At 75.6% G+C, this 57,671-nt stretch carries 9 protein-coding genes (2 of these 9 cut by a window edge); 6 read left to right on the forward strand and 3 right to left on the reverse strand.

Annotated features, from left to right (window positions below; all coding sequences use genetic code 11):
* The 3 genes from NQU55_RS08550 to ccrA all read right to left on the reverse strand — a co-directional run.
* Positions 1-1,675, reverse strand: partial view of an MFS transporter gene (locus NQU55_RS08550; protein WP_168091314.1) — the 5' portion only. It extends 2 nt beyond the left edge of the window; only the first 1,675 of its 1,677 coding nucleotides appear in the window; the start codon lies at positions 1,673-1,675; its stop codon straddles the left edge of the window (only 1 of its three bases is visible, at position 1).
* Positions 1,672-2,424, reverse strand: coding sequence for a TetR/AcrR family transcriptional regulator (locus NQU55_RS08555; RefSeq protein ID WP_206328944.1), 753 nt, complete (start codon positions 2,422-2,424; stop codon positions 1,672-1,674). Before NQU55_RS08555 ends, NQU55_RS08550 begins: the two co-directional genes overlap by 4 nt.
* A gap of 109 nt (positions 2,425-2,533) precedes the next feature.
* The gene (gene ccrA / locus NQU55_RS08560; RefSeq protein ID WP_168091313.1) at positions 2,534-3,886 is read right to left on the reverse strand and encodes a crotonyl-CoA carboxylase/reductase; all 1,353 of its coding nucleotides are present in this window, start codon (positions 3,884-3,886) and stop codon (positions 2,534-2,536) included.
* A gap of 732 nt (positions 3,887-4,618) precedes the next feature.
* Between ccrA and NQU55_RS08565 the strand changes: the two genes are divergently transcribed.
* The 6 genes from NQU55_RS08565 to NQU55_RS08590 form a co-directional block, all read left to right on the forward strand.
* Positions 4,619-10,618 carry a beta-ketoacyl synthase N-terminal-like domain-containing protein gene (locus NQU55_RS08565; RefSeq protein ID WP_168091312.1) on the forward strand — a complete coding sequence of 2,000 codons (6,000 nt, stop codon included), beginning with the start codon at positions 4,619-4,621 and terminating at the stop codon, positions 10,616-10,618.
* Positions 10,619-10,691: 73 nt separating this feature from the next.
* A complete protein-coding gene (locus NQU55_RS08570) occupies positions 10,692-24,041 on the forward strand; it encodes an SDR family NAD(P)-dependent oxidoreductase (RefSeq protein ID WP_168091311.1) in 13,350 nt (4,449 codons plus the stop codon).
* The gene (locus NQU55_RS08575) at positions 24,038-28,729 is read left to right on the forward strand and encodes a non-ribosomal peptide synthetase (RefSeq protein ID WP_256790182.1); all 4,692 of its coding nucleotides are present in this window, start codon (positions 24,038-24,040) and stop codon (positions 28,727-28,729) included. Before NQU55_RS08570 ends, NQU55_RS08575 begins: the two co-directional genes overlap by 4 nt.
* Positions 28,729-48,153, forward strand: a complete 19,425-nt coding sequence (locus tag NQU55_RS08580) for an SDR family NAD(P)-dependent oxidoreductase (protein ID WP_256790183.1) — start codon at positions 28,729-28,731, stop codon at positions 48,151-48,153. The genes NQU55_RS08575 and NQU55_RS08580 overlap by 1 nt, the downstream gene beginning before the upstream one ends.
* Before the next feature lie 20 nt (positions 48,154-48,173).
* A complete protein-coding gene (locus tag NQU55_RS08585; protein WP_256790184.1) occupies positions 48,174-55,124 on the forward strand; it encodes an SDR family NAD(P)-dependent oxidoreductase in 6,951 nt (2,316 codons plus the stop codon).
* A protein-coding gene (locus tag NQU55_RS08590; protein WP_168092298.1) for a type I polyketide synthase crosses the window boundary here: on the forward strand, positions 55,121-57,671 show its 5' portion. The gene runs 6,791 nt beyond the window's last position; the window shows 2,551 of its 9,342 coding nt (coding positions 1-2,551); the start codon lies at positions 55,121-55,123; its stop codon lies off the right edge, out of view. The genes NQU55_RS08585 and NQU55_RS08590 overlap by 4 nt, the downstream gene beginning before the upstream one ends.

The following is a 57,671-nucleotide window of genomic DNA, read 5'->3' on the forward strand; positions in this document are numbered from 1 at the left end:
AGGCCGTCTCCTCCCGCCGCACCCGGTGGTGGGGCAGGAGGAACAGCAGGCCGGCGACCGGTACGAGACCGGCGGCGGCCCAGTACAGGGTCTCGCTGTAGGTGGCGACGAACGTCTTGGTGCGGATCTCGCCGAGCGCGCTGCCGACCACGCTCACCTGCGCGGGGTCGCTCTTCTCGACGAGCGTGGTGCAACTGCCCGGCACCTTCGTCAGGTCGTCCTGGCCGAGCGAGTCGGTCGCGCAGGTCCTGACCCCCGCGGCCTGCTCGGCGACCACCGTCGGGTGGGACGGAAGGACCCGGTCGGCCTGGGGCCCGGCGTTGCCGGCCAGGGCGGAGAAGAAGATGCCGCCGATGATCGCGACGCCCAGCGCGGCGCCGAGCTGACCGGTCGCGTTGATGATGCCGGAGGCGGCACCGGCCTCCTGCGGCTTGACTTCCCGCAGGACCAGCGCGGTCAGCGGGGGCATCAGCAGGCCCATGCCGGAACCGAGCAGGACCATGGACGGGGCGGCGTGCCACGAGGTCATGTCCGAGCCCAGGTGGCCGGCGGCCCAGGCGTACGAGACGACGCCCGCCAGCATGCTCAGCGCGCCCGCGAGCAGGCAGTACCGGCCGTAGAGCGGGAAGAGCTTGCGCACGGTCAGGCCGCCGACGAGCGGTACGCACACCGAGAAGGGAATGGCGGTCAGACCGGTGTGGAGCGCGGACCAGCCGAGGCCGCCCTGCAGGTAGAGCGTCCAGCTGAGGAAGAAGCCCGCGGGGATGGCGCTGAAGAGCAGCTGCACGCCGATGCCGGCGCTGAACGCGCGGACCTTGAACAGGGACAGGCTCACCAGGGGAGAGCCGTCCTTGCGGGTCTTGTGGCGCTGATGCACCACGAACAGCGCGAGGACGGGCAGCGCGGCGACGAGCGCGACGATGCTCCAGACCGGCCAGTCGAGCTCGCGCCCGAGCGTCAGGGGAAGCATCAGGAGCAGCAGGCCCACGATGGCCAACAGCATGCCGACGATGTCGAGCCGCTGGGCGTGCGGGGACTTCGTCTCCCGCATCCACGCGGCCGCACCGGCCAGGGCCGCCACGCCGATGGGGAGGTTGACGACGAAGATGCTCCGCCAGCCGAGGTCCAGCGGGCTCCACTCGACGAGGGCGCCTCCGACGACCGGACCGGAGACGATGGCCAGGCCGATCATGCTCGCGTAGAGGCTGACGACGCGGCCGACCTCCTGGGGCGCGAAGGTGACGTGGATGAGCGCCAGGACCTGGGGCACCATGATCGCGGCGGCCAGGCCCTGCAGCGCGCGGGAGGCGACCAGCATCTCGGTGTTCTGTGCGGCGGCGCACAGGGCCGACGCGACGACGAACGCGGCGACACCGGTGAGGAACATCCGCTTGCGGCCGAAGATGTCACCGAGCCGGCCGCCCGTGATCAGCAGGACCGCGAAGCTCAGCGTGTATCCGGCCGTCATCGCCTGGACGGCGACGGCCGAGGCGCCCAGGTCGCGCTGGATGCTGGGGATCGCCACCGTGATGATGTTGGAGTCGAGCAGGTCCATGAAGGTGGCGACCAGCAGGACGGTCAGCGCGAGCCATCGCTTGGGGTCCGGCTCGGGAGCGTCGGGCAGTAAGGGCGTTTCGGGGGCGGTCGGTTGCTCCGTCTGCCCTGCCTTGTTCATGGATTCTTCTCCAGGTCGTCAAATGGTTGCGTGTCGGACGGGTGCGTGTCGGACGGGCGCATGCCGGAGGGTTGTGCTCCGCCGGTGCCGGCCAGAGCGGTCCAGGACCTCATCAGGAGCTCCACCACGTCGACGACCGTGTCCGTGCTGCTGTCGGCGGGGGAGAGCACCCGCTGGATGGCCAGGCCGTCGTCCAGCGCGTGCACGACGAGGGCCAGCAGCTCGACGGGGGCCGGGGTGTTCACGCCGCGCGCGGCGAAGCCCTGCTCCAGTCCCTGGGCCAGGGCCGTGCGGGAGCGGCGCTCGAGGTCCGCCAGCACCGGCAGCAGCTCGGGGCTGTCCCGCAGTCCGTAGAGCCAGAGTTCGGTGCGCAGGGCGAGCCAGCCGGCGAGGTTGCGGTCGCGCTCGACGTGCCAGGAGCGCAGGTGCTCGATCATCTCGTCGTAGGAGCCCGCCCGGCGGCTCATCGCCTGGACTTCCTCCAGCTCGTGCCGGGTCCGCTGGTCGAGCAGGGCCAGGACGAGCTCGTGCTTTCCCTTGAAGTTGCCGTAGAACGCACCGCGGGTGTAGCCGGCGCGCTCCACGATCTGCTCGACCGAGGTGCCGTTCACCCCTTGCTCGGCGAAGAGTTCGGCCGCCGACCGCAGGAGCTGCTCACGGGTGAGTTCCCGGCTCTGCTGCCGGGTGAGCCGTTTGGTGATGGTGATCGCCTCCCTGGCGAGCCGCTGGGATACGAGAATGTATCTCAATACAGTCCTGTATCTGAAGCGGAGTCAAGAAGCCGGGAAGGGCCGTCCGTACGACGAAGGGCTGCCACCGTCCCCGGAGGGTCGGTGGCAGCCCTTGCGCGAGCGGGGGTCAGCCGGCCTGCGGCGCCGGGACGCGGAAGCGGTTGATGGCCGTCAGGTGCTTCTCGCGCAACTCGTGGTCACGCACGCCGAGTCCCTCCTGCGGGGCCAGGGCGAGGACCCCGACCTTGCCCAGGTGCAGGTTGCGGTGCACGTCGTGCAGCGCCTGCCCGGTCTCCTCCAGTGCGTAGGTCCGCGACAGCGTGGGGTGGATCCTGCCCTTGGCGATGAGGCGGTTGGCCTCCCACGCCTCGCGGTAGTTGGCGAAGTGAGAGCCGACGATCCGCTTCAGCGACATCCACAGGTAGCGGTTGTCGTACTCGTGCTTGTAGCCCGAGGTGGAGGCGCAGGTGACGATCGTGCCGCCCTTGCGCGCCACGAAGACCGAGGCGCCGAAGGTCTCGCGGCCGGGGTGCTCGAAGACGATGTCGACGTCCTCGCCGCCGGTCAGCTCGCGGATGCGCTTGCCGAAGCGCTTCCACTCCCGCGGATCCTGCTCGTGCTCGTCCTTCCAGAACCGGTAGTCCTCGGCGGAGCGGTCGATGACGGCCTCGGCGCCCATGGCGCGGCAGATCTCCGCCTTCTGCTCGCTGGACACCACGCAGACGGGGTTCGCCCCGCCCGCCAGTGCGAACTGGGTGGCGAACGCGCCGACTCCGCCGGAGGCTCCCCAGATCAGGACGTTGTCGCCCTGCTTCATCCCCGCGCCGTTGCGGGACACCAGCTGGCGGTACGCCGTGGAGGCCACGAGCCCCAGGGTGCCGGCCTCCTCCCAGGTGAGGTGGGCCGGTTTGGGCATCAGCTGATTGGCCCGGACCAGGGCCAGCTCGGCGAGCCCGCCGAAGTTGGTCTCGTAGCCCCAGATGCGCTGTTCGGGGTCGAGCATCGTGTCGCCGTGGCCGTCCGGTGACTCCAGCTCCACCGACAGGCAGTGCGCGACGACCTCGTCGCCGGGCTTCCAGGCGTGCACGCCCGGCCCGGTGCGCAGGACGACGCCCGCCAGGTCCGAGCCTATGACGTGGTACGGCAGGTCGTGCCGCCGGGCGAGCGGGGAGCGGGCTCCGTACCGGGCGAGGAAGTCGAAGGTCGGCAGCGGTTCGAAGACCGAGGACCAGACGGTGTTGTAATTCACAGAGCTGGCCATCACGGCGACCAGGGCTTCGCCCGGGCCGAGTTCGGGGACCGGGACCTCGTCGAGGTGCACGGACTTGCGCGGGTCCTTCTCCCGCCCGGCGAGCCCGGCGAACATGTCCGTCTCGCCCTTGTGCAGGGTGACGGCCCGGTAGGAGCCGGGAAGGGCGAGTGCGGCGAAGTCCTCCGGTGCCGCTTCTCCGCTCACGATGGCACTGACGATGTCCTGCATGCGATGTCCTCGGAAGTGGGAGACGTACGGGTGGTGCGGTCGGCGCGCGGTCGGCGCACCGAGCGGGTTCGGGGAAACGGCGGCGCCGCGCGCCGATCGGATGCGGCGGGGCGGGGTCGGCGGCCGGGTGCCGGCGCCACGAGTGCAGTGGCCGTGAATGCGGCGCCGTCACGGGTGACGGTACGCCACCGGCTCGTGTCTTTTCGCCCGCGCGTCACGACGTCGGTTTCCCCTGGGTAACAGGTAGACGTCAGAGGGGCCGTGAAGAGTTCCATGACGGCAAGATGCGGAAGTACCCATTCCAGAAGGCTGGTTCCAGCACCCTGGAACGATCGATTCCGGCCACGTGCGGGTCCGGCCCCGGGGGGAGGGGGTCGTGCGGTCCGCCCCCATGGGCCATACGGCCCTATCGGACGGTTCGGGGGCGAATCCGGTTTCTGAGCATCCGTCATAAGTGAAAAATCAACGCTTGCAGAAACGTTAATGATCGTCCAAGATGCGTTCTGTCGAAGCACGTGATCGAGCCTCGGACCAGCAGGTTTGACCTTCACGTGACAGACGGTTCCACTGAGGGCCGCCATCGCGCCGGCGGATCGCCGCGCCTCGCACGGCCTTCAGAGCAATGCGTCACAAGGGGGATGTGATGATGGAGTCCTGCTGTTTGCCGTGGCTGCGTTCAGGTCGTGGTTCCCGGGTGTCTGAGCCCGTTGTCCGGTTCGCTTGCGCAACCGCATGCTGACCCGTCCGGTCGTTCTCGGCCTGCCGGCGCTCGCCATCGGCGGACTGTCGGAGAACTGGTTGCTGCGTGAGGCCGGTGACCTTCACTGGTCCCTCATCGGCGAGCACTTCGGACTGCCCGTCGCCGAACTCGCCGACGCGGACGGCAACCGGCTGCTGCCGGCCTTCGTCCGCGCCCGGATCACCGCGGCCGACTCGCTGCGCGCCTTCGCCGAACACGACGAGGGAACGCTGAGCGGCACGCTGACCAGGCTCGACGAGCAGACCTTCGCCAGTGACGTCTGCTTCGCCACGGCAACGGCCGACGTTCGCGTCCGGCTGCTGACGGCCTTCGTGCGCCGTGGCGCCGGCAACTGGCTCACTCCCGGCACGCCGCGCGGCGAGGGGCGTGTCCCGGCGGCCGGGCCCGACGCCGGACTCCTGGAATTCCACGAGGGGTTCCGCGCGCAGGCCGGCGCGGTCACCGAGGGCGTGGAACTGTTCAGCGACACGTACGAACTCAATCCGTTCGCAGACGTGAACGCCGCCGGACTGCTGTACTTCGCCTCGTACCCGCACATCAACGACCGCGGCGAGCGCAAGTTCGCGCAGTCGCGGGTGCCGGGGGCGGAGTGGGCCTCCGAGGCCGTCACCGTCAGCCGGGACATCGTCTACCTCGGCAACTGCGGCCTCGACGAGGCGGTGCACTACCGCCTGGAGGAGTGCCGGCCGGAAGCAGGCGACCGTGTGGTCCTGACTTCCTCCCTGCTGCGGGAGAGCGACGGCAGGCCGCTCGCCCGGATCCGCACCGTCAAGTCCCTTTCCCGGCGTGGCGACTTCGAGGGCCTGTGGAGCGGCCGTGCGGTCGCGCCCGCGGCCCCGTCCTCCGCGACCGCCCCCGGCGGAGCCCGCCGCGAAGCGCAGGCCGCCGACGTTCCCCACGACTTCGAAGACACGCTCCTGGCACTGATGGAGCACGTGCTCGACCGGCCGGCGGGGTCGCTGTCGGCGGACGAGGACCTGCGCGGCTACGGGCTGGACAGCCTGTCGCTGTCGGAGGCCGTCGTCCGGCTCGGCGAGGAGACCGGGCTGGAGATCGACCCCGGCACCATGTTCCGTGCGTTCACCGTCGCCGCCATGGCACAGATCGTGCGCGGCGAGCACCGGGCTCCGGCCACGGCGGCCACCGCTGCCACGGCCCCGGCGGCGTCCGCGCCGACGCCCGCCGCGGCCGCGTCCGGCGCAGGAACTCCCATCGCCGTGATCGGCATGGCGGGCCGGTTCCCCGGCGCGCCGGACGTGTCCGGACTGTGGGACCTGCTGGGCCGGGACGAGGACGCCGTGCGCGACATCCCGGCCGACCGCTGGGACACCACCGCGTACCCCCGCATGGTCGGCAAGGCCGCCCTGCTCGACGACATCCGCGGCTTCGACCACGAGTTCTTCTCCATCAGCCCGCGCGAGGCCGCGCTCATGGACCCCCAGCAGCGGCTGCTGCTGGAGGTCGCCTGGGCGACGGCCGAGGACGCCGGAGTGGACCCCACCTCCCTGGCCGGTACCCGCACGGGCGTCTACGCGGGCGTGTGCCACTCCGACTACGCCGCGGTGCTCGCCGAGCACGCCGGGGACGACGAGCCCCACCTGAGCGTCGCGGTCTCCCCCTCCCTGGTGGCCAACCGGGTCTCCTACGCCCTCGGGCTGCGCGGGCCGAGCGTCGCCGTCGACACCCTCTGCTCGTCGTCCCTGGTGGCCGTCGCGCAGGCCGTCGTGGCCCTGCGCGCGGGCGAGTGCGACCAGGCCATCGCCGGCGGCGTGAACGTCCTGTGCGACCCCGCGCGGCACAACGCCTACCAGCGCACCGGTGTGCTCAGCCCCCGCGGCCGCTGCCACACCTTCGACGACGACGCCGACGGCTACGTCCGCGGCGAGGGCGTGGGCGCCCTGCTGCTCAAGCCGCTGGACCGGGCCCTGGCCGACGGCGACCGCGTCCACGCGGTGATCCGCGGCGCGGCCGTCAACCACGGCGGCCGGGCACGGTCGTTCACCGCGCCCAACCCGGACGCGCAGGCGGACCTGCTCGTGGCCGCGTACAACGAGGCCGGGGTCGACCCCGCGACCGTCGGCTACGTCGAGGCGCACGGCACCGGCACGCGCCTGGGCGACCCGATCGAGATCTCCGGCATGGTCACGGCCTTCGAGCGGCTCTACGACCAGTGGGGCCACCCGCGTCCCGCGGAACCGCACGTCGGCGTCGGCTCGGTCAAGACCAGCATCGGCCACCTGGAATCGGCCGCGGGCATCGCCGGGATGATCAAGGTGATCCTGGCGATGCGCCACCGGACCCTGCCCGCCAGCCGCAACGTGCGCCGCCCGAACCGCATGATCAGGACCGAGGGCACGCCCCTGCGGCTCCAGCTGGAGCGGACGGCGTGGGAGGCGCCCGCCGCCGGCGGGCCCCGCCGGGCCGGCGTCAGCTCCTTCGGGATGGGCGGCACCAACGCGCACGTCGTGCTGGAAGAGGCGCCGGAAGCGCCCGTGCCGCCGGCCCCTACGGGCCCGGTGTCCGTCCCCGTGTCCGCCCGCACGCCGCAGGCCCTGCGGCAGGCCGTGGCCGCGCTGCTGGACGTGGTCCGCTCGCCGGGCGCCCCCGCGCTGGCGTCGATCGCCCGCACGATGCGCACGGGACGCGCGGCCCTGCCGTACGGCGTCGCCGTCGAGGCGGCCGACCTCGGCGAACTGGCCACGAAGCTCGCCGCGGTGCTGGAGAGCGCACCGGCAGAGAGCCCCCTGCCGGACACCGGTGCGCAGGGGACGGCCCCCGACGCCCCGCCGGTGTCGCTGCCGACCTACCCGTTCAGCCGTGACCGGCACTGGGCCGCGCCCATCCCCGGCGCCGAATTCCTCACCACCGCCTGGGAGGACGCGCCCGCACCGGCCACCCGCGCCGACGGCCGGTTCCTGGTCGTCACCACCGACCCGGCGCTCGCCCGCACGGCGCTCGCCGAGCGGGGCGTCGCGCACGTCCCCGGCCGCCCGCTGCCGGCGCTGGACGGACTGACCGGCGTCGTCGACCTGGTCGACCTGTCCGCCCCCGGCGCCCTGGTCGCCGAACGCATCGCCCTGCTGCAGCAGGTGCTGACCGCCCTGCCCCGCACCGGGCTGCGCTGCGTGCACGTCAGCGGCGCCGAGCGGTCGGTCCTGGCCGGCTTCTACCGTTCCCTGTCCGGCGAGTTCTCCGGTGTCCACGGGCGGACCGTCCGCGTGGACGGAGGGGCGGCCGCGCTCGCCGCCGTCGTCGCGGCCGAGACGTCGGCGACCGACCGGGAGACCGAGATCCGCTACGAGGGCGCCCGGCGCCGCCGCCCGGCGGCCGTCTTCGCCCCGGCACCCTCCGGCGACGACCCGCTCGCCGGCATCGGCCGCGGCGCCGTACTGATCACCGGCGGTCTGGGCGGCATCGGACTGCGCCTGGCGGCCCACCTGGCCGACCGCGGCGCCCGGCACATCGTGCTGGTCGGCCGCTCCCGGATGCCGGTGCGCAACCAGTGGGCCGCCCTCGCGGCCGACCCGTCCACGGACCCCGTGCTGCGCGCCCGGCTCACGGCGCTGCTGGGCCTGGTCGAGCGCGGCGTGACGCTGACCGTGCGCACCGACACCCTCGACAACGTCACCTCGCTGCGCCGGCTGATCGGCCGGGCCCGGAAGGAAGCCGGCTCGCTCGACGCCGTCTTCCACTGCGCGGGCGTGATGGACGCGCCCGCGTCCTTCCTCTCCCGCACGGCCGACGATGTCGCCCGGGTACTGCGGCCCAAGGCCGACGGCCTGCAGGTGCTGTGGTCGGCCTTCGGATCGCGGCCGCCGCGCCTGATGGTGCTGTTCTCCTCCGTGGCCGCGGCCGCACCGCGCCTCGGCGCGGGCTACCTCGACTACGCGGCGGCGAACACCCTGCTGGACGACTTCGCGGCCGCCCGCGCCGGGGACTCCGACTGCACGGTGCGCTCCCTGCGCTGGCCGCTGTGGCGCGGCGTGGGCATGGGAACCGACCGGACGAGCGCGAGCGGCGCGCTCGGCATCCCCGACCTGGCCACGGGCGACGCCCTGGAACTGCTCGACCTGGCCCTGCGGGTGCCCGGCGAACCCGTGCTGCTGCCCTGCCGTGCGGAGCGCGCCTCGGTGGCCGCGGACGAGCTGTACCTGGCACCGTCGCGCACCGCCCCTGCGGCGCCCGCTCCGGCGCCCTCCGTACCGGCCGTCCAGCACCCCGCAGCGGCCGTCCGGCCCTCCGGCGCCGGCGGCACCGGGTCCGGCGACGTGCCCGGCACGGCCGCCGGCCTCGGGTGGCTCGTCGACCTCGTGGCCCGGACGACCAAGGTCGACCCCTCGCTGCTGGGCCCCGGGACCGCCCTCGGCGATGTCGGCGTGGATTCGCTGCTGATGGCCGAACTCGTCCGGGACCTCGAAACGGAACTCGGCCACCCGGTCGACCCGAGCCTGCTCCAGGAGCACCCCACGCTCGGCGGACTCGCCGCCGCCCTCGGCGCACCGGCAGCCGGCAGCGCGCCCCTGCCCGCCGGGAGCCCCGCAACCACAGCCGCGCCGCGGCCGGTCCCCGCACCCGACGGCAAGCCGGTGCCCATCGCCGTGATCGGCATGGGCTGCCGCCTGCCGGGCGCCGCCGACCCCGGGCAGCTGTGGGAGATGCTGCTGGCGGGGAGCGACGCCGTCACCGACGTGCCGGCCGACCGCTGGGACATCGCGTCCCTGCACAGCCCGGAGGGCGGGCCGGGGCGCAGCACCAGCCGGTGGGGCGGGTTCCTGGACGACGCCGCCCTCTTCGACCCGGGGTTCTTCGGCTTCGGCGACGAGGAGGCGCGGCACCTGGACCCGCTGGCGCGCAAGGCGCTGGAGGTGTCGGTGGAGTGCCTGCGGGACGCCGGATACCGCGAGGACGAGCTGCGGGGCCGCTCCGTGGGCGTCTTCGTGGGCAGCCGGACGGGCAACCACCGCATGCACCTGCAGCCCCCGAAGCGCGAGTACATCGCGGGTGCCAACCAGAACTTCGTCGCCGCGCACATCTCGCACTTCCTCGACCTCACCGGTCCCAACCTCGTGGTCGACAGCGCCTGTTCGTCGTCCCTGGTGAGCATTCACCTGGCGGCGCAGAGCCTGGCGTCGGGCGAGACGTCCATGGCCCTGGCCGGGGGAGTGGACCTGCTGTTCGACGAGGAGCCGTACCTGATGCTCAGCGCCGGCAAGGCGCTGTCCCCCAGCGGCCGGTGCCGCACCTTCGACGAGTCCGCCGACGGCCTGGTCCCCGGCGAGGGCGCCGGAATGGTGCTGCTCAAGCGGCTCGACGACGCCCGGCGCGACGGGGACCGCGTACTCGCCGTGATCGAGTCGTCCGGCGTCAACAACGACGGCAGGACCATGGGGCACACCACGCCGAACGGGGCCGCCCAGCGCGCTCTGGTCTCCGGCGTGCTCGCCCGCGGCGGGATCGACGCGCGGACCGTCCGCTACGTCGAGGCCCACGGCACCGGCACGATGATCGGGGACCCGATCGAGCTCCAGGCGCTGACGGCCGTCCACCGGACGTACACGGACGACCGCGGCTACTGCGGCATCGGCAGCATCAAGAGCACGATGGGACACCTGCTCAGCGCGGCCGGCGTCGCAGGGTTCATCAAGGCCGTGCAGATCCTGCGGCACGGCCGGCTGGTGCCGACCCTGCACTGCGAGCGGCCCAACCCGCGCTTCGCGTTCGCCGAGTCGCCGTTCTTCCCCGTCACCGGGGTGGCGGACCTGCCGCCCGGCAGCCGGGTCGGTGTCAGCGCCTTCGGCTTCGGAGGCACCAACGCCCACCTCGTGCTGGCGGCCGGCACGCCCGGCGAGCCGGGCAGGCCCCCGCTGCCGCCGCCGGACTACGACCGCAGACGGTTCTGGCGGCTGCCCCCCGCGGCCGTCCCCGCCGCGGAACCGGTCCGTTCGGCCCGGCTCGACCTGATCCTCACGTAACCCGGCACGTCACCGGCGCGCCCGGGCCGCTTCGGCGCCCCGCCGCGCATCGCCGATCACCAGGAGAGAACACGTGGACCGAAGGTCCGTTCGCTGTGCCCTGCTTTTGAACCGGGACAACCCGATCGTCGACGACCACCGGGTACACGGTGTCCGCACCCTGCCCGGTGTCACCTTCCTCGACATCGTCCACCGGCTGCTCGTCGCGCACGGCATCCCGCTGGAGGGGACCGAGCTGAACGACGTGCTGTTCGTCGAGCCGGTGGTCACCACCGAGTCCTTCGACCGCGAGCTGACCGTCGAGCTCGTGCCCGACGGCGCCGGCTTCCAGGTGACGGCGACCAGCCGCCGCACGCAGGACGGCACGCCGGTCGACGACGCGGTGACCACCCATCTGAGGGCGACGCTGCGCACCGGCCTGCCCCCGCTCACCGGCACGCCCGCCCCCGCGGCACCCGGCGCCGCGGGCGACGTCGGCCAGGTGTACGCGACCGGCCGCTCGGCCGGCATCGAGCACCGGGCCTTCATGCGCTGCGTGGGCACCCTGCACGCCGCAACCGACCGCGTGCGCGCCGAGATCGCGCTCGGCGACGAGGCACGGGCCACGGTGGGGGACTTCCTCCTCCACCCCGCCCTGCTCGACGGCGCGACCATGCAGTCGTACGCGCTCGTGTTCGACGGAGCCGACGCCGACGGGCGCCCGTTCATCCCCCTGCACATCGCCTCCTTCCGCGCGGCCCGCACCCTCGGCGACGCCTGCACGGTCGACCTGCGCCTGAAGCCGACCGCGGCCGGCGACGAGGCGGCCAAGGACATCGTCAAGGCGGACATCGACCTCTACGACGGGTCGGGCGTCCTCGCCGCGCAGTTCACCGGCCTGACCTTCAAGCGCATCCGCTCCACGGCGTCGATCACCCGGCTCACGACGGCCGCGCAGGCCTCCGCGTCGCCCGCTGCCGCGGAGCCCGCTCCGGCCCCCGCCACGCCGGTGGCCCCCGCGGGCACGGACGGCGAACCGGCGGACCTCCGGGCGGAGATCACCGAACTGGTCCGCCGGACCCTCGGCGAACCCGGCCTGGAAGTCGACCCCGACCGCGGTTTCTACGACCTCGGACTGGAGTCCACCCACCTCCTCACCCTGGTCCGCGCCATCGAGGAGCGCTGGGACATCGCGCTCTACCCCACGCTGCTCTTCGAGTACCCGACCGTCGACGCGGTCGCGGCCCACCTCGCCGGGCTGCTGCCCGACGACCCGCGCCCCCGCGCGGCCGCCGCCCCGGCGGAGGAACTCCCCGCGCGGACCGGTGCCCTGACCGGCGTGTGGCAGGAAGCCCCCCGCCCCCAGGCACCGGCCACCGGACCGCTGCTGGTGATCGGCGACCTGGCGGTCAGGGCCGGGCAGATCACCGCCCGGCGCGGTCCGGCCTTCCGCCGCATCGCGCACGACGAGTACGAGCTGCGCACCGGCGAAACCGGTGATCTGAAGCTGCTCCTCGCCGACCTCGCCACCTCGCCCGAGGCCGTCCTGCACGTCGCGCCGCGCGACGCGGCCCACCTCCCCGAGGCCGTGGAGTCGGCCTGCCACGAGGTGCTCGCCCTGGCCAAGGTCCTGGCGGACCGCCCGGTTCCCGTCGTGCACGCGGGTCCCGCACCCGTCGCCGCCGCGGTGTCCGGCCTGGCCCGCACCGTACGCCTGGAGCAGCCGCGCCTGGCGATCACGGCCGTCGAATGCGACGGCCCCGCCGAACCGCGAGCGCTGCTCGCGGAGTTCGGCGACCTCTCCGAGGCGTGGGTACGGCACACGGCCGGGCGCCGGTACGTCCGCCGCTACCGAGAGGCGGCCCTCGGGGTCGCGGCCCCCGTCCGGCGCGGCGGGGTCTACCTGATCACCGGCGGGGCGGGCGGCATCGGCCGGGAGCTCGCCGCCCGGCTGACCGGACGTGGGGCCACGGCCGTCCTGGCCGGGCGCTCCCCGCAGCCGTCGCCGCCGGCCGGCCACTACCTGCGCGCCGACGTCACGGTCCGCTCCGAGGTCGACGCCCTGGTCAAGGACGTCCTGGAGACGTACGGCCGGCTGGACGGCGTCGTCCACGCGGCCGGGGTGCTGCGGGACGGCCTGTTCGCCGGCAAGCCGGCCGACGACCTCTCGGCGGTCCTCGCGCCCAAGGTCCGCGGGACGGTGCTGCTGGACGAGGCGACCCGCCACCTGGACCTCGACTTCTTCGCCGTGTTCTCTTCCGTGACCGGCGTCGCGGGCAACGCGGGCCAGAGCGACTACGCCGCCGCGAACGCCTTCATGGACGCCTACGCCCGCGAGCGCGGCCTGGTCTCCCTCGCCTGGCCCCTGTGGGCCGACGGCGGCATGCGCACGGACGCGGCGGCCGAGGCGCTCTTCCGCCGCCAGGGGCAGGCCGCCCTGCCGACGGCGGACGGACTGGACGTCCTCGACCGGGCGCTCGCGCTGTCCGGCACCGAGGTCGTCGTGCTCCACGGCGACCCCGGCCGGGCCCGCGAGGCGCTGGGCCTGATCGCCGCCGACCCGGCCGCGCCGACCGACCCTGCCGCCGGCCCGGCCAAGTCGGCCGCCGCCGCGGAGCAGCCGGAAGCCCCGGAGCCCGCACGCCGTGCGCCGCGCCCGGCCGCACTCCCGCAGGCGCACGACGCCGACGGGGACATCGCGGTGATCGGCGTCGCCGGCCGCTACCCCATGGCCGAGGACCTCGACCGTTTCTGGACCAACCTGCGCACCGGGCGTGACTGCGTCACCGAGATCCCCGCCGAGCGGTGGGCGCAGACCGGCTTCTACGAGCAGGGCCGCAACCCCGGGCGCTCGTACAGCAAGTGGGGCGGCTTCCTGGAGGGCATCGACGAGTTCGACCCCGCCTTCTTCCGCATCACGCCGCGCGAGGCCGAGGGCATGGACCCGCAGGAGCGGCTGTTCCTGCAGACCTCCTGGCATGCGCTGGAGGACGCCGGCCTGACCCGGGCCGACGTGTCCGGGCGCTCCGTGGGCGTCTTCGCGGGCGTGATGTTCACCCAGTACCAGATGCTCGGCCTGGGCGCCGAGGACCGGCTGCCGGTGCTGCCGACGTCGTTCTCCTCGGCGGTGGCCAACCGCGTCTCCTTCTTCCTCGACCTGCACGGCCCCAGCCTGGCGCTGGACACGATGTGCTCGTCGTCCCTGACCGCCCTGCACCTGGCCTGCGAGAGCCTGCGCTCCGGTGACAGCGAACTGGCGCTCGCCGGCGGCGTGAACCTCATCGTCCACCCGTACAAGTACCTGCACCTGAGCCAGGTCGGCTTCGTCTCCACCGACGGCCGCTGCCGCGCCTTCGGCGCCGGAGGGGACGGCTACGTGCCCGGCGAGGGCGTCGGCGTCGTCGTGCTCAAGCCCCTGGCCCGCGCCCTGGAGGACGGCGACCGCGTCCTCGGCGTGATCAAGGGCAGCGCCGTCAACCACGGCGGGCGGGCCGGCGGCTTCTTCGTGCCCAACCCCACCGCACAGGCCGACGTGGTCCGGCGGGCGCTGCGGAAGGCGGGAGTCGAGGCCGCGTCCGTCGGCTACGTCGAGGCGCACGGCACGGGCACGGCGCTCGGCGACCCCATCGAGATCACCGCGCTGTCCCAGGCGTACGGCGACGCGCAGGGCCGCCTGGGGTCGGTGAAGTCCGGCATCGGCCACCTGGAGCCGGCCGCCGGCATCGCCGGGCTGACGAAGGTGCTGCTCCAGCTGCGTCACCGCACCCTGGTCCCGTCCCTGCACGCCGACCCGGCCAACCCCGGCATCGACTGGGACGCCCTGGGCCTGAAGGTGCAGCGCGAGGCGGAACCGTGGCCCGCCGCCGCGGACGGCACCCCGCGCCGCGCCGCCGTCAGCGCGTTCGGCGCCGGCGGGGCCAACGCCCACGTCATCGTCGAGGAGTACCCGCAGCCGCAGGCCGCCCCCACCGAGGCCGGGCCGCAGGTCGTCCTGCTGTCCGCACGCACTCAGGAGGCCCTGCGCGAACTGGCGCGGCGCTACCTGGAGCCGCCCGCGGGCGACCGGCTCGCCGAAGTGGCCGCGCTCGCCGGCCTGACCGGCGCGGACCCCGAGGCCGAACTCGACGAACTCGGCCTGGACGCCGGCGACCTGCGCAGATTGGCGCGCGCCCTCGCGGAGCGCTTCCCCGGCTCCGCCCCGCACGTCGACGCCCGCTCCACCCTGGCCGCTCTCGCCGCGGGCCTGCCCGCCGGCGCCGGGCCGGACGCCCCGCTGGCCGACATCGCCTACACCACCCAGATCGGCCGCGAACCCATGGCCGAGCGGCTCGCCGTGGTGGCCTCGGACACCGGCGAACTGCGCGCGGTGCTGCGCGCCTTCCTCGACGGCTCGCCGACCGCCGGCCACCGGGGCACCGTCACCGGCGCGGCCGTCGCCGCCGTCCCGGACTCCACGGACCCCCACGTCCTGGCCCGCAGCTGGGCGGCGGGCGCCGCACCGGACTGGCGCGCCCTGCACCGCGGCCGTACGGCGCGGAAGGTGGCGCTGCCGCTCTACCCGTTCGCCCGCGTACGGTGCTGGGTCGACGTCGCGCCCGTCGCGCCCGTCGCCCCCGTCGCGTCCGTCGAGTCCTCCGCGTCCGCCGTGCCCGGCGAGGCCCCGGCCCTGGTTCCGGCCCCCGTGCAGCCGGCCTCGGAGCTCGCGTCGGACGCCCTCCCGGTGGACATCCCCTCCTGGGAGGTGTGCGCCGCCCCCGCCGTGTCCCCGGCTCCCGCCGGGCCCGTCGTGGTGCTGCACGCCCCCGGACGCGAGGGCCTCGCCCGCGAGCTGTCCGCCCGTCACGAGGGCGCTGTCCTCGTCGAGCTGGGCGCACCGGTTCCCGTCACGCCGCGCCTGGTCTACGTCCTCACCGGCAGCACGGACGCCGCCGCCGGGCGCGAGAGCGACCGCGTCGCGGCCGCCGAGGCCACCGGCGTCAAGGCCCTGGCCCGCTACGCCCGCCAGTGGTCCCGCCTCCCCGCGCTGGACTGGGTGGTCGTCACCACCGGCGCCGCCGCCGCACCCGGCCGCGGCGTGAGCGACCCGTACGCGGCCGGTGCCACCGGCTTCGCCCGGGTCCTGGAGAACGAGCACCCCGGCTGGTCGGTCGCCACCGTCGACCTCGACCCCGCCCACGAGTCCGCGCAGCTCGTGACCCCCGCGCCCCGGGGAACCCGGACGGCCTGCACCGGGACCACCCGCCACACCCAGGTCCTGCGCCCGGCACCGGCCACCGGCGCTCCCGTACCGCTGCGCCGCGGCGGCACGTACGTGATCATCGGAGGCGCCCGCGGCATCGGCGCGGCCATCGCAGGCCGGCTCGTCGCGGACTGGGACGCACAGGTCGTCCTGGTCGGCCGCAGCGAACTGCCCCCCGGCACCCGCCCGGGGCAAGGGATCCGCTACGTGCGGGCCGACGCCGCCGACGGCGCGCAGCTCGCGGCCCTCCTCGACCGGGAGGGCCCGGTGCACGGCGTCGTGCACGCCGCCCTGGTCCAGCGCGACCGGCTGGTGCGCAACATGTCCGACGAGGACCTCGCGGAGAGCCTGGCGGCCAAGTCCGGCGTCGCGGCGGCCCTGGCCGACGCGCTGCGCGGACGCCACCTGGACTTCCTGGTGTTCTTCTCCTCCGCGCAGTCCTTCCTCGGCGACCCGGGCCTGGCCAACTACGCGGCCGGTTCCACCTTCCTGGACGCCTACGCCCACGCCCTCGACGCCCGCCTGCCCTACCCGGTGCGCGCGGTCGACTGGGGCTTCTGGGGCACGGTCGGCGCAGTGGCCGGCGACACCCACCGGGACGGCCTGACCGCGGCCGGCTTCCGGTCCATCACGCCCGAGGCGGGATTCGCCGCGCTGCTGGAAGCGCTGCGGCAGCCGGCCCCCCAGGCCGTCGTGGTGCCCGGCACGGCGGCGCTGCGGGAGCGGATGGGAGCAACGAGAACGGAGACGACGGACGTGACCACCACGGACGGTGGACAGCAGGGCACCGCCGGACCGCGCGTCGTGGAGGACTTCCACGCGCTCGACGGGCGCATGGCCGAGATCGCCGACGGCGCCCTGCTGGCCCTGCTCGACGACATGGGCGCCTTCGGCGGCCCCGGCCCGGACGCGGACGCGGACGAGGTGTCCCGCCGGGTCGGCGTCACCCCCCGCTACGAGCGGCTGCTGCACACCCTGCTGGACATGCTCGCGCAGCACGGCCTGCTCGAGACCGCCCACGGACGCTTCCGCCCGGTGCCGGGCGCCCTGTCCGGGGCCCGCGCCGGCGGACACCTGCGACAGCTCGCCGAACTGGCCGACGCCCACCCCGAGTCCGAGGTCTTCGTACGGCTGCTGGCCCTGTGCCTGGAGCGCTTCCCCGAGCTGCTGCGCGGCGAACTCCTCGCCACCGAGCTGCTCTTCCCCAAATCGGGCACCTCCCTCATGGAGCGCGTCTACCGGGGCAACCCCATCAGCGACCTCTACAACGACCTGCTCACCGATCACCTCGTCGGGCACGTCCGGCGGCGCCTGGAAGAGCTCCCGGCGGACGCCAAGGTGCGCATCCTGGAGGTCGGCTCCGGCACCGGCGGCACGTCCGCGGGCCTGCTGCGCGCCCTGAGCCCCTTCGGCGAGCGGGTGGAGTACTGGTACACCGACCTGTCGGTCACCTTCCTCGCCCACGGCCGCCGCGAGTTCGGCGAGCGGTATCCGTTCCTGCGGTTCAAGCGCCTCAACCTGGACAGCGACCCCGTCGCCCAGGGCTTCCCGGCCGACGGCTTCGACATCGCGGTCGCGGCCAACGTCCTGCACGCCACGTCGGACGTCGGCCGCGCCGTGCGCCACCTGCGCGGCGTGCTGCGCACCGGCGGCGAGCTGGTGTTCAACGAGCTGACCACCGTCACCCTGCCCGCGACGGTCACCTACGGCCTGTTCGACGGCTGGTGGGCCCACGACGACACCGCCCTGCGCCTGCCCGGCTCGCCGCTGCTGGACGTGCCCGGCTGGACCCGGCTGCTCGCCGGCGCCGGCTACGAGGTGGCGGCCGCGATGCCGGACTCCGGCGCGACCGGCCGCAACTTCCAGCACGTCGTCGTGGCCCGGGCCGTCGATCCCGCCGCCCCCGGCGGCGACGCCGCGCCCGCGAGCGGCGACGCCGCGTCTCTTTCGTCCTCTTCGTCCTCCTTCACCGACGCGCTCCTGGCCCTCACCGCGGACGCCTCGGGCATCCCCGTCGGCGACCTCGACCTCGACCGGGCGATCGGCGACTACGGGTTCGACTCGGTCAGCTACAGCCTCCTCGCGAGCCGGCTGAACGAGGAGCTCGGCCTGGACGTGACGCCCGCGCTCTTCTACGAGACGCCCACCCTGCGCGCGCTGGCCGACCGCCTCGTACGCGACCACGCCGAACTGCTGCAGGCCCCGCAGGCCGCCGTGCCCGCACCCGCTCCCGTGGCCCCCGCACCCGCTCCCGTGGCGTCCGCCTCCACCGCGCCGGCGGCCGCGCCGGCCGAGCCCGAGGCGATCGCGATCATCGGCATGGCCGGACGGATGCCCGGCAGCCGCGACCTGGACGAGTTCTGGCAGCACCTGGTGGCGGGCGACGACCTGATCACCGACGTGCCCGCCGACCGGTGGGACCAGGGCTCCCTCCCCGAGGGCGTGCACGCCGCCCGCGGCGGCTTCGTCCACGACGTCGACGTCTTCGACCCCCTGTTCTTCGGCATCTCCCCGCACGAGGCCGCCGGCATGGACCCGCAGCAGCGGCTCGTCCTGCAGGGCGTGTGGACGGCGCTGGAGGACGCCGGCCTGGCGCCGGGCGCCCTCGCGGGCTCGGACACCGGCCTGTTCATCGGCGCGGGATCGAGCGACTACGAGGAGGTCAGGAAGGCCGCGGGCGTGCCCGTCGACGCCCACGCGGCCACCGCCACCACGCACTCCATCCTGGTCAACCGCGTCTCCTACCTGCTCGACCTGCACGGGCCGAGCGAGCCGGTCAACACGGGCTGCTCCAGCTCCCTCGTCGCCATCCACCGGGCCGCGGAGTCCATCCGGTCGGGGGAGTGCGACGTCGCGGTCGCGGGCGGCATCAACCTCATCCTGTCGCCCCACAACCACGTCCTGCTCAGCCGCACCGGCATGCTCAGCCCGACGGGCCGCTGCCAGGCCTTCGACGCCCGCGCCGACGGGTTCGTCCGCAGCGAGGGCTTCGGCTTCGTCGTCCTGACCCGGGAGGGGCTGTCCCGCGGCCACCGCGTGCGCGCCTGGCTGCGCGGCACCGCCGTCAACCACGGGGGCCGGTCCCGGTCCCTGACCGCGCCCAACCCGGCCGCCCAGGCGGCGATGATCGTACGGGCGCACGAGCGCGCCGGAACCGACCCCGCCACGGTCGGCTACCTGGAGACGCACGGCACGGGCACCGAGCTCGGCGACCCGGTCGAGATCAACGGCCTGCGCATGGCCTTCGACGAGCTCTTCCGCCGCCGCGGCGCCCGGCCGCCGGCCGAGCCCCACTGCGGCCTCGGAGCGGTCAAGGCCAACATCGGTCACCTGGAGTCCGCCGCGGGCGCCGCGGGAGTCGTCAAGGTGCTGCTGGCGATGGAGCACGCCGTGCTGCCGCCCGTCGCCGGCCTCGGCGAGCAGAACCCGCACCTGCGCCTCGACGGCAGCCCCTTCCGCCTGGTCCGCTCGGCGCAGCACTGGCCGAGCCCGGGCGGCGCCCCGCGGCGCGCGGGCGTCAGCTCCTTCGGCTACGGCGGCGTCAACGCACACGTCGTCCTGGAGGAGGCCGGACCCGCGCGGGAGCCGCAACGGTCCTACGGGCCCTGGGTGTTCCCGCTGTCCGCCCGCACCCCGGAGGCCCTGCGCCGGTACGCGACGGCGCTGCTGGAGGCCCTGGACCGGACCCCGGACCTGGCCGACACGGCACACACGCTGCAGCACGGCCGGGACGCCATGGAGGTGCGCCTGGCGGTGACCGCCGGCGACCGGCACACGCTCGCCGCCGCGCTCGCGGCCGCCGCCCAGGGCGCGGACCACCCCGCGCTGGCCCGGCCCGGAGGCACCACGACCGCCGACCGCTGGGTGGCGGGGGAGCGCGTCGAGTGGCCGCAGGGCGGCGTCCTCGTCCCGCTGCCCACCTACCCGTTCGAGCGCCGCCGCTGCTGGGCGGGCGTCGACGACCCGTCCACCGGGACGGCCCAGGAGCCGTCCGGCGAGAGCGCCGCCGCGGTTCCCGTGGTCCCCGCCGGCCGGTACGCGCCGCGCTGGCAGCCCGTCGCCGCTCCGGTCGCCGCCTTCCCGGCCGCCGGTCCGGTCTGGGTCCTCGGCTGCGACGAGCACCCGGCGGCCGACGTCCACCGCATCGGTGACGCGCCGCTGGAGTCGCTGCCGACGCCCGCCGCGGTCCACGCCGTGGTCACCGGCGAGGCCGGCGTCCTCGACCTGTTCCGCATCGTCAAGCACCTGCAGGAGCGCCCCGCCGCGGCGGGCGAGCTCTCGCTGACCGTCGTCACGCGCCTCGCCGCGGCGGTGGACTCCGCCCCCGCCGACCCGTCGGCCGCGGCCGCGCTGGGCCTGGCCCGGTCGGTGCGCCACGAGTGCGAGCGCTGGCGGGTCGGCACCGTCGACGTCGGAGCGGCCGATCCGGCCACGGTCTCCGTCGCCGTCCCCGGCGACTACGCGCTGCGCGCCGGACAGTGGTTCCAGGAGGTCCTCCACCCCGTCGAGGACGCGGCGCCGCCCGCACCGGTGCTGCGCGAGGGCGGTACGTACGTGATCACCGGTGGCACCGGTGACCTGGGGCTGGACATCGCCGAACAGCTCGTGCGGCGCCACCGGGCCAAGGTCGTCCTCGTCGCGCGCTCCGCGCCGGACGCGGCCAAGGCGGCCCGCATCCGGGCGATCGACCCGTCCGGGACGTCGGTGGAGGTCCACCGGGCGGACGCCGCCGATCCGGACCAGCTGCGGGGCGTGTTCGAGCGCGTGGGCGCCGTGCACGGGGTCCTGCACTCGGTGACCGTCCCCGGTGACCGGTCGCTGGCGGCCATGGACGAGGCGTGGTTCACGCGCGCGCTGACGGCGAAGAGCCGTACGACCGCCGCGCTCGCCGTGGCGCTGGGCGACCGCAGGCCCGACTTCCTCGCGGTGTTCTCGTCCGTCCAGTCCTTCCTCGGGAACCCCGGTCAGGCCGCCTACGCGGCGGGCTGCACCGCCCAGGACGCCATCGGGCACGCGCTCGCCGCGCACCTGCCCTACCCCGTCCGGGTCCTGAACTGGGGCGCCTGGGCAGGCTCCGCGCTCACCGAGCGCCACCGCGACCGGCTGGTCGCCGCGGGTGTCCACCCGCTCTCACCACAGGCGGGATTCGAGGCGCTGAGCCAGGTGCTCGGCGGACAGGAGGTTCAGGTGGCAGTGGTCTCCGGTACGGACGACTTCCTCGCCCGCATCGGCGTCCCGGTGGCGGCCGCGGCCGGGCAGCCGCCCGCGGCCCCCGAGCCGGTCGTCGCCCCCGTGGCCGCTCCGCCAGCGGCTCCCGAGGTCGCCCCCGCGGCCGCCCCGGCCGCCGAAGGATGGCGCGAGGCCGCAGCCGGTGAGCTGCTGGGCCTCCTGTGCGAGGTGGCGGGGATCCGGCCGGGCGAGCTCGCCGCGGACGACCTGCTCAGCCGCTTCGGCTTCGACTCGATCATGTACACGCGCCTGAGCCACCTGGCGAACGCGCGCTGGGACCTGGACCTGACGCCGGCCGCGTTCTTCGGCGTGGCCACCGCGAGCGACCTCGTCGACAAGGTGTTCCGGGACCACGGCCCGGCCCTGGCGGCCGCGTTCCGCCCGGCGGCCCCCGCCCCGGAGCAGCCCGTTCCCGCCCCGGAGCCCGTCCGTGCCGCGGAGCCGGCCCCCGCTTCCGCGGCGGCCGCGCCCGCACCGGTGCGCACCGCGCCCGAGGCCGCCCCGGCGGCCTTCACCGGCGAGCCCGTCGCCGTGGCGATCGTCGGCATGGCGGGCCTGCTGCCCGACTCCGACGACGTGGACGAGTTCTGGCAGCACCTGACGGCCGGTGACGACCTGGTCCGCGAGATCCCGGCCGACCGCTGGGACTGGCGCCGCCTGCACGGCGAGCCGGAGCCCGGACGGTTCCGCACGACGGCGAAGTGGGGCGGGTTCCTGCGCCGCGTCGACCTGTTCGACCCGCAGTTCTTCGGGATCTCGCCGCACGAGGCCGTCGCCATGGACCCGCAGCACCGGCTCGTGCTGGAGGCCGCCTGGACCGCGATCGAGAACGCCGGCATCAGGCCGTCCTCCCTCTCGGGCACGGACACCGGCGTCTTCATCGGCAGCGGCACCTACGACTACTTCGAGCTGCAGCACGCCCTCGGCGTCCCGCTCGACGGCTACAACACGGTGGGCCGGGCGCACGCCATCATGTCCAACCGGGTGTCCTACCTGCTGAACCTGCGCGGCCCCAGCGAGACGGTGGACACGGCCTGCTCGTCGTCGCTCGTCGCCGTCCACCGGGCGGCCGAGGCCATCCGGCACGGCGACTGCGAGGTCGCGCTGGCGGGCGGCGTGAACGTCATCGCCTCGCCGACGCTGTTCGTCGACATGAGCCAGGCCGACATGCTGAGCCCCGACGGCCGCTGCCGCACCTTCGACGCGAGCGCCAACGGCATCGTGCGCGCCGAGGGCGCCGGCGTGGTGGTGCTGAAGCGCCTCGACGCGGCGATCGCGGACGGCGACGTCATCCACGCCGTCCTGCGCGGCAGCGCGATCAACCACGGCGGCCGCACCAACTCGCTGACCGCCCCCAACCCGGACGCGCAGGCCGCCTGCATCGTCAAGGCGCACCGCCGGGCCGGGGTGGACCCGCGGACCGTCACGTACGTCGAGACGCACGGCACCGGCACCGAACTCGGCGACCCGGTCGAGGTCGAGGGGCTCAGGACGGCGTTCGCGGAGCTGTACGCCGACCACGGCGCCGAGTGCGCGGAAGCGCACGTGACGCTGGGCGCGGTGAAGACCAACACCGGCCACCTGGAGGCGGCCGCGGGCGTCACCGGCCTGATCAAGGTCCTGCTCGCGATGCGGCACCGGGAGATCCCCGCGAACCTGCACCTGGACAGCCTCAACCCGCACCTGCGCCTGGGCGGCAGCCCGCTGCGGCTGCCGGACGGGCGCGAGCCCTGGCGCCGGGTCCGCACGCCCGACGGGGCCGAGGCCCCGCTGCGGGCCGGCGTGAGCTCCTTCGGCCTGGGCGGCGTCAACGCCCACCTGGTCGTGGAGGAGTACGGCGAGGAGACGGCCGTCGCGCCGTCCGGCTCCCAGGTGTTCGTCCTGTCGGCCAGGGACCCGGAGCGGCTGCGCGCCTACGCGCGGCGCCTGGCCCGCTGGGCCGCGGACAACGAGGACGTCGCCCCGGCCGCCCTCGCCCACACGCTGCAGACCGGCCGCGAGACGTTCTCCGAGCGCCTGGCGATCGTCGCGGGCTCGCTGCGCGCGCTGGTGGCGGGCCTGGAGGCCTGGCTGTCCGGCGACAGCGCCGCCGACGTGTTCACCGGGGACGGGTCGGACGCCACCACGGCACTGCTGCTGGAGGGCGCCGAAGGCCGCCGCTACCTGCGGTCCGTGGTCGACGCCGGCCGGCTCGACAAGGTCGCCCGGCTGTGGGTCGGCGGCGCGCCGATCGACTGGACGGAGCTGTGGCAGGGCGCGGCCCCGCGCCGCGTGCCCGCACCGACCTACCCGTTCGCACGCGAGAGCTACTGGCTGACCCCCGGCCCCCGGTTCGACGCCGTCCAGGCCACCGAGGCCGGTCTGGTCGCGGATGGTGCGGAGGACCGCGACGCGTCCGCCGCACCCACTGAGCCCACCGAGCCCGTCCAGCAGGCCGAGCCCGTCCAGCAGGTCGAGCAGGTCGAGCAGGTCGAGCAGGCCGAGCAGGTCGAGCACGCCAGGCCCGCGGAGTCCGCCGAGCCCGTACGGCCCGCCGCGCCCGTGGCCGCCGCGCCGCCCGCCGGCGGCGATCCGGAGGCCGCCGTCCGCGAGCACGTGCGAGGGCTCCTGGCCGCGCACCTGGGCATGCGGCCCGACCGGCTGCCCGTGGACCGGGTGCTGTCGGACGCCGGAGTGGACTCGCTGGGGCTGCGCCGGCTGAGCCGCCGCCTCGGCGCCGACTACGGGGTCCAGATACCCGCGCGCATGTTCGGCGTGGCCCAGACGGCCCGCGCCGTGGCCCGCGCCGTGTTCGAGGCGTACGGGCCCCTGCCGGGGCGCGAGGAGGCCCCACCGGCCCCCGCACCCGCACAGGACGCCGCGAAGGCCCCGGAGCAGACCGGGGACAGGATCGCGGCCCTGCTGACCGGCCTGCGCGACGGATCCGTGCGCGTGGACGACGCGCTGGCCGCACTGAAGGGAGGGACGGGCCGATGAGCACCGAACTGCGCGAACTGCTGGCGGCGATCGCCGCCGGTGAGATGTCCGACGACGTGGCGGAGCTCGTGCTGCGGCGGCTCGCCGAGCCGGCGCCCGCACAGGAGCCGGCCCGGGCGGCCGGGTTGGAGCCGGAGCCCCAGCCCCAGCCCGAGCCCGACCCGGGCCCGTACCCGCTCAGCCGCGGACAGGCGGCGCTGTGGGCGATCCACGCGGCCAACCCGCAGGCGTCCTCGTACAACCTCCCGCTGGGCCTCTGGCTCGGCGACGGCGTCGACCCCGACCGGCTGGCCGAAGCGCTCGCCGCCGTCGTGCGCCGGCACCCCGGGCTGTGCATCGCCGTACGGCTCGGCGCCGACGGACCCGTGCAGCAGGTCACCGACCGCTCCGCGGAGGTGACCCGGCTGGACCTCCGTCACGTCACCGACGGCGAGTTCGCCACCCGCGTGCGGAACCTGGTGCGCCGCCCGTTCGACCTGGAACACGACGCGCTGTACCGCATGTGGCTCCTCGCGGCCCCCGGCGGCGGCACCCTCCTGCTCCTGGTCTTCCACCACCTGATCACCGACGGCGTCTCCAGCCACCTCCTGCTGCGCGACATCGTCGCCTGCCACGAGGCGCTCGCCGGGGGACGGCAGCTGCCGCCCGCCGAACCCGCCACCTCGTACGCCGAGTTCGTGCGCTGGCAGCGGGAGATGCTCTCCGGACCGGAGGCCGAAGGGCACCGCACGTGGTGGCTGGACCGGCTGACCGGCGCCTCGACGGCGCCGGTGCTGGAAGCCGTCGCCGACCGCCCCCGTCGCGGCCCCGCCGCGCACGAAGAGGGCGCGATGGTGCAGCTGCGGCTCTCCGAGGCCACCTGGAGCGCGGTCCGCGACACCGCCCGCGCGGCCCGGCTGACCCCCTTCAGCGTCGTCCTCGGCGCGTTCGCCGCCCTGCTGCAGCGCCACTCCGGGCTCCGCGACATCAGCGTCATGGTGCCGACCGACGGCCGCCCCTCGCAACGCTTCGACCGCACCGTCGGCTACCTGATCAACCCGGTCGTGCTGCGCCTGGACTGCGACCCCGGCCGGAGCTTCACCGAGCTCATGGACGCCGTCCATGCGCGGATGGCGGAGGCCGAGGAGCACTCCGCCTACCCGTTCGCGTCCGTCGTCGACGACCTGCGCCGCACCTCCGACGCCGAAGCCGGCTTCGACATCGGCTTCTACATGCAGCAGGGCGTCGGCGGCGACCAGGACATGGCGGCCGGGCAGACCGTCTTCCGGGACGCGCTCGACCTCACCCAGGAGGGCGAGAACGACCTCGTCGTCGAGGTCGTCGTGCGCGGCCCCGGTGCGCTCGTGTACGTCAAGTACGACCCGGAGCGCTTCGACCGCTCCACCGCCGAGCGGCTGGCCGAGCACTACCGGCTGCTGCTGGAGGCCGTGACCGCCGACCCGTCCCGGCGCGTCGGCGACGTCGAACTCGCCACCGACGCCGAGCGCGGCGCGGTCGAGCGGGCCAACGCCACCCGCCGCGAACGGCCGCGCGACGTCACCGCCGCCGGCCTCGTCCTCCGGCAGGCGGAGCACGCCCCGGAGCGCACCGCGGTGGCCGACGCCGAGGAGTCGCTGACCTACGCGGAGCTCGCCGGGCGCACCCACGCCCTCACCCGGGTCCTCACCGCCCGCGGCGTACGGCCCGGCGACGTCGTCGGCGTCCTCGTGGACCGCCGGGCCGCGCTGGTCGTGACCCTGCTCGCGATCCAGGCCGCCGGGGCCGCGTACGTCCCGCTCGACCCGGACTTCCCCGCGGCGCGCCTCGCCCACATCGCCACCGACGCCGGCCTCGCGGCCGTGGTCCTCGGCCCGGACCTGGCCGACCGGCTGCCCGAGGGCACGCCCGGCGTCCGCATCCCGCTGACCGGTCCGGAGACGGCCGCTCCCGTCGCCCCCGTCGCCCGCCGCGACGGTGACCTCGCGTACGTGCTCTACACCTCCGGGTCGACCGGCGAGCCCAAGGGCGTCGAGGTCTGCCACGGCAACCTCGTCAACCTGCTCGACTCGACGGGCGACCGCCCCGGCTGCTCCGCGGACGACACGCTGCTGGCCGTGACCACCGCGGGCTTCGACATCTCGGGCCTGGAGCTGCTGCTCCCGCTGACCCGTGGCGCCACCGTCCGCATCGCGCCCTCGGAGGCGCTGCGGGACGGCTTCGCGCTGGCCGACCTGATCGGCGAGTCGGGCGCCACGATCGTCCAGGCCACCCCCGCCACCTGGGAGATGCTGCTGCACGCCGGCTGGACGGGACGGGTGCGCCGGATCCTGTGCGGCGGCGAGGCGCTGACCCCCGAGCTCGCGGACCGCCTGCTGGACCGGTGCGACGAGCTGTGGAACATGTACGGCCCGACGGAGACGACCATCTGGTCCTCCGCGCAGCGCGTGCGCCGCAACGCGCCCGTGACCGTGGGCACCCCGATCGCCAACACCACCTTCCGCACCGCCGGCCCCGACGGCGCTCCCGTGCCCTTCGGCGCCGTCGGCGAGCTGCTGATCGGCGGCGACGGCGTGGCCCTGGGCTACCGCGGCCGCCCGGAGCTGACGGCCGAGCGCTTCGTCGCCGACCCGGCGACCGGTGAACGGCTCTACCGCACCGGGGACCTGGCCCGCTGGTCGCCCACCGGCGAGATGGTGGTGCTCGGGCGCGCCGACCGGCAGGTCAAGCTGCGCGGACACCGCATCGAGCTCGGCGAGGTCGAGGCCGCCGTCCGGCGCACCGGCGAGGTCGGCGACGTCCGCGTGGTCGTGCGCGAGGACCTGGCCGGGCAGCCGCAGCTGGTGGCGTTCGTGACGGCGGGCCCGGACGCGGCGGCGAGCGCCGTCCGGCGGATCGCGGACCGGCTTCCGGACTACATGGTCCCCTCCCGCACCGTGGCCCTGGCACGGTTCCCGCTGACCCCCAACGCGAAGGTCGACACCGGCCCGCTGACGGCACTGTCCCTCGACGAACTGGTGCGCCGCTTCGGCCACGCCGGCGGCCCGGCCGCCGGACTGGTGGCCGCCCCGTCCGCAGCGGCGCCCGCGCGGCCCGCAGCGGCCGGCGGCGACCTCGTGGCGTGGCTGCGCGAGACGACGGCGACGGTCGCCGGGGTGCCGGCGCAGGAGATTCCCGTGGACCGGCCGCTCGGCGAGGCGGGCTTCGACTCGATCGGCTTCACCCGGCTGGCGGTGGCACTGCGGGAACGTTTCGGCGTCCCGGTGCGGCCGACGGTCTTCTACGCCCACCCCGACCTCACCTCGCTCGCGGCCTTCCTCGGCGAGGCGCACCCCGGGGCGTTCACCCCGGCCGCCCCGTCCGCACCCGCGGCCGCGGTCTCCACGGCACCGGCGCTCGCGCCGGGGACGTCCGCCGCGGCGGACGGCTACCCGCCGGTGGCGATCGTCGGCATCGGCGGCCGCCTGCCGTCCTCCGCCACCCTGGAGGAGTTCTGGGGGCACCTCGCCGCCGGACGCGACCTGACCCGCCCGTACCCGCTGGAGCGCGGCTTCTCCGACCGGGTGTTCCCCGAGCGCTTCCGCGGCTCGTACGTCGACGACGTGGACGCCTTCGACGCCCAGCTGTTCCGCATCTCGCCCCGCGAGGCGGCACAGATGGACCCGCAGCAGCGGCTGCTGCTGCACGCGGCCCACGAGGCCGTCCTGGACTCGGGGCAGGTCCCCGCGGCGCTGGCGGGCAGCCGCACCGGCGTCTTCGTCGGTCTCAGCGGCGCGGACTACCTGAGCCTGCTCGGCCCCGGCTCCCCGGAGATGGGCGATCACTTCCTGATCGGCAACGTCGCCTCGATCGCGGCCAACCGCATCTCGTACGTCTTCGACCTGCACGGCCCCAGCGCCGTCTTCGACACGGCCTGCTCCAGCTCGCTCGTCGCCGTCCACCGCGCGGCCCGCGCGCTCCAGCACGGGGACTGCGAGCTGGCCCTGGCCGGCGGAGCGAACCTGCTGCTCTCCCCGCACGGGTTCACCGGGCTGCGCCGCGCCGGGATGCTCAGCCCCGACGGCCGCTGCAAGACGTTCGACGAGCGCGCCGACGGCTACGGCCGCGGCGAGGGCGTGGTCCTCCTGGCACTGAAGCTGCTGGACCGCGCCCTGGCCGACGGCGATCCGGTGCACGGCGTGCTGATCGGTTCCGCGGAGAACCACGGCGGGCACACCCACTCGCTCACCGTGCCCAACCCGCAGGCCCAGCGCGAGGTCGTGCTCGCCGCGCACCGGGCCGCCGCGGTGGCGCCCGACACGATCGGCTACATCGAGGCCCACGGCACCGGGACGCCGCTCGGCGACCCGATCGAGATCGACGCCCTCAAGGAGGCGTTCGGCCGGCTGTACGGGGACTGGGGCATCCCGGTCCCGCCCGGGCGGACCGGTGTCGGGTCGGTCAAGACGAACATCGGCCACCTGGAGGCCGCAGCCGGGGTCGCCGGCATCGTGAAGGTCCTGCTGGCGATGCGTCACCGCACGCTCCCCGGCCTGGTGGACCTGCGCGCGACCAACCCTGAGATCGACCTCTCGGGCAGCCCGTTCCGGATCCAGTCCGGACGACAGGCATGGGACACACCCGACGGCGAGCCGGCCCGGGCCGGCATCAGCTCGTTCGGCATGGGAGGCAGCAACGTGCACGTGGTAGTGGAAGAGGCGGGAAAGCGCTGATGAGCCGCAACACCGAGGACAGGACCGCCCGACTGGTCGTGCTGTCGGCCGAGGGCCGGGAAGAGCTCGACCGGTACCGGGCGGAACTGTCGGACTGGCTGGACGCCCACCCGGCGGCTTCCCTCGACAGCATCGCGCACACGCTGCAGACCGGCCGCGAGGCGCTCCGGGAGCGGCTCGCCGTGGTCGTGACGGACGTCGCGGAGCTGGCCGCGCGCCTGCGCGACGGCGACGGCGTCGTGACCGGCACGGCGGACGCGTCCGCGCCCGCCGGCGGCCCGGCCCGCACGGACGACCCGGCCGAGGCCGCCCGTCTGTGGGTCGCGGGACAGGACGTCCTCTGGCCGGAGCTGCCCGGCGGCCGCCCCGCCCGGCTCTCCCTTCCCCTCCCGCCCCGGCCCTCCCGCCGCTACTGGATCAGCCCGCCCGCCGCGCTGGCCGACGGCCCGGCCGAACGGCTGCTGACGGGCAACGAGTTCTACCTGCGCGACCACGCCCTGGGCCGCGTCCGGATCCTGCCCGCCGTCGCCGCCCTGGAGTTCGCGGTGGCCGCCGCGGCCCGCCTCGGGCACGGCCGCGCGACCGGCATCGTCAACGTCCTGTGGGCCCGCCCCGTGCTCGTCGAGGACGAGCCCGTGCGCGTGCGCCTGGACCTCCGGCAGGCCGCCGACGGCGTGTCCTACGAGGTCCGGCGGGTGGACGGGAGCGCCGACGGCGCACTGTGCTCCACCGGCACCCTCCGCTTCGACGCCGGGCAGGAGGCGCCGCTCCTCGACCTGGAGGCCCTGCGGGCCCGGCTGCCCCGCACGTCGACGGCCGACGAGTGCTACGCGGTCTTCGGCGCGCTCGGCGGCGGCTACGGTCCGAGCCTGCAGGGCCTGCGGTCGGTGCGGTCCACGCCGGGCGAGGCCCTGGCGCACGTCGCGGTGCCGGAGGCCGCGGACGCCCCGTTCGCCGACTTCACCCTGCACCCGTCCCTGCTGGACGCGATGCTCCAGGCCTGCCTGTGGACCGACGAGGACCCGGCGGCCCCGCGCGCCCGGCAACTGCCCTTCTCCCTGGGCGCCGTCGACATCTTCGGCCCGCTGCCCGAGCAGGGTTACGTGCACGCCGTCGCGACCCCGGCCGGCCACGACGTGTCCCTCGCCGACGAGCAGGGCCACGTGTGCGTGCGCCTGCGCGCCGTCGTCACCCGCGCCGTGGACGGTGCCGCCGGGCTCGACGCCACCGTCGCCGCGAACCTCCTCGTCCAGCGCTGGCAGGACGCGCCGGCGCCGGCCGCCGACTCCCACCCCGCCCGCACGGTGCTGCTCGGTGACGCGGCCCTCCCCGGCACCGAGCGGACCACGGAGGACGCACTCTTCCCGTGCGACGAGGAACTCCTGGTCGTCCGCGCCGTGGACGGCGATCCGCTGCCCGGCCTGCTGAAGCTGTTCCGCGCCTGGTCGGCGCAGCCGGCTCCGAGGCCGGTGCGGGTGCTGCACCTGTTCCGCCCGGCCGGTGAGGCCGAGGACGCGCGGGTGTACGCCCTGGACGGCTTCGGGCGCGCCCTCGCCAACGAGCACCCCGACTTCCGCGTCGCCGTGGTCGACACCGGTGACGCCGACCCGGCGACCGCCTTCGCCGCCGAGGCGCGCGGCGCCCACGAGTTCCGGGTCCGGTACACCGGCGACGGCCGCCGGCAGGTGCTCCGGTGGGAGAGCGTCGAGCCGGCCCCGGCGCCGCTCGCCCCGCGCGGCACCGTGCTCGTCACCGGCGGCGCCGGAGCCCTGGGCCGTCACCTGGTCACCCACCTGGGCGGCGACGCCCGCTACGTCCTGACAGGGCGTTCGGCCCACGCCGACCTCGCGGACCTGCGCGCCACCGGCCTCGACGTGCACTACCTCCCGGCGGACCTCGGCGCTCCCGGCGCCGCGGCCGACCTCGTCGAACGCGTCCACGCCGCGTTCGGGCCGCTCCACGGCGTGCTGCACCTCGCCGGGACGACCCGCGACGCGCTGCTGATCCGCAAGACCGACGAGGAGACCGCGGCCGTCCTCGGGCCCAAGGTGCGCGGCACCCTGGAACTCGACCGGGCCACGGCCGGCGATCCGCTCGACTTCTTCGTCGCCTTCTCCTCCATGTCCGGCGCCGCCGGCAGCCCCGGCCAGACCGACTACGCCTACGCCAACCGCTTCCTCGACGCCTTCGCCGAGTGGCGGCGCGCGAGCGACCGGCCCGGCCGCAGCCTGTCCGTGCTCTGGTCGCTGTGGGCCGACGGCGGCATCCGCGTCGAGGCCGACGAGGCCACCGCCGCCCGGATGGCCCGTCAGGTGGGCCTGGTGGCCATGCCGACGGACGCGGCGCTGGACGCCTTCGACCGGGCGCTCGGCCACGACGGCGACCACGTCCTGGTCGCGCACGGCAACCTCGCGCGCCTGCGCCAGGTGCTCGACGCGCCGGCGCCGAAGCCGTCCGCGCCGGCGGCTCGGACCGAGTCGGCGGCCCGGACCGCCGGGACCGCTCCCTCCGCGCCGGCGGGCGCGGACCGGCCGGTCGCGGCCATGGCCGAGGACTTCCTGCGCGGAGTGCTCGCCACCGTCTTCGAGTTCGCTCCGGAGGAGATCGAACCCGGCATCGCCTTCGAGCAGTTCGGCATCGACTCTCTCCTGATCATGGACTTGACCCGGCGCCTGGAGGACGACTTCGGCTCACTGCCGAAGACGCTGTTCTTCGAGTACCGGAACCTGCGCGAGCTCGCTGCCTGGTTCACCGAGCACCACGGCGCCCGGATCACGGAACTCGCGGCACCGTCCGCCCCGCTCGCACCGGCGGCCGTCACCGAGCCCGTGACCGCATCCGCATCCGTGTCCGCCGCCGCCGCTCCCGCTCCGGCCCCGGCTCCCCCCGCCGCCCCGGCCCCATCCGGCCCCGTGCCCATCGCCATCGTCGGCGTCGCCGCGCGGTTCGCCGGCTCGGACACCCTGGCGGAGTTCTGGGCCAACCTGCGGGCCGGCCGCGACCTGGTCACCGAGATCCCCGCCGACCGCTGGAACTGGCGCGACTACGACCGGGCGACCCCCGCGGACCAGGCCGCCCCGTACAGCCGGTGGGGCAGCTTCCTGCACGGCATCGACAAGTTCGACCCGCTCTTCTTCGGCGTGTCGCCCCGCGAGGCGGAGATCATCGACCCGCAGGAGCGGCTGTTCCTGCAGACGGCCTGGCACGCCATGGAGAACGCCGGACGCACCCGCGCGGACCTGCGCCCGCGCCGCGTCGGCGTGTACGTGGGCGCGATGTACGGGCTCTACCAGCTGCACGAGGCCGAGGACGGCCGGATCGGCGCCTCGTCCCACGCCTCCATCGCCAACCGCGTCTCCTACACCCTCGGCCTGACCGGCCCCAGCCTGGGCGTGGACACCATGTGCTCGTCCTCGCTGACCGCGATCCACCTGGCCGTGCGCGACCTGCGCTCCGGCGACACCGACATGGCCCTCGCGGGCGGCGTCAACCTGCACGTCCACCCGTACAAGTACCGCTTCCTGGGCCAGGGCGGCTTCACCTCCAGCGACGGGCTGTGCCGCAGCTTCGGCGCGGACGGCGACGGCTACGTCCCCGGCGAGGGCGTCGGCGCGGTGCTGCTGCGGCCGCTGGCCGACGCCCTGCGGGACGGCGACCACATCCACGGCGTCATCCTCGGCTCCAGCGTCAACCACGGCGGCCGCACCAACGGCTTCACCGTGCCGAACCCCGTCGCCCAGGGCGAGCTGGTCGAGCAGGCGCTGCGCGAGGCGGGCGCCGACCCGGCGTCGCTCGGCTACCTGGAGGCCCACGGCACCGGCACCGCCCTCGGCGACCCGGTGGAGATCCGCGGCCTGGCCCGCGCCCTGGGCGCCTCCGGCCTGGCGCCGCGCAGCCTGCCCATCGGCTCGGTCAAGTCCAACGTCGGTCACCTGGAATCGGCCTCCGGCATGGCGGGCCTGTGCAAGGTGCTGCTGCAGATGCAGCACGGCGAGCTCGTGCCGTCCCTGCACGCCGACCCGCTCAACCCGAACATCGACTTCGACTCGACCCCGCTGCGCGTGCAGCGCGAGCTCGCCCCCTGGCCGCGGTCGGGCAACGCCCCCCGCCGGGCCGGCCTGAGCTCCTTCGGCGCCGGCGGGGCCAACGCCCACCTCGTCATCGAGGAACACCTGGAGGACCGCGCGGTGCACCCCACCGGGCAGCAGCCGCCGTCCGGCGACGAGACGGGCCCCTGGATCTTCCCGCTGTCCGCCCGGGCGCCCGAGCGCCTGCCCGTCCTGGCCGCCCAGCTGGCGGACGCCCTGGAGAACGAGCCGCGGACCCGCCTCGCCGACGTGGCGTTCACCCTCCAGCAGGGCCGGGAGGAGTGGGCCGACCGCATGGTCGTCGTGGCCTCCACCGTCACCGAGCTGGTGGCCGGGCTGCGCGGCGCCGGCACCGAGGGCGTCTGGACCGGCAGCGCCCGCGGCCGGGCCGCCGCCCGCGCCGCGGCGCCGGCGAGCGACGCCCCGGCCGACATCGCCGCGGCCTGGGCCGCCGGCGCGAGCGTCGACTGGCCGCGCAACGACGGCCGGCGCGTGCCGCTGCCCGGCTACCCCTTCGAGGAACTGCGCTGCTGGCTCACCGACACCATCTGGTCGCCGCCCGCGCGCACCGCGGCCGGCCCGGCCCACCCGCTGCTGGACGGGGTCGACCCGGCCGGCAGCCTCGACGGCCTCACCTACCGGACGGCCTTCGGGCCGGAGCACCCCTACATCGACGGGCACCGCGTCGGCGAGACCCGTCTGCTGCCCGCCGCGGCCGTCCTGGAGATGGCCCGCGCGGCCGCCGAGGCTGCGGGCGCGGGGCAGCGGCTCCGCCTCGCCGGCGTGCGCTGGCTGCGGCCCTTCGTGGTGGACGGCACCGAGCGCTCGGCCAGGACGCGACTGCGCCGCGGCGACACCGGGCTGACGTTCGACCTGCGCGACGACGCCGGCGAGCTGCTCGCCCAGGGCCGGATCGACACCCTGGCCGCACCGGCCGCGGAGACCATCCCGCTGGAGGCCCTCCAGGCCCGCCTGAACCGCCGCCACGAGGGCACAGCCCTCTACGCGGACCTCACCGCGGCCGGGCTGTTCTACGGACCCGCCCTCAGGGCCGTCGAGTGGATCGCCGCGGGTGACGGCGAGGCGCTGGTGCGGCTGCGGATCCCCGCCGAGGCCGCCCCCTTCGCCGGCTGCGCCCTGCACCCCTCGGTGATCGACGGCGCCCTGCACGCGTTCGCGGTGCTGCGGGACCGCAGCGCCGGGCCCGCCATGGTGCCCTACGCCCTCACCGCCGCCGAGGTGTTCGCCCCGGTGACCGACCTGGCGTACGCACACGTGACGACGGCCGGCACCGACCGCTACGACCTCACCTTCACCGACTCCTGCGGGGACGTCGTCGCACGCCTGCGTGACCTGTCCCTGCGGCCCGCTCCCGGCACAACCCCGCAGCAGGCCGTGGCGGCAGCCCCCGCCCCGGCCCCGGCCCCCGCCCCGGCCCCGGCCCCCGCCCCGGCCGCGCCCGCGGCCGTCGGCGCGCCGGCCGACGACCTGATGTTCGTCCCGAGCTGGACCGCCCTGCCCGAGCGGGCCGCGGCCCCGGCCGGCGGCACCACCTGGCTCGTGCGCGGCCCGGAGTCCGCCGCCCTCGCAGCCGCTCTGACGGAGCGTCCGGGCGGCACCGTCGTCGAGGTGGGCCTGGACCGGATCGCGAGCGCCACCGGCCGCCCTGATCACGTCGTGCTGCTCGCCCCGCGCGCCGGCGCCCGCACCGACGACATGAACGCCCTCGACGCGGCGCAGGAGCAGGGCGTGCTCGCCCTGTTCCGCCTCGCCAAGGTCCTGCAGCGGCTCGGCTCCTCGGTCCGGCTCACCGTCGTCACCGAGGACGCGATCAGCACGGCCGGCGAGCCCGTCCGCAACCCGTTCGCGGCGGCCCTGCACGGCCTCGCCCTCTCGCTGGCCCAGGAACACCCCCGCTGGCGGGTGGCCGTCGTCGACCGTTCGTCCGCCGACCAGCCCTCCGCGGACGTGCTCGACGTCCCCGCGGGCGGCCCGTACGCGCTGCGCCGCGGCGTGCTCCACCACCGCCGGCTCGTCCCGGCCACGCCCGCGCGGCCCGCGGGGCGCATCCGCCTCGACGGCACCTACCTGATCCTCGGCGGCGCCGGCGGCATCGGCCTGGAGCTGACCGCGTGGCTCGTGCGCACCTACCGCGCCAAGGTCGTCCTGCTCGGCCGCAGCGAACTGGACGCCGCGCGCCGCGAGCGCCTGCGCGCCATCGACCCGAGCGGAACGCTGGTCTCCTACCGGCGCGCCGACGCCACCGACCCCGCGGCGCTGCGCGACGCCGTCGCGTGGACGCGCACCACCCACGGCGCGCTGCACGGCGTCTTCCACGCCACCATCGTCCTGCGGGACCAGACCGTCGCCACCATGGCCGAGGAGACCTTCCGCTCGGTCCTGGAGGCCAAGACCCGTACCTCGGTGGCCCTGCACGCCGCGCTCGGCGGCTCGGCCGGTCTCGACTTCGTCCTGTTCTTCTCGTCCGCGGTGGCCCTCGCCGGCAGCGCCGGCCAGAGCAACTACGCGGCCGGGTCGACCTTCGAGGACGCCTTCGCCCACCACCTCGACGACGTGCTGGGCGCCCGGGTCGCCGTGATCAACTGGGGCTACTGGGGGACCGTCGGCATCGTCGCCGACGAGCGCAACCGCAGCCGGCTCGCGGCCGCCGGAATCCACTCGATCACCCCGGAGGAGGGGATGACGGCCGTGCACGCCGTACTGGGACGCCAGGACCGTCAGGTCGTCGTGGTCAAGGCCGACGCCTCCGCCCTCGCCGCCGTCGGCGCGCAGCAGCGCACGGACGGCCCGGCGGACGGCGGGGCACCGGCCGACGACACCTCGCTGGTGCCGTCGCTGGCGGCGCTCCCGCCCGTCGCCCGTCTGCTCACCGAGGCCGACGACGCCCGCCTGACCGAGGTCATGTGCGGCTGGCTGTGGACGCTCTTCCGGCAGGAAGGCGTGTTCCTGACCGCGACCGAGCAGTGGACCTCCGCGGCCCTCGCCGAGCGCCTGCGCGTCGTCCCCGCGCACGGCAGGCTCTTCGCCGAGCTCCTGCGGCAGCTGACCCTGTCGGGCTACCTGAACGAGCGCGACGGGCAGTTCACCCCCGCCGGGCGCCCGGTCGCCGAGGACCCCGAGGGCGACCTCGTCGTGCTGTGCGAGCAGAAGCCGGCCCTCAACCGCTTCGACCGGCTGCTGCGCCCGTGCATGCAGAGCCTGTTCGGCGTCATGCGCGGCACCGTCCGCGCCACCGACGTGATGTTCCCCGGCGGTTCGACCGCCCTCGTGGAAGGCGCCTACCGGGGCAGCCCGGTGGTCGACCGCGCCAACGAGCTCGTCGTCGGCGGCGTCCTGGACCACCTGACCGGTCACGACGGCCCGCTGACCGTGGTCGAGATCGGCGCGGGCACCGGAGGCACCACCGCGAGCGTGCTGCCCGCCCTCGCCGCCTCCGGCGCGGACGTCACGTACGTCTACACCGACATCTCCCGCGCCTTCCTGCAGCACGGACGCAAGCGGTTCGCCGACGAGTACCCCTTCGTCCGCTTCCAGCAGCTCGACGTCTCGGGCGACCCGGCGGCGCAGGGCTTCGAGCCCGGCAGTGCCGACCTGGTCGTGGCCGCCAACGTCCTGCACGCGACCGCCGACCTGCTCGGCACCCTGCGCGCGGTGGCGTGGCTGCTCAAGCCCGGCGGACGGCTCGTGCTCAACGAGGCCAGCAGCAATGTCCTGACGGCCACCCTCACCTTCGGCCTGCTCGACGGCTGGTGGCTGCACCGGGACGCCGAACTGCGCCTGCCCGGCTCGCCGCTGCTCTCCGCGCCCGGCTGGCGCAAGGCCCTGGCGCTCGCAGGGTTCGCCCGCAGCCGCGCCCTGCCCGCCGACGAGGGACTGACCCAGCACGTGGTGGTCGCGCACACGGCGGCGGAGGCCGCGCCCGCGGCTGCCGTGCCCCCGGCCGCCACCACGGCGGCCGCGGCGCCGGTGCGCGCCCAGGAGCCGGTGCGCGGCGGCGAGCCCGCTCGTTCCACCGAGCCGTCGGCGCCCTCCGGCGGGGACGCCGAGGCGCTGGCCGCGGCCGCCCAGGAGTACGTGAAGGACGCCTTCGAGCGGATCCTCCAGGTGCCGCGCGACCGGCTCTGGCTCGACGAGACGTACGAGAACTTCGGCGTCGACTCGCTGACCGTGCCCCAGATCGTGGACGTGCTGTCCGAGCGCATGGGGGAGCTTCCGGCGACCCTGCTGTTCGAGTACCCGACGATCCGCGAGATCGCCGACCACCTGGCCGACCGGCACGCCGACCGCGTGCGCGCCCTGCTGCCCGAGGCGCCCGCGCCCGTGGCGGCCCCGGCCGTGCGCGCCGCCGAGCGGGCTCCGGAGGAGTCCCGCCCCGCGGCCGACCAGCGCATCGCCGTCGTCGGCATCGCGGGCCGCTACCCCCTGGCCGACGACCCGGACGCGTTCTGGGCGAACCTGCGCGCCGGCCGTGACTGCGTGCGCGAGGTGCCGGCCGACCGGTGGGACCACCGGGCCATGGCCGACGTGGACGGGCACGAGCCCGGCCGCTGGGGCGGCTTCCTCGACGGCATCGACGAGTTCGACCCCCGCTTCTTCCAGATGTCCCTGCGCGAGGCCGAGCTCACCGACCCGCAGGAACGCCTCTTCCTGCAGACCTCCTGGCACGCCCTGGAGGACGCCGGTTACACCCGGGCGCGCCTGCGCGGCAGCCGCGTCGGCGTGTACGTGGGCGTCATGTACGGGCACTACCAGCTGTTCGAGGACGAGCGGGGCCTCGCGGGCGGCATGGGGTACGCCTCCATCGCCAACCGGGTCTCGTACTTCTTCGACTTCCACGGGCCGAGCCTGGCGATCGACACCATGTGCTCGTCGTCGCTGACGGCCATCCACCTCGCCTGCGAGGCCCTGGCGGCCGGGCACGCGGACTACGCGCTCGCCGGCGGCGTCAACCTCGCCCCGCACCCGCGCAAGTACCGCCAGCTCGCGGCCGGCGGCTTCACCGGCGAGAGCGGCCGTTGCCGCAGCTTCGCGGCCGACGGCGACGGCATGGTGCCCGGCGAGGGCGTCGGCGCCGTCCTGCTCAAGCCGCTGGCCGCCGCCGAGCGCGACGGCGACCGGATCCTCGGCGTGATCCTCGGCAGCGCCGTCAACCACGGCGGCAAGACGGGCGGTTTCGCCGTGCCGAGCCCGTCCGCCCAGGGCGAGGTCATCGCCGAGGCCCTGCAGCGGGCCGGCGCCGAGCCGGCGAGCGTGTCGTACGTCGAGGCGCACGGCACGGGCACCGCGCTGGGCGACCCGGCCGAAGTGGCGGGGCTGTCCCGGGCGTTCGGCGACCTGCCGGCCGGCTCGGTCGCGCTCGGCTCGGTGAAGTCGTCCGTCGGCCACCTGGAGTCGGCCGCGGGCGTCGCCGCCCTCACCAAGGTGCTGCTGCAGATGAAGGCCCGCGAACTGGCGCCGTCGCTGCACGCGGAGACCCTCAACCCGGCCGTCGACTGGAACTCCGTGCCGTTCCGCGTCCAGCGCGACCTCGCCCCCTGGCGGGGCGCCGGACCGCTGCGCGCCGGCATCAGCGCCTTCGGCGCAGGCGGCTCCAACGCCCACCTCGTGGTGGAGGAGTACCGCGAGGACGCCCGCAGCGGCGCCACCACCGGCCCGGCCGTCTTCCCGTTTTCCGCACGCGACGCGGAGGGACTGCGCGGCGTGGTCGAGCGGACGCTCTCCTGGCTGCGCACGTCGGCCCCCGGCGTCGCCCCCGAGGACATCGCCGCCGCTGCGGGCGTGCCCGTCACGGCGGTGGACGAACCGCTCGACGAGCTGGGGCTCGACCCGGCCACGATCGTGCGGCTGATCGGCCTCGGCGACGCCGTGCGGCCGGGAACCGTGCACAGCGGCACGACCCTGCGCGAACTGGCCCGCCGTGCGGGCGGCACCGGTGACGCGGACCTCCTCCGCCTCGCCTACACCCTGCAGACCGGCCGGGAGGCCATGGCCCACCGGTTCGCCGTCGTCGCGAACTCGGCCCGCGAACTCACCGACGCCCTCGACGCCTTCCTCGCCGGCCGGCCCACCGGGCACACCAATGTCGTCACGGCGGAGCCCGGCGCGGCCGGCGTGCCCTCCCCGGCCGACCCGGACGGCGTCGCGCGCCGCTGGGCCGGCGGCGAGGTCCTGGACTGGGCCGCCGCCTACGACGGTCCGGTGCGCCCGCTGTCCCTGCCCGGCTACCCGTTCGCCCGCACCCGTTGCTGGATCGACGCCGTCACCCCGGCGGCGCTCCCGGCGGGCGAGGCGGCCCGGGCCGCCCTGCCGGCCCCTGCGCGGGACGGCCTGACGCTCGATGCGGTGCTGCGGCTGCTGGGCACGGTCAGCGGCTACCCGGTCGGCGACCTCGACCCGGCGGGCTCCTTCCACGAGCACGGCCTGGACTCGCTGAGCCTGATCCGCCTCGCCGACGAGGTCTCGAACGCCTTCGGCGTGTCCGTCGGCCCCGACCAGCTGCTCGCCACGCCCTCCCCGGCCTCGCTCGCCGCGTGGCTGGAAGCCGAACACCCCGCCGCCGCGGCCGCCGCGGCGCCGCCGGCCGGGCCCGCTCCGGCCGCCCCGGCTCCCGCCGGGCCCGCCCCGGCCGCCGACGACCCGGTCGTGATCGTCGGCATGGCCGGAACCCTGCCCGGCGCGCAGGACCTGGACGCGTTCTGGGCCGCCCTGCAGCGCGGCGGCGACCTCTTCAGCGAGGTGCCCGCCGACCGCTGGGACAGCCGTGCGCACTACGGCGACCCGGCGCGGCACCCCGACCGCACCCGCGTCACCCGGGCCGGCTTCATGCCGGACATCGACCGCTTCGACCCGCTGTTCTTCGGGATCTCGCCGCGCGAGGCCCGCTGGATGGACCCGCGGCAGCGGATGCTGCTGCGCACGGTGTGGGCGGCGCTGGAGGACGCGGGCATCGACCCGGCCCGCCTCGCCGGAACCGACACCGGACTCTTCGTCGGCGTCGGCTCCTCCGAGTACGCCGAGCTGGTGCAGCGCTCCGGCACGGCCACCGACGCGTACTCCTCGACCGGGCTGACCCCGTCGATGCTGGCCAACCGCATCTCCTACCACCTGGACCTGCGCGGCCCCAGCGAACCGGTCGACACGGCCTGCTCCAGCTCGCTCGTGGCGCTGCACCGCGCCGCCGAGGCGCTGCGGCTCGGCCACTGCGACACGGTCGTCGCGGGCGGCGTCAGCCTCATGCTGTCGCCCGTCACCTTCGCCTCCCTCGAACGGGCCGGGATGCTCAGCCCGGACGGCGTGGGCCGGGCCTTCGACAAGGACGCCGCGGGGTACGTGCGCGGCGAGGGCGTCGGCGCCGTGGTCCTCAAGCGGCTCAGCCGCGCCCTGGCCGACGGCAACCCGGTCCTCGCCGTGCTGCGCGGCACCGCCGTCAACCACGGCGGCCGCTCCAACTCGCTGACGGCCCCCAACCCGCGGGCCCAGGCCGAGGTCATCGTGCGGGCCCACCGCGAGGCGGGCGTCGACCCCGCCACGATCGGCTACATCGAGACGCACGGCACCGGCACGGTCATCGGCGACCCCGCCGAGACCAACGGCCTGCGCCAGGCGTTCACCGAGCTCTACCGCGACTGGGGCCACCGGGCGCCGGCCGCTCCGCACTGCGCCCTGGGCGCGCTGAAGAACACCATCGGCCACCTGGAGCCGGCGGCGGGCATCGCCGCCGTGCTGCGCGTCCTGCTGTCCATGCGGCACGGGCGGATCACCGGCGACCCGCACGGCCCGGAGCTCAACCCCCACCTGGCCCTGGACGGCACGCCGTTCGAGGTCGCGGTCGGCGGCCGCGCCTGGGCGCCCGCCGCGCCCGGCGTGCCGCGCCGCGCCGGAGTGAGCTCGTTCGGCTACGGCGGCGTCAACGCCCACGTCGTGCTGGAGGAGTACCCGGCCGACGGGCCCGCCCCGGCAGGCGGCCCGGCCGTCGTCGCTCTCTCCGCCCGCACCCCCGAGCGACTGCGTGCCTTCGCGCAGGCGTTCGTCGACGCCCGGGACACCTGGGCGCACGACCTCGCCGGCACCGCGCACACGCTCCAGGCCGGCCGCACGGAACACGCCGAACGCCTGGCGTTCGTCGCGGACTCCGGCGACCACGCGGTGGCCACGCTGCGCCGGTTCCTCGCCGGAGACCTCTCCGGCATCCACACCGGCCACGTCGACCGGCACGCCGACCGCGCGCCGTTCGACGGCCACGGCGACGAGGAGACCGCCGCGGCCTGGGCGCGCGGCGCGACCGTAGACTGGTCCGCCCGCACGACGGGGACGCCGAAGCTGCGCTCCCTGCCGCCGTACCCCTTCGCCGCCGAGCGCCACTGGTTCACCGACGGCGCCTCTGCCGCGCCCGCCGGCTCCGGGGACGCGTCCCAGCCCGCCGCTGCGGCCACCGCGGCGCCCGTCAGCCTCTTCACCGCCGAGTGGGTGGCCGAGCCCGTGCCGGCCGCCGCGCCGCACGCGGGGCGGGTGCTGGTCTTCGGCGACCTGCCGGTGCCCGGCGCCGTCCACGTGCGGGCCGGTTCCGCCTACGCGGACGACGGCTCCACGATCACGATCCGCCCCGGCGAGCCCGAGGACTACGTCCGGCTGCTCGCCACGCCGGCCGACCGCATCGTGCACCAGTGGCCGCTGCTGACGCCGGAGCGCCAGGACCTCGGCTTCGAGTCGGTGTTCCTGCTCGTACGGGCCATGACGGCCGCGCCGTCCCGCGCCGCGGCGCGGATCCAGGTCCTGGTGCCCGAGGGCGCCGTGGCGGAGGCGTGGGGCGGGTTCGACGCGTCGCTGCGCGCCGCCCTTCCCGGTACGGCCTTCGGCGTCGTGCACGTCGCCGGCCGCATCGAACCGGCCGCCCTGATCGCCGAGGTGACGGCCGCACGGCTCTCCGGGGCCGCCATCCGCCTCTCGGCCGCGGGCCGCGCCGTGCGCGTGCTCGCGGAGACCCCCGCGCGCCCCGTCACGGACTCGCCGCTGCGCCCGGGCGGCGTCCACCTGGTGACCGGCGGGGCCGGCGGGCTCGGCCTGCTGCTCGCCCGCACGCTGCTGGCGCGCGGCGCGCGCGTGGCCCTCACCGGCCGGTCCTCCGCCGAGGACCGCGCCGGGGAGCTGGCCGCCCTGCGCGAGCTCGGTGACGTCCGGTACTTCCAGGCGTCCGTGGACGACCCCGCCGCCATGGCCCGCGTCGTGGCGGCCGTCAAGGACGAGTGGGGCGCCCTGCACGGCGTCTTCCACCTCGCCGCGACCGCCTCGCGCACCCCTCTGCCGGACAAGGACGTCGCGGAGTTCCGCACCCACCTGCGGGCGCGCTTCGAGGGCACGCGCGTGCTCGACGAGGTGACCCGCGACGAACCGCTCGACGCGTTCGTCCTGTACTCGTCCCTGGCCGGACTGCTCGGTGACTACGGCCTCGTCGACTACTCGGTCGGCGCCCGCTTCCTCGACGGATTCGCCGAGGAGCGCGAGGCGCTGCGCCGGGCCGGCCGCCGCAACGGCCGCACGGTCTCGGTCGACTGGCCCATGTGGCGCGCCGGTGGCATGCACGTGGACGCCGAGGACGAGGCCCGCTACCTCGCCGACACCGGCTTCCGCTACCTGGAGGCCGACGAGGGCGAGCGGCTCCTCGACCTCGTGCTGCGGCTGGACCGGCCCCAGGTCGCCGTCCTGCCCGGCGAGCCCGGGCGGATGCGCGAGCGCGTCGAGGCGATGCGGATCCGGGAGAGCGAGCCCGCGGTCCGCGCGCCGCAGCCCGTAACCCCGCAGCCCGTTGCCTCGCAGACCGGCGTGGTGCCGGCGTCGGCACCGGCCGACCTGACCGGCCTGCTGCGGACGATGGTCGCCGGACTCGTCGGCCTGGCACCGCGGGACCTCGACCCCGAGGCCGGTTTCGGCGAGTACGGTCTGGACTCCTTCGGGCTCCAGTCCCTGTCCGTGGCGCTGGAGGAGCGCTACGGCGTCTCGGTGCCCACGACGACGCTGTTCGGCGCCAACACGATCGAGAAGCTGGCCCGTCACCTGTTGTCGGAGCACCCCGGCCTGCTGGAGCGCGACGCGCACCCGGCAGCCGTGCCCCCGGCCGCGGAACCGGCGGTCGCCGCACCTGCCGTCGCCTCCGCCGCACCTGCCGCACCTGCCGCACCCGCCGTCACGCCCGCCGACGGCGACGCCGTCGCCATCATCGGCATGTCCGGTCGCTTCCCCGGCTCTCCCGGCCTGGAGGCCTTCTGGCGGAACCTCGCCGAGGGGCGTGACCTGATCACCGAGACGCCCGCCGACCGGTGGGACTGGCAGGAGATCTCCCGGCGCTTCGGCGGCACCGCCCGCTGGGGCGGCTTCCTGAGCGACGTCGACCGCTTCGACCCGCGGTTCTTCAAGCTCTCGCCCGCCGAGGCCGAGGTCATGGACCCGCAGCACCGGCTGTTCCTCGAACAGACGTGGGCGGCGCTGGAGGACGCCGGCTGCCGGCCCGACCGGCTCGCCGGCCGCCGGGTCAGCGTCTTCGCGGGTGTGCAGTTCAACGACTACGAGACGATGGTCCTGCAGGGCGAGCAGGTGAACCCCCACGCCGGCACCGGGCTGGCGCGCACCATGCTGGCCAACCGCATCTCGTACCTGCTGGACCTCAAGGGCGCCAGCGAGAGCGTCGACACCGCCTGCTCCAGCTCCCTGGTGGCGCTGCACCGCGCCGTGCGCGCCCTGCGCGGCGGGGAGAGCGAGATGGCGATCGCCGGCGGCGTGAGCCTGGTGCTGACGCCGCAGACCGTCGTCGCCGGCAACCAGCTCGGCGTGCTCGCCCCCGACGGCCGCTGCAAGGCGCTGGACGAGCGGGCCGACGGCTACGTCAAGGGCGAGGGCGTCGGCGTGGTCGTCCTCAAGCCGCTCGCGCGCGCCCTCGCCGACGGCGACCGGGTGCACGCGGTGATCCGCGGCAGCGCGGTCAACCACGGCGGGCACGCCTCCTCGCTGACCGCCCCCAACCCCCTGGCGCAGGCCGATCTGCTGGTCGACGCCTACCGGGACGCCGGGGTGCCGGCCGAGACGCTGTCCTACGTCGAACTCCACGGCACCGGCACCGCGCTCGGCGACCCGGTCGAGATCGACGGCCTGACCCGCGCCCACCGCACCCTGGCGGCCGGACCGGCCACCCCGTGCGGCATCGGCACCGTCAAGAGCAACATCGGCCACCTGGAACCCGCCGCGGGCATCGCCGGCGTCATCAAGGTCGTGCTGGCCATGCGCCACCGGACGCTCCCGCCGACGCTGCACCTGCAGCAGCTCAACCCGCTGATCGACCTCACCGGCACGCCGTTCCGGCCCGTGCTGGAGACCACCCCGTGGGAGCCCGCGGACGCCGACGGCACACCCCTGCCGCTGCGCGCCGGGGTCAGCTCCTTCGGCTTCGGCGGGGTCAACGCCCACGTCGTCCTGGAGGAGGCGCCCGCCACGCCGGCCCCCGTCGCCACGGACCGCGAGGCGGAGGAGGTGTTCCTGCTCTCCGCCCGCGACGAGGACGCCCTGCGCCGGTACGCGGCGGCGACGGTGGAGTTCCTCGACGGCGCGGACGTCCCGCCGCTGGCCTCCCTCGCCCGCACCTCCCAGAGCGGACGCATCCCCATGGCCGTGCGCCTCGCGGTCGTCGCCCGCTCGACGGGCGACCTGCGTGCGCAGCTGGCCGCCTTCCTCGACGACGGCCGTGCCCACGGCGGCTCCGGCGGCGACCACGGGTGGCTGTCCGAGCCGGAGGGCGCGAGCTACCTGGAGCGCCTGGTCCGCGAGGGACGGCTCGGCCGTCTCGCGCAGCTCTGGCAGGAAGGCGCCGACATCGACTGGAGCGCACTGCGCACCGGCCGGCCGCCGCTGACCTCCATGCCCACCTACCCGTTCGCCCGCGAGCGGCACTGGCTCCCGGCCGCCGCCCCCGCGGACGCACGGCAGGACCGGCGGGCGGAGTCCCCGGACTCCTCCCTGCTGCTGGTCAAGGACTGGGAGGCCGCGCCGCTGCCGCAGGCCGGACTGCCGGGCAGGCTCATGGTCCTCGTCGGCCCAGGGACCGATCCCGTCGCCGCCGCGGCCTTCGGGCCCGGTGCCGTCGTGGTCCGGCTCGACGAAGCCGGCGACGGCGACGACGCCGCCCGCGCGCGGATCGTGGAGTCGGCCGGCCGGGTGGACGCCGTGATCGACATGGCCGACGCCTCGGCCGTGCCGGTCGCCACCGCGACCGCCGACCCCTTCCGGATCGCGCTGCTGCGCGACCTCGTCGGCGCGCACCGCACCCGCGGCCTCGCCTACCTGCACCTGACCCATGGCCTCACGACGTTCCGCACCGAGCAGCCGACGCTGCGCGGCGCCGCGTTCGCGGGCCTGGTCAGGATGCTCACGGCCGAGTACCGCGGCCTCTTCGCCCGCACCCTCGACCTCGACACCCTCTCGCCCGCCGCCGTGCGGTCGGCGGTCGCCGCCGAGCTCGCGGCGACCGACCCGGTGACCGAGGCCTGCGTCCGGGCGGGCGAGCGGCACCGTCCGGTGCTGCGCCCGGCCGCCCCGGCCCCGGCGTCCGCCGACTGGTCGGCGGACCTGGCAGGCCGGACCGTCGTCATCACCGGCGGCACGGGCGCGCTCGGCCGGCTGGTCGCCGCGCGGCTCGTCGAGCGGGGAGCCGACCGGCTCGTCCTGCTCGGCCGCTCGCCCATGCCCGCCCGCGACGAGTGGCCCGCGCTCCTCGCCGACCCCGGCACCGACGCGTCCCTCGCGGCGCGCCTGCGCGACCTCGTGGCGCTCGAACGCCCCGGCGTGCAGGTGACGATCGAGGCCGCCGCGCCGGACCGGATCGCCGAGGTGCTCGGCCGGGTCCGGCAGCAGCTGGGCCCGATCGCCGGCATCGTGCACTGCGCCGGGCTCGGCGTGATGCGCGACCCCGCCTTCGTCGGCAAGCGGATCGAGGACGTCCAGCAGGTGCTCGAACCGAAGACGACCGGGCTCCAGGCCGTCCTGGACGTGTGCGAGAAGGACCCGCTGCGCTTCGTCGTGCTGTACTCGTCCATCGCCGGGCAGGTGCCCGCGCTGGCCGTGGGCATGAGCGACTACGCGCTGGCCAACTCCGCGCTCGACCGCGTCGCCGAGTACCGGGCCGCCACCGGAGGACCCGTCGTCAGGTCGCTGCAGTGGCCCAGCTGGCAGTCGGCCGGCATGCCCGAGGTCGACACCCCGGCCTACCGGGACCTGGCCCTGCGGACCCTCGACCCGCAGACGGGACTCGCCCTCCTGGACCGCGCCATGAGCGGGAACGACCCGGTCGTCCTGCCGTGCGTCGTGGACGCCGCGCGCTTCGACGCCGCCGCGCTCCTCGCGGTGCCGGCGCCCGGCCGCAAGGCCGGTGCCCCTGCCCCTGACCCTGCCGCAGCCGCCCCCGCGGCCGCTGCGGCCGCCGCCCCGGCCGGGACCGGTCTGGTCCGGAAGGTGACCGAGGTGCTCGCCTCGACCCTCCGCATGGACGCGGCGAAGATCGGGCCGGACGAGGACTTCGCCGACCTCGGCGTGGACTCGATCATGGTCGCCCAGATCCTCGCCGCCCTGGAGCGCGAACTCGGCGTCGTCGCGGAGCCGTCGGCCGTTCTGGAGAACCCGACCGTGACGCTCCTCGCGGCGGCCCTGCAGGACGAGGTCCCGGACACCGCGTTCGCGGAGCCGGCCCCGGAGCCGGCCCCGGAACCGGGCGCGGAGCCGGTCGTCGCGACGGCCGCCGTGGCCCCCGCGGCTTCTTCGGCCTCGCCGAACCTTGCTCGTGACGAGGACGGCGCCATCGCCGTCGTCGGCATCGCCGCGCACTTCCCCGGCGCGCCCGACCACCGGGCGTTCTGGCGGAACCTCGTGTCCGGGACGGACTCCGTGACCGAGGTGCCCGCCTCCCGCTGGGACGCGGACCGCCTGTGGCGGCCGGAGCCGGAGCCCGGCACCACCGTCAGCAAGTGGGGCGGCTTCCTCGACGGCATCGAGGACTTCGACCCCGAGTACTTCCGCCTCGACCCGGCCGCGGGACCGCACGTCGACCCCCTGGTGCGGCAGGTCCTGGAGACCGGTGCGGAGTGCCTGGCCGACGCCGGGCTCACGCCCGCGGAGGTCGCGGGCCGGCGCGTCGGCGTCTTCGCGGGCGCCCGCAGCGCGAACTTCGGTGCCCACCACGGCGCCGCCGGGCCGCACTCGATCAGCGGGATGGCGCAGAACTTCATCGCCGCACAGCTGTCGCACTACCTCGACCTGCGCGGCCCGGCCGTCGTCGTCGACTCGGCCTGCTCCAGCGCGCTCGTCGCGGTGCACATGGCCGCGCGCAGCCTGCGGACGGGGGAGTCCGACCTCGCGTTCGCGAGCGGCGTCGACATCCTCCTCGACGAGGTGCCGTTCGTCGGCATGAGCGGTGCGGGTGCGCTCTCGCCGACCGGCCGCTGCCGTACGTTCGACGAGCGGGCCGACGGCATCGTCCTGGGCGAGGGCGCCGGCACGATGCTGCTCAAGCGCCTGGCCGACGCGGTGCGCGACGGCGACCGGATCTACGCGGTCATCGAGGGCAGCGCCGTGAACAACGACGGCCGCACCATGGGCATCACCACCCCCAACCCGCGGGCGCAGCGGGACGTCATCGAGGCGGCCTGGGCCGACGCCGGGATCGTCCCGGCACAGATCGGCTACGTGGAGGCGCACGGCACCGGCACCATGATCGGTGACCCGATGGAGCTGAAGGCGCTCACCGAGGCGTTCCGCGGCTCCACCGACGAGACCGGGTTCTGCGGCGTCGGCAGCGTGAAGACCAACATCGGGCACACCCTCAGCGCCGCGGGCATGGCCGGGCTGATGAAGGTCGTGCTGTCGGTCCACCACGCGCAGCTGGCACCGACGCTGCACTGCGAGACCCTCAACCGCCGCTTCCGGTTCGACGAGTCGCCGCTGTTCCCCGTACGGGAAGCGCGCGCGTTCACCGGTCGTGACGGGACGCGCCGCGCGGCCGTCAGCTCCTTCGGGTTCGGCGGCACCAACGCGCACATGGTGGTGCGTCAGGCGCCGGACGAGCACGTGGCGACGCGCTCGCCGCTGGACCCGCCCCGCTACCGGCGGCGCCGGTTCTGGTTCGACGTCCCCGCGGAAGCACCCGCCCGCACGCCCGCCGACGCGCCCGCCGACGCGCCCGTCGATGCGCTCGCCGACGCGCCCGCACAAGCGCCCGTGGAAACCGTCCGCCCCGCCGCGGCGGCGGAACCGCCCGCGCCGTTCTTCGAGCTCGAGTTCTGAAGCATGCCGGAAGGAAAGAAATGAAAGCGTTGGATGGCCTGACCTGCACCGTGGTGGTGCGCGGGACCGACCCGGTGCTGCGCGACCACCGGGTGCACGGCACGCGCATCCTGCCCGGCGTGTCGTTCCTCGACATGATCTACCGGATCCTGCGTGCCCGCGGCGTCGACACGGACCGGGCCGAGCTGCGCCGCGTGCTGTTCCGCAACCCCGTCGCCGCCGGACCGGAGTTCGACACCGAGCTGCGGATCGTGTTCACGGCGGACGGCGACGGCCACCGGGTGTCGGTCACCGGCACCCGCCGCCCGTCGGGCGAGGCCGAGCCGGTGCTGGACTGCCGGCTGCACCTCGACGTGCCCTTCCCGGAGGAGTCCGTCGACCTGGCCGCCCTGCGCCGGGCGCCGCACACCGCGGACATGGCGGACCTGTACGCACTCGTGCGCGGGACCGGCATCGAGCATGGCGACTTCATGATGGCCCGGGGCACCCTGCACGTCGGCGACGGCGAGCTGCTGGCCGACCTGTCCCTGAGCCCGCAGGCCGCGGCCTACGCCGGCTACTTCCACCTGCACCCGGCCGCGCTGGACTCCTCGACGCTGCTGCCCACGCAGTTCGCCGTGGGCGAGGCCGGCGCGGCCGCGCGGCCGTACATCCCCATGCTCATCGAGTCGTTCCGGGCCCGGGGCCCGGTCGGCGCCGGCACCCTGGTGCACGCCGTCCCGCCCCGCCCGGCCGGCCCGGACGGCGACCTGACCACGTGCGACCTGCGCTTCCTCGACACGGACGGCGGCGTCCTGCTGTGGTTCCGCGGGCTCACCTCGAAGCGGGTGCGCGACGAGGCCGCCATCACCCGGCTGGACGGCGCGCCCGCGGCGGCGCAGCGGCAAACGGCCGAGACCGTGGTGCGCGCACTGCTCGCCGAGCGCCTCGACCACGCGGACTTCGACGAGGAGGCCGGGTTCTACGAGCTGGGCCTGGACTCCACCGCGCTGCTGGGCATCTCCGCGGACCTGGAACAGGCCTACGGCACCGACTTCTCGCCCACGCTGCTCTTCGAGCACAACACCTTCGCCGGTCTGGTCGACCACCTCCGGGACCTCCCGCTGCCCGCGGCCACGGCAGCCCGCCCGGTCGCCGCCGCGCCCGCGCGGCCCGTCGCCGAGGCGGCCCCGCCGCAGGAACCCCCCTCCGAGGTCGTCTGGTTCGAGCCCCGCCGGCGGCCCGCACCGCTGCCGCCCGTACGGACTGCGGCCCCGGCCTCCGTCCTGACCGTCGACGCGACGACCCCGCGCGACTGGGCCGCCCTGCTCGCGGCGAGCGACGCGTCGGACGTGCTCTGGACGCCGGCCGACCCGCAGGACGTCGAGCGCGAGGCGGTCGACCTGACCGGGTTCGCGGCAGCCCTGCTGCGCACCCGGAAGAGGCAGGTACGGATCGTCTGTCACCTGCCGGCCGACGCACCGGCCGCCACGGCCGCCGCGCTCACCGGCCTGTTCCGCACCCTCCGCATCGAACAGCCGGGCGTGCACGCGGCCGTGGTGCGCTCGCCGCACGCGGCCGACGCCCTGGCCGAGCTCGCCGCGGGCGCGCCCGACGCGGACGTCCGCTACGAAGCGGGCGAGCGCCACGTACACGACATCCGGCCGGTGCCCGCTCCGGACGCCCCGGCGAGCCTGCGCGAGCGAGGCGTGTACCTGATCACCGGCGGGCTCGGCGGAGTGGGCCTCGCCCTCGCCCGCCACCTGGCGCGGACGGTACGGGCGCGGCTCGTGCTGTGCGGGCGGACGGCGGCCGAGTCGTCCGTGACCGCTGAACTGACCGCCCTCGGGGCAGAGGTCGCCGTCCTCGCGGCCGACGTCTCCCGCCCCGAGGACGTGCGTGCCGCGATCGACCACGCCCTGTCCCGGTTCGGGACGCTGCACGGCGTGGTGCACGCCGCCGGTGTGCTGCGCGACGGGCTGATCGCGGGCAAGAGCGCGGACGACGTGCGCACGGTGCTGGCGCCCAAGGCCGCCGGGGCCCGTCACCTCTACGAGGCGACCCGCCGGCTGGACCTGGACTTCCTCGTGCTCTGCTCCTCCACGGCCGCCGCGTGGGGCAACCGGGGTCAGGCCGACTACGCCTGCGCCAACGGCTTCCTCGACGGCTTCGCGCAGGACCGGCCCGGGGTCGTGTCGATCGGCTGGCCCGGCTGGGCGGACGGCGGCATGCAGCTCGACGCCGGTGCCCTGCGGAGCATGGGCCTGACGGCCATGGACACGCCGACCGCGGTGGACATCATGCTGCGGGCGGTGGGCAGCGGCCGGCCGCACGTGGTCGCCCTCGTGGGCGACGCGGCCAGGATCAGCGAGCAGTTCACCCCGGAAGAGCCCGAGCCCGTAGCCGAGCCCGAGCCCGTAGCCCCTGTGCTCGTCGCCGCCGAAGCGGCGCCCGCGCCCGTGCTCCCCGCAGGGGACCCCGACGACGACGCCATCGCCATCGTCGGGATCAGCGGGCGCTACCCGCAGGCCCGCACCCTCGACGAGTTCTGGGCGAACCTCCGCGACGGCCGTGACAGCATCACCGAAGTGCCCGCCGGCCGCTGGGACCACGGAGCGATCCACACCGACGCCAAGGGCGTCCCCGGCCGCTCGTATGGCAAGTGGGGCGGATTTATCGACGGCGTCGACGAGTTCGACGCCGCCTTCTTCCACATCTCGCCCAACGAGGCCGCCGTGCTGGACCCCCAGGAGCGGCTGTTCCTCCAGGAGGCGTGGCACGCCTTCGAGGAAGCGGGACACGCGCCGTCGTCCTGGCGCGGGCGCGCCGTCGGCGTGTTCGCGGGCGTGATGTACAACCAGTACCAGCTGCACGGCGTACGCGCCGAACCGGGCCTGGTGCCCTCGTCGTTCAGCGCGTCCATCGCCAACCGGGTGTCGTTCTTCCTCGACCTCAAGGGGCCGAGCATCGCCCTCGACACGATGTGCTCCTCGTCCCTGACGGCGATCCACCTCGCCGTCGAGGCGATCCGGCGCGGAGAGTGCGAGGCCGCGCTGGCGGGCGGCGTGAACCTGCACGTCCACCCGAACAAGTACCTGCTGCTCAGCCAGTCCTCCTTCCTCTCCACCGACGGCCGCTGCCGCGCCTTCGGCGAGGGCGGGGACGGCTACGTGCCGGGAGAGGGCGTCGGCGTGGTCCTGCTGCGCCCACTGCGCGACGCGCTGCGCGACGGCGACCACGTGCACGCCGTCATCCGCGGCACGATGCTCAACCACGGCGGCCACACCGGCGGATTCTCCGTGCCCAGCCCCGTCTCGCAGGCCGCACTCGTGGAGCGGTCGCTGGCGGCGTCGGGCGTCGACCCGGCCGACGTCGGCTACGTCGAGGCGCACGGCACCGGCACCAGCCTGGGCGACCCGATCGAGATCACGGCGCTGGAGCGGGCCTTCGACCGGGCCGGTGCCGGCCGCGGTCCCTGGCCCATCGGCTCCGTCAAGTCCAACGTCGGGCACCTGGAGTCCGCGGCGGGCATCGCCGCGGTCACCAAGGTGCTGCTGCAGATGCGCCACCGGGAGCTGGTGCCCTCCCTGCACGCCGAGCCGCTCAACCCGGCCGTGGACTGGGCCGGTTCGCGTTTCCGCGTCCAGCGCGCCACCGAACCGTGGATCGCGCGCGAGGGCGCGCCGCTGACCGCGGCCATCAGCTCCTTCGGGGCGGGCGGCGCCAACGCCCACGTGGTGCTGGCCGAGCGGCCCGCCCCCCAAGCCGCGCCGGAACCGGCCCGCCCCCGGCTGTTCGTGCTCTCCGCCAAGGACGCCGGCCGGCTGGAGGAGCAGGTCGCCGAGCTGCTCGCCCACCTGGAGCGGGCCGGCGGCGCCGACGTCACCGCCGCCCTCGACACGCTCCTGACCGAGGCCGCGGGCTTCCCCGCCGACCCCCGGGAGCCGCTGGCCGAACTGGGCCTGGACTACCCGCAGCTGTCCGCCCTGGCGCAGCGCATCGAGGAGGTCTTCGGCGTCCGGCTGCCCGTCGACGGCAGCACCACCCCCGCCGACCTGGCGGGCAGGCTCGCCGCGACGGCCCCGCCCGTGGACCCCGCCGCCCTCGCCTTCACGCTCTGGGCCGGACGCGACCACCTCGACGAGCGGCTCGCCGTCGTCGCCACCACGACGGCCGAGCTCGCCGAGGCCCTGCGCACCGGCGAGGGCTGCCACCGCGGCCGGCGGCGACGCGCGGCAGCACCGGCCGCCGGGGACGACCTGCACGCCCTGGCCCGCGCCTGGGCCGAGGGCGCCGAGATCGCCGTCCCGGCACCCGCACACCCGCGCCGGCTCTCCCTGCCCGGCTACCCGTTCGCCCGCGACCGGCACTGGGTCGACACCGCTCCGGCGGCGACGGCCGTGGCGGGTGCGACCGGCCCGGCGGTGCTCGCCGAGCTGGTGGAGCTGCCCGACCGGCACGTGTTCGCCACCCGGATCAGCGCGGAGGACCAGCCGTGGCTGGCCGACCACACCGTGGACGGCACCGTGCTCGTGCCCGGGACGTACTTCGTGGACCTGGCCCTGCACGCCGGAGCGCGGCTCGGCGTTCCGCGCGTCGCGGAACTCGTCACCCACACACCGCTGCCGGCGGCCGGGGCCGAACTGCGCCTCGTCGTCGCACCGCCCTCGGCGGACGGACGGCGCACCTTCGACATCCACTCCCGTACGGCCGCGGACGGCGCCTGGACCGGTCACGTGACCGGCGTCCTCGCACCCGCCCCGGAGGCCGCACCGGAGACGCAGCCCCTGCCCGCGGGCGCCGAAGAACTCGACGTCACCCGTCTCTACGAGAGCCTCTCCGGGTACGGGCCCGCCTTCCAGGGCCTGCGCCGCGCCTGGCGCACCGACGACGCCGTCTACGCCGACGTCGTCGTGCCCGGCGGCGAGGCCGGGCAGCACGGCCTGCACCCGGTGCTGCTCGACGCCGCCCTGCACACGGTGGCGCTCGCCTCGACCCTCGACGGCGACCGCCCCTACCTGCCCTTCGCCTGGTCCGGCGTACGCGTCCACGCCCCCGGTGCGGCGGCCGCCCGGGTCCGCGTCGTCCACCTCAGGCCCGACACGGTCGAGGTCCGCCTCACGGACCGCTCGGGCGCCCCCGTCGCGACCGTCGACTCGGTCGTGCTCCGTCAGGCAGGCGCGCCCGCCGACCCGCTCCACCGCATCGAGTGGGTGCCCGTCGACGCCTCCGGGTCGCAGCCGCATGCGCGGTACGCGGTCGTCGGACCGGACCCGGACGGCGCCGGCACCGCCCTGGAGGCGTCGGGCGCCGAGGTGACCCGTGTGCCGGAGCTGGCCGCCCTGACGGACGTGCCCGCGGTGGTCGTCCTGCCCGTCGTCTCCGAAGGACCGACGGCCGCCGGCGCCCGCGCGCTCACCGGCCGGGTGCTGGGCCTGCTCCAGGAGTGGCTGGCCGCGGACCGCTTCGCGGACTCCCGGCTGGTCCTCGTCACCGCCCGCCCCGACACCGCCACCGCCGCGGCCTGGGGTCTGGTGGGCTCCGCCCAGTCCGAACACCCCGGGCGCTTCACGCTCGTCGAGGCGGACGACCTCGCGGCGCTGCCCCGCGCGCTCGGCACCGACGAACCGCGGCTGTCGCTGAGCGGGGGAGTGGTGCGTGGGGCCCGCCTGGTGCGCACTCCGGTCACCGCGGCCTCGGCCCCGGCCGAGCCGCGCCGTCACGGCACGGTGCTCGTCACCGGCGCGAGCGGCGCCCTCGCCGCACCGGTGGTCCGCCACCTGGTCGAGCGGCACGGCGTGCGCGACGTGCTGCTGGTCAGCCGCAGCGGGCGGCTCCCGGCAGGCCTGGACGGCCTGGAGGCCCAGGGCGCCCGCATCGAAGCCGCCGCGTGCGACGTGGCCGACCGTACGGCCCTCGCCGCCCTGCTGGCAGGCCGTCAGGTGACCATGGCGGTCCACGCCGCGGGCGTGCTCGACGACGGGGTCGTCACCGCCCTCGACGCCGGGCGCCTGGAGCGCGTGCTGCTGCCCAAGGCCGACGGCGCCGCGAACCTGCACGACCTGCTGCCGGACGCCGAACTGGTGCTGTTCTCCTCGGTGGCGGGCGTGCTGGGCGGCCCCGGCCAGGGCAACTACGCCGCGGCCAACGCCTTCCTGGACGCCCTCGCCCGCGAGCGCGCCCGGTCCGGCCGCAAGGCCGTCTCCGTCGCCTGGGGACCGTGGGCGGTCGAGGACGGCATGGCCGCCGACCGCGACCGGCTCACGCGCGGGGGCATCGAGGCGCTGCCGGCCGACGCCGCGCTGCGCCTGCTCGACGCCGCCCTCGACGGGGAGCACCCGGCGGTCACCGCCGTACGGCTCGTCCCCGGACCGGCCGCCGGCGCCGTCCCGCACGTCCTGCGCGAGCTCGTGGCGCCGGCGCAGGCAGCGGTTGCGGCCGTAGCCGTTGCCGAGGCCGGCCCCGGCCTGGCCGGCCTGGGCCCGGACGAGCGGCGCGCGCGGCTCTCGGCACTGGTCCGGCAGCACGCCGCGGCCGTGCTCGGCTACGCGGGCGCCGCGGCGATCGACTCCGACCGCTCGTTCCAGGAGCTGGGCTTCGACTCGCTGAGCTCCATCGAGTTCCGCAACCGGCTGGGCGCGGCCCTGGGCCTGTCCCTGGAAGCCACGCTGGTCTTCGACCACCCCACCCCGGCCGACCTGGTCGCCCACCTCGACGAGCGGTTCGCCGGCGAGTCCGGGGCGAGCGACCTGCAGGGCCTCCTGGAGGCCTTCGACCGCATCGCCGCCGCGCTCACCGACGCGGCGGCGGACGACCCGGACCGCGTCCGCGCCGCGGACCGCGTCCGCGGCCTGCTCGACAGGCTCGCGCCGCGGACCGCACCGGCCCCGGCCGGACCCGTCGCCGACACCGCCACGGACGACGAAATCTTCAACCTGATCGACACCGAGCTCGGCACCCCCCTGCCGGGGCTGGAGGACCACACCCGATGACGAACGAGGACAAGCTCCGCGACTACCTGCGGCGGGTCACCTCCGAACTCCAGTCGGCCCGGCAGCGGCTGCGCGACGTCCAGGAACGGTCCGCCGAGCCGATCGCGATCGTCGGCATGGCCTGCCACTACCCCGGTGGCGTCGCCTCGCCCGAAGACCTGTGGACGCTCGTCGCCGAGGGGCGCGACGGCATCACCCCCTCCCCGCGCGACCGCGGCTGGGACCTGGACGCCCTGCACCACCCCGACCCCGACCACCCGGGCACGACCTACGTCCGCGAGGGCGGCTTCCTGCACGACGCGGCCGCCTTCGACGCGGGGTTCTTCGGCATCTCGCCGAAGGAGGCCCTGCACACCGACCCCCAGCAGCGGCTGATCCTGCAGACCTCCTGGGAGGCCGTCGAGCGGGCGGGCCTGGACCCGGCGAGCCTGCGCGAGAGCCGCACCGGTGTCTTCACCGGCGTGATGCACCACGACTACCCCGGCGCCCAGGGCGCGGGCAGCGTCGTCTCCGGGCGCGTGGCCTACCAGCTCGGCCTGCGCGGCCCCGCCATCACGGTGGACACCGCCTGCTCGTCGTCCCTGGTCGCCCTCCACCTGGCCGTGCGCGCGCTGCGCCGCGGCGAGTGCGACATGGCCCTCGTCGGCGGTGCGACGGTGATGGCCACGCCCACCGCCTTCGTGGAGTTCAGCCGCCAGCGCGGCCTGGCGCCCGACGGCCGGTGCAAGCCGTTCGCCGCCGCGGCCGACGGCACGGCCTGGTCCGAGGGCGTCGGCGTGCTCGTCGTCGAGCGCCTCTCGGCCGCGCTGGCCGCCGGCCACCGCGTGCTGGCCGTCGTCCGCGGCACCGCCGTCAACTCCGACGGCGCCAGCAACGGCCTCACCGCGCCCAACGGCCCCGCGCAGCAGCGCGTCATCCGCGAGGCCCTCACGGACGCCGGCCTCGCCCCCGAGCAGGTCGACGCCGTGGAGGCCCACGGCACCGGCACCCCGCTCGGCGACCCGGTCGAGGCCCAGGCCGTGCTCGCCGTCTACGGCAAGCAGCGCACCGAGCCGCTGCGCCTGGGATCGGTCAAGGCCAACCTCGGCCACACCCAGGCCGCCGCCGGTGTCGCCGGGATCATCAAGATGGTCATGGCCATGCACCACGGCGTGCTGCCGCGGACCCCGCACCTGGACGCCCCCACCCCCTACGTGGACTGGTCGGCCGGCGCCGTGGAACTCCTGGCCGACGACGTGGCCTGGCCCGCGGGCGAGACTCCTCGCCGGGCGGCCGTCTCCTCGTTCGGGGTCAGCGGCACCAACGCCCACGTGGTCATCGAGGAGCCGCCCGCCGCGCAGGAGCCGGCCGAGGACCGGGCGGCGCAGGACGCGCCGGGCCCGTGGGCCTGGCCCCTGTCCGGCCGGTCGGAGGCCGGGCTGCGCGCCCAGGCCGGGTCCCTGGCCGCCTTCCTCGCCGACCGTCCGGAACTCCACCCCCGCGACGTCGCCTTCTCCCTGGCCACCACCCGCGCCGCGCACGAGCACCGCGCGGTCGTCCTCGGAACCGACCGCTCCGAGCTGCTCGCCGCCCTGAGCGAACTCGCCGACGGCAGGCCGTCCCCGGCCGTGGTGGAGGGCACCACCGGCCCGGCGGGCACCGTGGCGTTCCTCTTCCCCGGCCAGGGCTCGCAGTGGCGGGAGATGGCCGTACGCCTGCTGGAGACCGACGAGGTCTTCCGCGAGCGCATCGCCGCCTGCGAGGCCGCCCTCGCGCCGCACACCGACTTCGACCTGCGGGCCGTCCTGCGCGGTGAGCAGGACCTCGACCGCGTCGACGTCGTCCAGCCCACCCTGTTCGCCGTCATGGTGGCCCTCGCCGAGGTGTGGCGCTCGCGCGGCATCCGGCCCGCGGCCGTCGCCGGCCACAGCCAGGGCGAGATCGCCGCCGCCTGCGTCGCCGGGGCCCTCAGCCTCGAGGACGCCGCCCGAGTGGTCGCCCTGCGCAGCAAGGCCCTGACGGCGATATCCGGGCGCGGCGGCATGATGTCGCTCGCCCTGCCGGCCGACGACGCCCGGGAACGGCTGCGCCGCTGGGACGGCCGGCTGTCCCTGGCCGCCGTCAACGGCGCGGGCTCCGTGGTCGTCTCCGGCGACGACGACGCCCTCGACGAACTCCTCGCCGCCTGCGAGGCCGACGGCGTGCGGGCCCGCCGCGTCGACGTCGACTACGCCTCCCACAGCGCCCACGTGGAAGCCGTCCGCGAACAGGTGCTGGAGGCCCTCGCGCCCGTGCGCCCCCGCGCCCCCCTCGTGCCCTTCTTCTCCACCGTGGACGGCCGCTGGATCGACGGCGACGACGCCGCGGCGTTCGACGCCGGCTACTGGTACCGCAACCTGCGCGAGACGGTGCGCTTCGACGAGGCCGTCACCGCCCTCGTCGAGCGCGGCTGCACCACGCTGCTGGAAGTCAGCCCCCACCCCGTGGTCACCACCGGCGTCCAGGAGACCGTCGACGCCCTCGGCGCCGACACCGCCGTCGCCCACACCCTGCGCCGGGACGAGGGGG

It is taken from the genome of Streptomyces telluris, from assembly GCF_024519335.1.
Lineage (GTDB): Bacteria > Actinomycetota > Actinomycetes > Streptomycetales > Streptomycetaceae > Streptomyces > Streptomyces telluris.

Coding starts and splice junctions, on each gene's coding strand:
- ccrA (WP_168091313.1), bottom strand. CDS start 3,886: ATGCAGGACATCGTCAGTGCCATCGTGAGCGGAGAAGCGGCACCGGAG.
- NQU55_RS08565 (WP_168091312.1), top strand. CDS start 4,619: ATGCTGACCCGTCCGGTCGTTCTCGGCCTGCCGGCGCTCGCCATCGGC.
- NQU55_RS08575 (WP_256790182.1), top strand. CDS start 24,038: ATGAGCACCGAACTGCGCGAACTGCTGGCGGCGATCGCCGCCGGTGAG.
- NQU55_RS08580 (WP_256790183.1), top strand. CDS start 28,729: ATGAGCCGCAACACCGAGGACAGGACCGCCCGACTGGTCGTGCTGTCG.
- NQU55_RS08585 (WP_256790184.1), top strand. CDS start 48,174: ATGAAAGCGTTGGATGGCCTGACCTGCACCGTGGTGGTGCGCGGGACC.